Origin of the sequence: Pontibacter beigongshangensis, from assembly GCF_014332515.1 — a bacterium.
GTDB lineage: Bacteria > Bacteroidota > Bacteroidia > Cytophagales > Hymenobacteraceae > Pontibacter > Pontibacter beigongshangensis.
This window is the reverse complement of the sequence record NZ_VFSD01000010.1, coordinates 1-57,671: the sequence shown is the minus strand read 5'-3', so window position 1 is coordinate 57,671 and position 57,671 is coordinate 1. Positions and strand designations below refer to the sequence as shown.

The window sequence follows — 57,671 nt, the reverse complement described above, 5'->3', positions numbered from 1 at the left end:
GCCAGATCACGAATGTGTTTAACCAAAACGGACTCGTAACTTTTAAGCGTGTGGAGTATGTGCGTTATGCGATCAGGTTTGGAGAAGATGTTTTCGACTCAGGTTACATTAGTGAGTACAAGATAGGCAAGTTCATAAAGCTCATGCACTCTTTTCAGTTGCTGATAGATGTGCACGATGTGGAGCACTTTATGGTTTGCGCCACCTCCGCCATGCGCACCGCACTTAATTCTGAGGAGGTGAGAGCCCGTGTTTACGATGCCATCGGCATGCACATCCAGGTTATAGACGGTGTAACAGAAGCTGATCTGATTAACAAGGTAATCATTAATTTCCTAGACGACCAGAATTACCTGCACATAGATGTGGGCGGCGGCAGCACCGAATTCAACATTTATGTGAACCGCGAAAAGATGGTGTCGAAGTCTTTTGAACAAGGCTCCATCCGCCACATGCAGGGCAACGAATCGGCGGAGCTATGGGACTCGATGCGCTACTGGATTGAGGAAAACACCAGCCGGTTTGCCCTGACACAAGCCATTGCCACCGGCGGAAACATCAACAAGATTTTTGAACTGGCCGGGCAGGCGGCAGGCAAGCCGATAACGCTGCAGCAGATAGAAGAAGTTACTGCCCGCATAGCGGCCACCAGCATGGAAGACCGCCTTACCAGACTCCTTTTGAACCCAGACCGTGCCGACGTTATTCTGCCAGCCGCTGAAATCTACCTGTCTGCCATGCGGTGGGCACGCCTGGACACCATGCTGGTGCCTGCCGTAGGCCTGAAAGACGGCATGCTCCACGCCCTTTACGAACAGCATTATCCTGAGCGTTTCGTTATCAACCAGATCGATTAAACGTTTCCCCAACAGGATCAGCAGAAGTGCCTCTGGAGGGCCTCTTTTATTTGAATAATTTGCTTCAGATAACAGAAATTCCGCCTCAGGGCCTCGATGCAGGAAGCAGCGTCTGACATCGGACACAACTCAACTCCATTTTCCAAGATCTGAACCACTGCACATTCAGCCCGTACCTATTAGTATATTCAACTAAAACGGATAAGCTATGAAATCTGAAAAAACGAATGAACTGCAGCACCTGCTGATTAAGTGTATCACTGCCTGCGAGACCTGCGCCACCATGTGCCTGCAGGAAGATGATGTTAAAATGATGGTGAAATGTATTATGCTGGACCGCGACTGCGCCGACATCTGTACCCTTACAGCAAGGTTTGTAGCCAGAAACTCACCTCACGCCAAACATGTGATGAAAGAATGTATAGAAATATGCAGGCTATGCGAGGCAGAATGCCGACAGCACCAACACGACCACTGCCAGAAATGCGCCGATGCCTGTAAGGAGTGTGCCGACGCCTGCGAAGCCTGGGTCGGAGACCATGCCTCTACTATGTAAAAAGCAAATCTCTGTCTTTAACAAAACAGGCTGGGCCGGAAGTTTTTCTTCCGGCCCAGCCTGTTTTGTTAAAGACACACGCTACTAAAATCTGCAGGCCAACCCGACTTTACTAAAAGATGGCATCCAGAATGGCTGAAATAACAGATAGCACGAGGCTGAAAATAAGGGCCCACCAAAAGCCGTCTACAGTAAAGCCCGACACCACAGTGCTCGCCAATAAGATAATAACAGCATTGATTACCAGCAGGAAAAGCCCCAACGTAATAATGGTAACCGGAATGGTCAGCAGGATCAGGATGGGCCGCACGATGGCATTGAGTACAGCCAGCACAACAGCTACAATCAGCGCGCTCAGAAACCCTGCCACATGCACGCCTGGCAAAATATAAGAAGCCAGCAAAACGGCTACGCCAGAGAGTAAAATCTTAATTATTATTCCCATAGTTCAGAACAATTATATCCATGTGTATATATAGAGATGCTATACGCAAGTGCCCCTATAAAGATAAGTTCTGTTGCCTGGACCAGCAGTGTTGCTCCAGCTAATGTTACAGTTTGAGTAAGCTTTTGCAATGTATAATTTCTCCCATAGCTCCCATAGATTGGTATCTATAGGTTTATTGTAGCAGTAAAGCTCCTGCAAATCTACCTGCTTACTTAACGCCGTTCCTTTGCCAAGTGCAAGAGAAAGAATTATACGCACTATCAATTATCTTGCTACCAACCGATAGGTATTTCCTTTGCTGGTGGCCAAATCAACTTGCTGTGTGGCTGGCAGATTTACTGTTTTATTAGCGGCCTTCGGCGAAACTAGTGGGTCCTTTATACTGGCTGTCTGGTAGAACTCGTTCGGATTTCCCCCACTTGCCTGCTTCATCTCACCTTTACCTTCTACGCGCAAGGCTTCAGTTGCTCTGATTCTTAAATTTCCACCGAGTTTCGAGTGCACGGACAGGTTTTTTACCTTGCCGTTTTCCCAGCGCATGTCCACTACAAAACCTCCACGGGCAACCAGACCTTTCACTTCGCCAGTCTGCCACCTGTCTGGCAGGGCGGGCAGCAGGTGCAGGGCACCATCGTGGCTCTGCAGCAACATTTCGGCTATTCCGGCTGTGCAGCCAAAGTTTCCGTCTATCTGGAAGGGCGGATGTGCATCGAACAAGTTCGGGTAGGTGCCGCCACTCTCCCCTTTCGAATCGACTGGAGCTGGCGTTAACTGGTCTTCTATCAGTTTATAGGCCCGGTTACCGTCCAGCAGCCTCGCCCACAGGTTCACTTTCCAGCCCATAGACCAGCCCGTAGATTTATCGCCTCGGTACACGAGGGAGTTCCTGGCGGCACCGAACAGTTGCGGCTGGCTGAAAGGCGAAACCTGGTTGCTTGGGTACAGCCCGTAGAGGTGCGACACGTGCCGGTGCTTATCGTCGGTGCGGTCCCAGTCGTGCATCCACTCCTGCAGCTGGCTGCGCTGCCCTACCTGCATAGGTGGCAAACGGTCGCGCATCGTTTTTAGCGAGTCGGCAAAAGCCAGGTCGGTGCCTAATGCGGCAGCCGCATGAATTACGTTGGAGAACACATCGAACACCAGCTGGTTATCCATGGTGGTACCGGCCGCGATAGACACGCCGCTCTGGTGTGCATTTTCAGGCGACATAGAGGGGGCTACCACCAGCCATTTGTTTTCCGGCTCCTCCTGCAGCACATCAGCATAGAACCAGGCTGCCCCTTTCAGCACCGGGTACACTTCCTGCAGAAACTTCTTATCGCCGGTGTACAGGTAATGCTGCCACATGTGTTGTGTGAGCCAGGCGCCGCCCATAGGCCAAAGTCCATAAAAAGCGCCGTCTATGGGGCCGGTCATGCGCCAGATATCGGTGTTGTGGTGCATGGTCCAGCCTCGGGCTCCGTACATTTTAATCGCAGTCTCTTTTCCTGTCTCAGCCAGCTCTTTTACCATCCGGAACAGCGGCTCGTGCATCTCCGGCAGGTTGGTGACCTCAGCGGGCCAGTAGTTCATCTCGGTATTGATGTTCACGGTGTACTTGCTGTCCCAGGGAGGCGACACTTTATCGTTCCAGATGCCCTGCAGGTTGGCAGGCTGGGTTCCGGGCTGTGAGCTGGAGATAAGCAGGTAACGCCCGAACTGAAAATATAAGGACGCCAGCTGTGGGTCGTTGCCTGTGGCAAAGGCAGCCAGGCGGACATCAGTAGGCTTATTGGCCTCCTCTGTTACACCTAAATCGAGCGAAACCCTGTCGAAGTAGGTGCGGTAGTGCTTGGTGTGCGCTTCTTTTGCCTTCTTATAGTTCTTTTTAACCGCAGCAGCCAAAAAGTCAGAGGCTCTCTTTTCTTCATTGCCGCTCAGGTCGTTGTAGTTTTTAAAGTTGGTGCCCATCGAGATGTAGATGGTTGCGGCACTGGCACCGGTTACCGTCAGCGTGTTCGCCGTGGCAGTTAGTCGTCCACCTTCAAGTACGGGCTGAACAACGGTATGAAATTTCACCTTGCCGGTTTTGTTATCAGCGTTACCAGACACGCCCGAGAGCAAGAGCTTATTGCCCTGAGTGCTCACCCTGTTTTTAAGCTGCGGACTGTCGGCGCCCAAGGTAAAAGACAGGCTTTTCCGTTTATCTGCAGTGAGTCGCACGATGATCACCTCATCCGGAAAGGAGGATATAATTTCGCGTTTGTAAGTTACTCCGTTTACCTGATAGGATACCGACGCGACAGCCTGCTGTATGTCCAGATCGCGATAATAATTTGCCGCCTTGTCGTGCCCCGGGAATTCAATAAACAGATTACCTATTGGCTGGTAAGGCATGCCGTAGTTATTGTCTGGGGAGGCTGCCCTTGGAACTACCTGCATGGCCAGGTCCTGCGCCTCCTTGTTTTTTCCTTCCATCAGCAACTTTCTGATTTGAGGCAACTCGCTATAAAATGCAGGGATGACATTGTTACCCGGTTCCCCTGCCCAAACGGTTTCTTCGTTTAACTGAAGCTGCTCTTTGGCAGTTCCTCCAAACACCATGGCCCCGATCCGGCCATTACCGACGGGCAGGGCCTCGTTCCAGTTAGTAGCCGATTGCTCGTACCAAAGCTTATGCGTGGTTGGCTTAACCTGGGAAAAACAACAAAGGGTGATGAGAAGGAACGGGAGGCAAAGAAGAAAATGCTTTTTCATGTATAGGTTTTTATCAGATATTACATTTGAAAAGAGTTAACAGATAATGCCAAATCGCTAAACCAGTACCCGCAGTCCTGCTCATGACGCACTCCCCGGTACTTATTGCAGTTACAGGTGAGCCTGTAACTGCAAAGTTTTTTGTATATGCCCCGGCTAAAATAATATTTTTATCGCTGGAAGAGCAATTTTATTTGAATACTTAACTTAGTTGAAACAGAAGCCTACCCTCGGAATTCAATTATCCCCGGAGGTGTGGCAATAAGTTTCTGCAAGCCCTCCTTAAGTTGCACATCGTTTTGCTCTGCTGGCAATAAATACACGCTTTCCTGGTAAGGGGCGTGTCGGTAATTCCGGCAACTTCAACAGCAAGGCTGATTTTAACCATAACTGAAATAGACAAAGCCAATGCCTACAGGGCATTGGCTTTGTCTATTCTTAACTCTTGATTCAGTTTAGGTGATTACACCTCCAGCCGCTTCTGCGACACCGCCATCCAGTTGCAAAGCTTATAGAGCAGGCGGGCCCCTACGTTGCCGTTCCACTCGCTGTCGCCGGGGGCTACTTCGCACAGGTCGAAACCGATGATCTCGCGCCCTGATTTCACGAGCGCTTTGATCAGGTACACTGCCTGCTCAAACTCCAGACCGCCCGGCACAGGTGTACCCGTGGCTGGGCAGAGTTTTGGGTCAAGGCCATCTATATCGAAGCTGATATACACTTTTTGCGGCAGCTGCGCGATTATTTTCTTACATTCTTTCTTCCAGCTGTCGCCTTCGTACAAGTTCTCCTTCAGCACGGCATCATAAAAAATAGTGATCCGGCCGTTAGATTGTTCCGCCATTTCGGCCTCGGCCTGGCAAATGTCGCGGATGCCTACCTGCACCAGCTTCTTAACCTGCGGCAGCTTCAGGGCATTGAACATAATGGAGGCGTGTGAATACGTAAAACCTTCGTAGGCATCGCGCAGGTCGGCGTGCGCATCTACCTGCAAAATGCCGAACTCCTCGTGGCGCTCGGCCAGCGCATGCATCAGGCCCAGCGGCGTGCTGTGGTCGCCGCCCAGCACACCTACCAGTTTGCCCTGGTCCAGGTAGCTAAGCGCCTTGGATTTAAGCCACTGCAGCAGCTCTCCCCCTTTCTGCGTTACCTCCATGGGCAGGTTGGCATAGGCCTCCTGCTCCGAGGCAGGGCAGCCATCCTCCAGCCAGTTAATGTACGATTCTGCCTTGCCACGAAGCGCCTCGCTGGTTGCTTCCCAGTCAGAGGAGATTTCTTCCATGGCGATGCCCAGTTTCCAGGCATCTTTAATGGCGGGTTCAAACAGGTCGAGTTGCGGTGAGGCTTCTTTCACGGCCAACGGCCCCTGCGCTGTGCCGGCACTGTAAGACACGGTTACCTCCCAGGGCACCGGCACAATCACCACCTCAGCCTCCTCTATCGTAAAAGGAAGCCCAAACAGGCCGCCGTTCACATCGCCTACACCATTCGGGTCGAAGCTGGCAATTTTCTCTACTTTACTGTTGCTGTTAATGGGTTGGTTCAGCGGAGTATTCATTTATAAGATGTTTTGACTTTGTACTTAATAGCTCTTTCACGAAATTTGGCAGGGCAAAGGCGGCTGTATGAATGTGCTCATTGTAGTATTTCAGGCCTTGTGCTTGGGAGAAGGCTGCTGCCGCCTCACGGTCGTAGCGGAGCGGGTGCGCATCGCCTTTGGAGGAGTACGAGAAGCTCCAGGTACCGGTTGGATACGTAGGTATGGCCGCCAGGTAGCAATGCACTTTATCCTGCCCGAAAATCTGCTTGTACGTTTCGTAAATTTCCACAAATACGGGGCTGTTAAAACGTGGCGACTCGCTCTGCGTAATCATCAGGCCATCAGCCGTCAGGCAGCGGTGCACTTGCTTGTAGAACTCGGCTGTAAACAACCCTTCGCCGGGGCCAACCGGATCAGCAGAATCGACAATAATAAGGTCATATTGTGCGTCAGCGCACTCGGTTATATATTTTATGCCATCTTCTACCAGCAGGTTCAGGCGCGGGTTATCGAAAGACACGGCTGTTTCGGGCAGGTGCAGTTTGCAGGCTTCTATCACGAGCGCGTCTATCTCCACCAGCGTTACCTCCTCCAGCTGCTCGTGGCGCAGCAGTTCGCGCACGGTACCGCCATCTCCGCCGCCAATCACCAGGGCCCGTCTGACCTTCGGGTGACTGAACATGGGCACATGCGTAATCATTTCGTGGTATACATACTCATCCTTTTGCGTGCACATCACCATGCCGTCCAGCGTCAGCATGTTGCCGTAAGCCAGTGTTTCATAAATTTCCACGCGCTGGTAAGGCGAGTCTTTTTTATACAGCTGGTTGCCCGTGTGCTTCAGCGAAAGGGCAATGTTCTCGTCGCGCTCGGTAAACCAGATATCCCGTGTAATGGTGCCCATTTTTTCGGCGGGCTTGGGAGACACATCGCGTAGCGACCCCAGGTTAAAGTCGAGGCGTTTGAGCAGGTCCAGCTGGCCACGGCGGCACTCCATCGAGGAACCGTGCCCGGCCTCAAAAGCCTCTTTCAGGTAGTTATAAGAAACCCAGGGGTTTACGGAATCTCCGCAGGTAAAGAGGTCCACGGCCGCGTAGCCATATTCCGGCCAGGTGTGGATAGCCAGGTGGCTCTCCTGAATTACCACTACGCCAGACACGCCATAAGGAGAAAAGTGGTGAAAGGTACTGTTAATAACCGTTGCTCCGGCTGTTTCGGCGGCGGCCACCATGCTGTTCTCGATGTGCATCACATCGTTCATGAGTTCCGGGGAACAATCGTAAAATTCAACTAAAATGTGTCTTCCTAAAGCATCCATCCATTAAGGGAGTAAGTAAAAAACTATAGCCAACAAAAAAACGAAAACTATAGCTATAATCAAATACAAAAGAGCAGCCAGGGCCGAAGGGAGTTACTAATTATCTGATTTACAGCATCTTGCTTATGCATCAGCAATAAAGACAGGAGCTCCGGAGGGGCATTTTTATTGGAATAATTTGGTTACTGGATGTTGGTCGCTAAATGTCTTTATGGTTAAATTAGCTGAATGGTAAGTAAAAAAGGGTTGTCTTAATTGTCATTCAGTGAAGCTCTGGGCCAGCACCTATAGCTATGGCTACTGGCTAATATGTCTGTGTTAACCTGATAACTGATTCAGCTTTGGCTACTACTGCTGCACTGTTACTCCTGTAGGGAATTCTCTACTTAGCGAAAGCCGTATGGAAACTCCTTTTTACGAGAGGGTATTACATTCTGCAGAGTCCTGGGGTAGGGGCCTTCAGTAAAGATTCAGACAAAAAATCTAACATCTAGTATCTAACATCTATAAAAGCCTCAGGAGGCGCAAATTCATTAGCATAATTTGGAAGATGCACGAGTTGAGGTTCAGAAATGGCTTTAGCTGCATCAAAACCGTAGTTGCAGGCGCCCGGAATAGAGGAAGGGCAATGGCATGCGAACACTCACAGAGTTCTGTTCCGCAGCCTGTGGCTGATAAGATCCGTTACCACGCCATAGCCACGCAGCCTTCTGAGAAGAGCAGGAGGCTAAAAGAGCAAAGAAACAAGGTTATTCTTCTCCCAGGATATTGTTTTTGTTTTGCGTGAAGGTTCTGATGATATCGATCATTTTGAGCAGCGTGTTTGTATCGAAGAAGAGCATCAGGGGCAACTCCACACTTTTCAGGTTATGGGTAAACTGTGTGATGACCGTAAAGACCAGCGGCTGAAAGAGCGGGTGCTGCACCAGTATATCTTTTAGAGAATCGGCGATGTAGCTTTTCGGGGCCTTGGGTGGCGAGCCGTAAATATTGGATTTCAGGATGTTGGCGAGTTGCGTGACCAGCGCACCCGTAATAATGTTGCTGATCTCCAGCAGCAGCGACTCCTGCATCAGGTTCAGCTCCCCTTTCTGCACCTCCAGCATACTCAGGCAAACCTCGGAAAGGCGGGCTATATGGTCGTCGGAGAAGAGCAGCAGCGTAGACCCGTTAAAGTCGCCTTTTATGTCGGACTGGATGATCACGTGCGTGTTCTCATACTTTGCCACCAGGCTTATGAGCTCCTTCACCTCTATTATCTGGATATCAGGCACTTTCAGCAATACCCTGTCCCGGGCGATGGCCGCAAACGAATCTGCGGCACGAGCCAGCCCTATATTAAGAATCTCCTTAATGATATCTCTTTCTAAATCTGTAACCTGAGGTTCCATTATAATAGTCCAATTAGTCGGTTTATTGCCCATCACTTCAGCCTATCTTCTATTAATAAAGTAGCGCGTTATGGCGGGTACATCCAGCACCAGGCACACTTTGCCGGTACCGAGCAAGGTCACCCCGCCATAAATATCGATGTTATCGAGTGGCTTTTTCAGTGACTTTACCACAATGTCCTGTTGTCTGTAAAGTTTATCTACAATTAATCCGAGCTTTCTGTTATTATACGACACTATAATAATGTTCTGCACCTGCCCTTTCAGCCGTGTCACATCGCCCAGGCGCATGGTGTCCGGGGCTGAGTTGAGCAGCTCATTCAGGTAAACCACCGCTATGGTCTCCCCTTTTACATCTGCCAGCAACACCTCCCCTACCTCATGCAGCTCCGACACGTCCATAGACACCACGGACTCTGTGTGAATAAGCGGGATGGCGTAGTAAATATCGTCTACCTCAAACAACAAGGCTCCTTTAACCGCAATAGAGGTAGGCAGCCGCAAAATAAACGTGGTGCCTTTCCCTTTCTCTGACTCAATATTAATCCGGCCACCAATAGAGTCGATCGCGTTTTTCACCACGTCGAGCCCTACGCCTCTGCCCGAAAACTCTGTTACCTCTTTGGCCAGCGAGAAGCCCGGCTCAAACAAGTAAGACAGCAGCTCGGCCTGCGGCAGGTTCTCTACCACATCGGCAGGAACCATCCTGCGGTCCACGGCGGCCTTCCGCACCTGCTTCAGGTCTATGCCCTTCCCGTCGTCTATCAGTTTAATAACTACGTTTTCCCTGTCGTTGCGTGCTGTCAGGGCTAAGCGGCCTTCCCGTGGCTTGCCTGCCTTCAGTCGCTCTTCCGGTTTTTCAATACCATGCGTAATGGCATTCCGAACCAGGTGCAGCAGCGAGTCTGTAATGATCTGCAGAATGTTCCGGTCTATCTGAATATCCTGCCCGATCAGCTCCAGGTTCACTTCCTTTTTCTCGGCAACGGCAATATCGCGTACAATGCGCGGAAACTTGTTGAACAGGGACCCTACGGTTACCAGCCGGGCATCCATCACGCTGTACTGCAGCTCTTCTGTAATCCGGTACAGGTGCGAGCTCACGCTCATGAGCTCGTCATTATTCAGCTCTCTGCTGATAGACAGGATCCGGTCGCGGTCTATCATCAGCTCCCCCACCAGGTTGAGCAGGTGGTCGAGCTTCTTTATCTGGATGTAGATCAGGTCCGAGAGCGAAAGTTTTCTGGAAGTGTTATACTTCTGCACTTTCGCCAGCTCTATGGTGCTGTCCGACAGGTTATCTACAATAATATCGAGGTTGCGCAGCAGGACAGGGTCTGGTTCGCCCATGCCAGGATTATCGACGTTGCTGATCAGCTCTCCCAGCATATCAATCCCGTCAAAAAGCACAGTCACCACCTCATCGCTGAAGCTCAGCTCCTTGTTCCGGATCAGGCTGAAGGCCGTCTCCAGTTTATGCGACACCTCCGAAATCTGCAGATACCCGATAGCTTTGGCATTGGCTTTAAGATTATGCAGCAACCGGAAAATCTCCGCCAGCACATGATCGTCCTGCGGCTTTCTTTCCAGATCACTGATGTGCCTGTTCAAGGCATCAAAATACTCCAGCGCTTCTGCTATAAAAATCTCTTTATACTCCTGCTCTCTTGATTTCATGTAATGCTGTCAGTTGCACTGACCTCGTACCTGTTCTCCGCAAATGCGTTTATAAATCCGGCAATTTCTTCTAAGTGCAATACTTCATCAATCAGTCCTTTGTCTATGGCCGATTTTGCCATTCCGAATATGGCTGATGAGGCATCATTCTGGGCAACCATAAGGCCCTGGTACTTTTTCAGGAAAGATGCCCCCTCGGTGCCGTCTTTCCCCATACCCGTCAGGATAACACCGGCTACCTTAGCTACGGTGCTCTCTGCCACCGATTGCATGAGCAGGTCTACAGAAGGCTGGTCCAATGAAGCTATTTCGTCAGCAAAACCGATCTTCAGGTTGCTCCTGCTGCCCATCACCGACTCCACTACCATGTTTCTGCCTCCCGGAGCGATGATAATTTTGCCGGGCTTCAGCAAAAGACCGCTTCGCCCTTCCACCACCGTTAGTGGCGTCAGGAGCTGCAGCCGCTTCGAGAAAGACTTTGTAAACCGCTGTGGCAGGTGCACTGCTATCAGAATACAAGCCTTCAACTCAGGCGACAATTGCTTTATAATAGTCTCTATGGCTTGCGTGCCGCCCGTAGAGGCTCCCATAACCACCACGGCACCGGCTCTGGCCGGTAGCTTTACCGGAGCTGGCAGGTCTAATGTCAGCTCCTGCTCCAGCATATGCAGGCGTGCCGTAGGGTACATGTACTCCGACTCCCGAACTGCCCTTATCTTTTGCAGCACTTCCTCAGAAATGCTTCTGTAGCTCGGGTATTTGGTGCCTTTCGGCCTGATGATGATGCCATATACACCCAGTTCAGTGGCCTGTTTCACCAGCTCCAGTGTCAGTTGCTCCTTGTCAACGAGCAGCAGCACGGGTGTTGCCACCTCCCCGTATATGCGTTTTAAGGTAAAGAACCTGTTGTTCTTGGGCAGATGAAAATCAATCAGCACCACATCTGGCTTTGCTGTTTTCATCTGCCTGAGCAAATCATCTCCGTTAGCCGCCATCCCTACCAGTACCAGATCTTCCTGTTCCTGTATTATGTCTTCCAACACCAGTCTGGCATAGCTCGATTTATCTGCTACCAGTACTTTCAGCGTCTGCTCCACCACCCTCATTCATCCTCCTGCGCTTAGAACTAACCTGATTAAAATGTTTCCTTTTTTGTCTTCAGTTTTTAGTCTTCAGATGGTGCACCAAGTATCTGGCTCACCACTTCCAGCACCTTCTCTTCTGAGAAAGGCTTTACAATGTAAGCCAGCGCACCGTATTCCAGCGCCTCATTCACGATCACTTCCTGCCCTACGGCACTCACGATCACCACTTTCATGTCGGGTTGCTCGCTTTTTATTCCCTTCAGCACATCCAGCCCGGTATTGTCCGGCAGGATCACGTCCAGCGTAATCAGGTCCGGGTTCGTTGTCTTCGCCAGTTCCAGGGCCGTCTGCCCGTTAGGGGCCTCCCCCACTATTTCGTAGCCGGCATCAGACAACATGTTCTTCAACATGGTGCGCATATAGAAGGAATCATCTACAATCAGAATTCTTTTCATACTTTATGTTAGTATAGTATTTTCGTTTTAACTCACCAGCTGCTTTATCTCATCATGGGTCAGGATCTTAAACATATCCAGCACCACGATCAGCTGGTTATTTACTTTGGCAATCCCTTCGATATAATTTTCGTTTATGCTGACATCCTGAAGGAACGATGGTGCCTTGTCTATTTTGGACATGGCTATGTTAAGCGACTGCGGCACCTCCTGCACCACCACCCCAATGCTATAATCCTTTGCCTCGATTACCAGAGTGTAGGTAGTACGTACCGGCTCATTTTCCGGCACAGGTGCCGGACGTATGCCAAAGCGCTCCTCCAGGTTCATGATCGCGATAATATCGCCCCGAATATTGGCCACACCTTTTATAAAGTGGGGCGTGCGCGGCATGCGTGTAATGGTTGGTGTAACCGTTACTTCTTTTACCTGCTCTATTTTAATGCCGTAGCTCTCGGTACCTAGCTTAAACACCACCAGGTGCACCATTTCCTCAGGTCTGGTATTTTTCGGGCTGCTCTCCCGGTTGTCGGCCGGGGCAGAGGCCTGCTCGGTATTATTCACTTCTGCCTCCGTCTGCGGGTTTGCTCCCTTCTTCGCCTGTGCCATTTTTTGCTGTTTTAACCATCTTAAGATTTAGATGAACCTGCTTTTTTGCCCGCAGATTTTGTCTGCTTCCGTTGAGCAGGAATTGCTGCCAATCGGCCTCCTTTATGGGAGCTGTTGAAAACCAGGTTTCCATCAATAAGCTTAAACGCAGAGATACTGATCTGCAGGTCCGCCGCGATGTCGTTCAGGTTCTGAGACGAAGAGGTAAGTTCCTGCATGGAGCCCGACAGCTGCTTGGCTGTACTGGCCACCTGCTGTGTGCCGGAGGCTGTTTGCTCGGCAATCGCCACTACTTCCTCCACATACTTCACTACATCGCCGATACTGGATTTCTGCACTTCTGTCGCCGTCAGGATATCCTGCGCGGAGCGTAGTGTTTCACCACTGGTAGCGGCAATGTTCTTAAATGCCCCAGACGCCTCAAAGGTGGCATTTTTACCTTTCAGTACCCGGCCCTCCATGGTAGAGATAGCCGTGGCGGCAGAGGCGGTGTCTTTTTTCACATCGTCCACAAGTGTCGCAATTTCACTGGCCGATTTGCGGGAGCCTTCTGCCAGCTTCCTGATCTCTTCGGCTACTACCGCAAAGCCTCTGCCTGCCTCGCCGGCACGGGCCGCCTCAATGGCAGCGTTCAGGGCGAGCAGGTTTGTTTGAGAAGCGATATCGGTAATTACCCCAAGCGACTTGGATATTTCCTGTGAACGTGTGCTCAGAACATCAATCGTTTTGGCAGTAAGCGCGGCAGAACTGGAGATTTCCTCCATATTCTTCACCACTTCCGCCACTGTTTTGAGTCCGAGCTGTGAGGTTTCTTCTCCAAGCAAGGCCGCCTTGTTCACTACTTCGGCTCTGTTGGCAGTTTCTTTGGTGCCTTTCATGATCTCCTCAATCAGCTTAAAGGCTTGGTCTGTTTTGAGGGCCTGGTTCTGCGCACCCTCTGCCATCTGCTGCATGGCTAAGGCCACATCCAGCGTTACACGGTTCATTTCCAATCCTTTGCCAGCCATTTCTTCTGACGAAGAACCCACTACCAGCGAGGAATCGTTTATTTCGCCAAGCAGGGCGTTTAGGTTGTCAACGGCCAGGTTCAGGGCGTTGGCCATATCCAGGATATCACCGGCTGTTTGTGCCTCTACTTTCTGGGTCAGGTCACCTTCTGAGATGGCCCGAACTACCCGCGACACTTCCAGCACTGGTGTCACGATGGACTCCAGCAGGTCGTTGAGGGTGTCTACCAGTTCTTTCCAGCTTCCGCCCACACCCTGCAGGGTGGCGCGCTCGGTCAGTTTCCCTTCCACACCCGCTACTCTGGCCACACGGCTCACTTCACCAGCCAGCCTGTTCAGGTCCACCACCATGGTGTTGATGGTATCGGCCAGCTCAGCTACTTCGCCGCGCGCTTCTAAAGTCAGTTTCTGCGTCAGGTCACCTTTTGATACTGCTGTCACTACCTTCACGATACCGCGCACCTGCGTGGTAAGGTTAGAGGCCATGGTGTTCACATTGTCAGTGAGGTCTTTCCAAACCCCGGCCACGTTCGGCACATTGGCCTGGCCGCCCAGTTTCCCTTCGGTACCTACTTCCAGGGCCACACGGGTTACCTCACCGGCAAATATGTTCAGGTAATCTACCAGCTGATTTATGTTTTCCTTCAGTTCGCCCAGTTCGCCTTTCACATCTACCGATACCTTCTGTGTCAGGTCGCCTTTTACTACTGCTGTGGCTACCTTGGCGATGTCGCGTACCTGAGAGGTCAGGTTGCTGGCCATGGTGTTTACGTTGTCGGTCAGTTCTTTCCAGGTGCCCCGTACTTTGGGCACATTGGCCTGGCCTCCTAGTCTACCCTCAGTACCCACCTCACGCGCTACACGGGTTACCTCGTCAGCAAAAATATTGAGCGAGTCCACCATCTGGTTGATATTCTCCTTCAGGTCCAGGATCTCTCCTCTGGCCTCTACTGTAATTTTCTGGCTCAAATCGCCTTTGGCAACGGCCGTAGAAACTTTGGCGATGTCGCGTACCTGCGAGGTCAGGTTGCTGGCCATGTAGTTTACATTGTCGGTCAGCTCTTTCCAGGTACCACCCACGTTGGGCACGTTAGCCTGGCCACCCAGTTTACCTTCGGTGCCCACCTCACGTGCCACACGGGTTACCTCGTCAGCAAAGATGTTGAGTGAGTCCACCATCTGGTTGAGGTTCTCCTTCAGGTCCAGGATCTCTCCTCTGGCCTCCACCGACACCTTCTGGGTCAAATCACCTTTCGCTACCGCAGTGGCTACCTTGGCAATGTCCCGCACCTGAGAGGTAAGGTTGCTGGCCATCGAGTTCACGTTGTCGGTGAGGTCCTTCCAGGTGCCGCCCACGTTCGGAACGTTGGCCTGGCCGCCCAGCTTACCCTCGGTTCCTACTTCACGCGCCACACGAGTCACCTCATCACCGAAGATGTTAAGCGAGTCCACCATGAAGTTGATGTTCTCCTTGAGCTCGGCGATCTCGCCACGGGCCTCCACCGTGATCTTCTGCGTCAGGTCGCCCTTGGCTACGCCGATGGCCACCTTGGCAATGCCCCGCACCTGCGTGGTGAGGTTGGAGCCCATGGTGTTTACGTTGTCGGTAAGGTCTTTCCATACTCCGGCCACGTTCGGCACAATGGCCTGGCCGCCCAGCTTGCCCTCGGTACCCACCTCACGCGCCACACGGGTTACCTCGTCAGCAAAGATATTGAGTGAGTCCACCATCTGGTTGAGGTTCTCCTTCAGGTCCAGGATCTCTCCTCTGGCCTCCACCGACACCTTCTGGGTCAAATCACCTTTCGCTACCGCAGTGGCTACCTTGGCAATGTCCCGCACCTGAGAGGTAAGGTTGCTGGCCATCGAGTTCACGTTGTCGGTGAGGTCCTTCCAGGTGCCGCCCACGTTGGGCACGTTGGCCTGGCCACCCAGCTTACCCTCGGTTCCTACTTCACGCGCCACACGAGTCACCTCGTCGCCGAAGATGTTGAGCGAGTCCACCATGAAGTTGATGTTCTCCTTGAGCTCGGCGATCTCGCCGCGGGCCTCCACCGTGATCTTCTGCGTCAGGTCGCCCTTGGCTACGCCGATGGCCACCTTGGCAATGCCCCGCACTTGCGTGGTGAGGTTGGAGGCCATGGTGTTCACGTTCTCGGTGAGGTCTTTCCAGACACCGGCCACGTTCGGCACAATGGCCTGGCCGCCGAGTTTACCGTCTGTACCTACTTCCAGGGCCACACGGGTTACCTCGCCAGCAAATACATTCAGGTATTCAACCAGCTGGTTAATATATTCTTTCAGTTCGCCCAGTTCGCCTTTCACGTCCACCGACACGTTTTGAGTCAGGTCGCCTTTGGCAATGGCTGTGGCTACCTTGGCAATGTCGCGCACCTGCGAGGTGAGGTTGCTCGCCATATAGTTCACATTGTCGGTCAGGTCTTTCCAAACTCCTCCCACATTCGGCACGGTTGCCTGGCCTCCCAGCTTACCCTCGGTACCCACCTCACGTGCCACACGGGTTACCTCGTCAGCGAAGATATTGAGCGAGTCCACCATCTGGTTTACGTTCACCTTCAGGTCAGCCAGCTCGCCTTTTACATTCACTGTGATCTTCTGGCTCAAATCGCCTTTGGCAACCGCTGTAGACACATTGGCGATATCACGCATTTGTGCCGTCAGGTTGGAGGCCATGTAGTTTACATTGTCGGTGAGGTCTTTCCAGATACCGGCCACATTCGGCACGTTGGCCTGGCCGCCCAGAATTCCTTCGGTGCCCACCTCACGTGCCACACGGGTTACTTCCGCGCCAAACACATTCAGCCTGTCCACCATTTCATTCAGGATATCTTTCAACTCACCCAGCTCTCCTTTCACATCCACCGACACCTTCTGCGTCAGGTCGCCTTTCGCTACAGCCGTAGCTACATTAGCAATATCACGCACCTGCGAGGTCAGGTTACCAGCCATCAGGTTTACATTGTCGGTCAGTTCTTTCCACGTGCCCTCTACTTTTGGCACGTTGGCCTGGCCGCCCAGCTTACCCTCGGTTCCTACTTCGCGAGCCACACGGGTTACTTCCCCGGCAAATATATTCAGGGAGTCCACCATCGCGTTCAGGATATCCTTCAGCTCGGCAATCTCACCTTTCACGTTCACTGTAATTTTCTGCGTCAGGTCACCTTTGGCAACAGCGGTGGCCACGTTGGCGATGTCGCGCATCTGAGAGGTCAGGTTGCTGGCCATGGTGTTCACGTTGTCGGTCAGGTCTTTCCATACACCGGCTACGTTCGGCACTTTCGCCTGGCCGCCCAATCTTCCTTCGGTGCCCACCTCACGCGCCACACGGGTTACCTCATCAGCGAAGATGTTGAGCGAGTCTACCATCTGGTTCACGTTGTCCTTTAGTTGGGCAAATTCCCCGCGCACATCCACCGATACCTTTTGGGTCAGGTTACCTTTGGCCACACCTATGGCCACGTTGGCAATGTCGCGCACCTGGGCTGTGAGGTTGGAGGCCATGATGTTTACGTTGTCGGTGAGATCTTTCCAGATACCGGCTACGTTTGGCACAGAGGCCTGGCCGCCCAGTTTACCTTCTGTTCCCACTTCCAGGGCCACACGGGTTACCTCGCCGGCAAACAGGTTCAGGTTGTCAATGGTGCGGTTAATGGTTTCGGCCATGACCTTGAAGTCGCCGGAAACAGGGATCTGGAACGTTTCGTCGAGGTTACCGCGCGAGATATTCTTCAGCACCTTACCTACTTCCAGCACCGGCACGGCAATGGAGTCAACCAGGCCATTGATGTTGTTGATCATATCCTTCCAGAAACCGGAGGCGCTCTCGGCAGATGCACGGGCCTTGAGGTTACCCTCCACTCCGGCCACTTTCGATATTCTGGATACTTCGCCCCCTACCCCGCCGATCATCTCCACCATGGAGTTATAGGCTTCGGCTATCTCAGCAAATATGTCGTTGTCCTGCTTGGTGAGGCGCACCGAGATATCTCCTTTTTTAAAGGCATCGAGCGCATACAGTACTTTGTACAGCTGCTCGTTAATATATTCGCTATCCTGATGTTTTAAGCCATTCTTCTTCCCTTCTGCTTTTCCGTTCTTTCCGTCAGGTATGGCAGGTTTGCCGGAAGCCTTTTCCGCATTAAGCGTAGCCTTTTCAGGAGAAGTGGCGGCACCGGCCGGAGCAGCAGACTGTGCCGTTGCATTTCCAGGGGCAGGCGGGGTAGTTGCCGTGGCAGGATCGCCAGCCTTGCGGGCCGGGCCATCTTCCAAGGTAGTAGTTGCTGGCTTAGCGTCGGCCTTTGTGTCGGGAACAGGCTTATTCTCTTTTTTGGCTTCTACTTCACTAATGAGCTTATCCTTGCTCAACTTCAGATTTTTACCTAAGGCCATATTAAGTGTGATTTGGAAAATTCAATTTGATCAGAAGAAAAGGCACCTGTGCACACTGGCATCAAACCTACCCTATATCAAAACCAATGCAATTTAACTATTTTAAATTTATGCTGAAACAGCAATATTTACCTTGTTTCAGGCTCCCACTATTTCAGCTGCGAGTGCCTTGTAGTCCTTCGCTCCGTTAGACGAAGCGTCGTAATCCAGCACACTTCTCCCAAACGATGGCGCCTCTGCCAGCTTCACGTTTAGCCGTATATGGCTTTCAAAAATTCTTTCTTTCACGTTTTCCTGCAGGTATTCCAGCACTTCCTGGCTCAGCTTGCGCCTGATATCAAACATCACCACTACGATTCCCTTTATTTTAAGTTTCGGGTTAAAAGCTTTTTTCACTTTCTCGATCGTGTTCAGGATCTGGTCCAGCCCCTGTAGCGTCAGCACCTCCATCTGGAGCGGAATGAGCACCTGCTGTGCGGCTGTCAGGGCGTTGAGTGTTAGCACCGACAGGGAGGGCGGGCAATCTATCAGGATATAGTCATAGCCCTTTACCTCTGCCAGCACCCTTTTCAGAAACTTCTCGCGTTCAGGCTGTGTCACCAGGGAAATCTCTACGTCTACCAGGTCATTAGATCCGGGCGCCACCCACATGCCGCCGGTTTCCACTAGTATATCGTTGATGTTTTTGCCTCCCAGCAGCACGTCGGCCAGGGTTCCGTCGGGATTTGTGACTGCCAGGGAGTAGGATAGGTTACTTTGCGGGTCCAGATCGATGAGCAGCACTTTTTTGCCAAGCTTGCTGAGTGCACTCCCCAGGTTAATAGTGGTAGTAGTTTTACCAGTGCCGCCCTTCTGGTTTATGACGGCCACAACCGTTGTCTTCATAAGATATGTAGTAGAAGTCTGAAGGCGATACTGCCTGTTCAGATGCTAAATCTATTAAATTTATACAGAAGCCGAAAGTTTTTATTCTTTTGAGTTGATGGCCATGGAACTAAAAGGGACCTAAAGAATGTGCTGCATATTGTGCAATAGCAGTGTTCCCTGATTAACATGGATATCTTCCCACTTTTCCAGCTCAAGCTTGATGGCCAGCACATTGGCCGGCTCCAGGTAAGCGATATGCTTGTTGAGCAGGTGGCGGGCGAGCTGCGTAATGCCGGGGTTATGCCCTATTATTAAGATAGTTTTTGCTTTCTCGGGCAGACTGCTGAGCGCCTCCAGCAACTTTGGTTCACCGGCATTATAAAGCTCCGGCACGTACATTATGTGCTGGTCGTCGTAGTATAGCTTGTCGGCCAGGATGAGCGCCGTAGCACTTGTGCGCTTAGAAGGGCTGGTAACGATAACGTCCACTTTACTGAAGTTGTCTCTGATCCAGTGGCCTGTCTGGTGCGCTTGCAGCACCCCGCTTTTAGTGAGCTCTCTTTCAAAATCCGGCCGTAATGAGAAATGTTCCACGGCCTCAGCGTGCCGGCAAATGAGTACTTGTCTTTGCATATAGTCGGTATAGTTGCTAATATTAAGGCTTGTTTGGATAGAGAACAACAAATTTGCACCTTTTGGCTAATGTTATACGTGGGCATTTGTTTTTGTTAGAAAAATTATTTGAACTTTAGGCAAATTCTGGCTGAAGCCGCCAGTAAGATAAAGGATGATAAAAAACTTAGTTATAGTAGAGTCGCCTGCCAAGGCAAAAACGATAGAAGGATATCTGGGTAAAGATTTTGTGGTGAAATCGAGTTTTGGACATGTGCGCGACTTGCCAAAAGGTAACAACGCCATTGATATCAAAAACGGGTTTAAGCCTACCTACGTAGTTTCAAGCGACAAGAAAGAAGTTATTGCCCAGCTCAGGAAATTAGCCAAAGAAGCCGAGATGGTCTGGCTGGCATCGGACGACGACCGCGAGGGAGAGGCCATCTCGTGGCACCTGACAGAGGCGCTGGATCTGAACCACCAGAAGACCCGCCGCATCGTTTTCCGGGAGATCACCAAAAATGCCATCCTGAACGCCATCAGCTCTCCCCGCGGCATAGACATGGACCTGGTAAACGCACAGCAGGCCCGTCGTATACTCGACAGGCTGGTGGGTTTTGAGCTCTCGCCGGTGCTCTGGAAAAAAATCAAGACCGGGCTTTCTGCCGGGCGGGTGCAGTCGGTGGCGGTGCGCCTGGTGGTGGAGCGTGAACGGGAGATTGAGCGCTTTAAGACAGAAGCCGCTTTCAGGGTTACGGCCAAATTTGATGTGCAGGGCAAGACCCTGGAGGCCGAACTTCCGGCCAAATTTAAAACGGAAGAAGAAGCGCAGGCTTTTCTGCAGCGCTGCCTGGGCGCCAGCTACACCATCGAGAACCTGGAGACCAAGCCGCTCAAACGCAGCCCGGCGCCTCCTTTTACGACCTCTACCCTGCAGCAGGAAGCCAGCCGCAAGCTATACTTTTCGGTGGCCCAGACCATGACGGTGGCCCAGCGCCTCTACGAAGCCGGTAAAATATCCTATATGCGTACCGACTCCCTGAACCTGTCGGACGAAGCCATACAAGGAGCCGCGAACGCTATTAAAAACTCGTTTGGCGAGCGATTTGTAAAAACACGAAAATTTAAGACCAAGACCCAGGGAGCACAGGAGGCGCACGAAGCCATCCGCCCTACCGACTTTTCGGCACTGGTTGGCAGCACCGACCGCAACGAGCAGCGCCTGTATGAGCTGATCTGGAAACGGGCCATTGCCTCGCAAATGGCCGACGCTGAGATCGAAAAAACCACCGCCTCCATTGCCATTGGCTTTACACAAGGCCCCAGCGACAGCAGCCGCCTGGTGGCTACCGGTGAGGTTATTAAATTCGAAGGATTCCTGAAAGTATACATAGAGTCGAAAGACGATGAGGATGCCGAAGCAGCCGATGACGACGTAAAAGGCATGTTGCCGCCGCTCAGCATAGGGCAGCAGCTGCAGTTGCGCCAGATGCAGGCCCTGGAGCGCTATTCCCGCCCGGCACCGCGCTACACGGAAGCCAGCCTGGTGAAGAAACTCGAAGAAATGGGCATCGGACGGCCGTCTACTTACGCGCCAACCATCTCTACGGTGCAGAAGCGCGGCTATGTGGAGAAAGACAGCCGCGAAGGGAAGGAGCGTAAATTCAGGGTGCTCACATTGCAAAACGACAATATTACATCGCAGACCAAGACTGAGATTACCGGCGCCGAAAAAAACAAGCTCTTCCCTACCGACACCGCCATGGTGGTGAATGACTTCCTGATTGAGCATTTCCCTACCGTAATCGACTATTCTTTCACGGCCAATGTAGAGGCTGAGTTCGATGAAATTGCGCAGGGGCATAAGGAATGGGAGAGCATGCTGGACAATTTCTATCAGAAATTCCACAAGCGCATCGAGTCGAGCGAGAATATTTCCAGGGCCGATGTGTCGGGTGCACGAGAACTTGGCACAGACCCAACTACCGGGAAAACCGTGCTTGCCAAACTTGGCCGCTTCGGGCCTTACGTGCAGTTAGGCGAGGAAGACCCGGAAACAGGTGCCAAACCGGTGTATGCCAGTCTGCGCAAAGGCCAGTTTATCGAAAGCCTTACGCTGGAAGATGCCCTGGAGCTCTTTAAGTTACCGCGCATAGTGGGCACCTTCGAAGACAAGGACATGACCGCTGCCATCGGGCGGTTCGGCCCCTACATCCGGCACAACAGCAAGTTCTATTCGCTGCCCAAAGCCATAGATCCGCTCACAGTTACGGCTGATGAAGCCGTTGCCCTGATTGAGGCCAAACGCAAGGCAGATGCGGAGAAGCTGATAAAGGAATTCCCGGAGAACCCCGATGTGCAGGTGCTGAACGGACGCTTCGGCCCTTACATTGTGGCCGGCAAAAAAAACGTAAAAATCCCGAAAGGCAAAGAGCCATCGGAACTGACACTGCAGGAGTGCCTGGATTTAGCGGAGGCCACGCCAGAGAAAAAAGGCCGCTTCGCCAAAAAAGCTGCCCCGGCCGCCGAGAAGAAAACAGCAGATAAGAAGACAACCGCCAAGAAACCGGCCGCTAAAAAGGCACCTGCTAAAACCACGAAAGCTGCCCCGAAGAAGAAATAGTAAAGAATCGCTCCAACAAAAAAGCCACCTGCCCCGGTGGCTTTTTTGTTGTTCTCAGGTGTAGCAGACAGAACTTTGGCCGTGAACTTGTAAGATTCTTTGAATGAAAATGGCCCTCGTGACGGATTTCTACTGCTGATGCTGTACCTCACCGACCTTTTACCTTTAAATTGATATTACTCCCTCCAATTCAAACCCGTAATTCTGGAACAAGCTACCCAGGCACAACCGTCTTGCACATATTAAATGACCAGCTTTGAGTGCAAAGATCTCGCAGCGTGCGCAGTTCCTGCGAGGTTTCGGCCACACCAGATTATTTGAATCAAAATGCCCCTCCGGAGGTTTCACTACTGCTGCTGCTGCTGCACACTGGCGCAGAAGTTCTCATTTGGGATCAGCAGCAGAAACGTCGGGAGGGGCGTTTTCATTAGAATAATTTGCTTAACAAAAAGGAGCAATAGAGCATAGGCTGCATCCGTGTCAGGAAGGTGCATCAGCAGAAATCCGTCTTCTTCTGGAGCAATACTCCCCGTTTTGCCGTATCTTTTGGCAGCACCTGTTAATTTTACAACATGAAAAAGAGATTAGTGGTTTTAACCGGAGCAGGCATCAGCGCAGAGAGCGGCATTGCCACCTTCAGAGACGCGGATGGCCTGTGGGAAGGGCACGATGTGATGGATGTCGCCTCGCCGCAAGGCTGGCGCAAAAACCCGGGGCTGGTGCTGAACTTCTATAACGAGCGCCGCAAAAATGCCCATTCCGCCAAACCCAATGCCGGGCATCTGGCGCTGGCAGACCTGGAAAAGGATTTCGAGGTGTGTATCATCACCCAAAACGTAGACGACCTGCACGAACGTGCCGGCTCCACCAACGTGGTACACCTGCACGGCAAACTGTTCGAAAGCCGCAGCACCCTCGACGAACGATTAGTTTACCAAATGGAAGGCTGGCAGCTGAACCTTGGCGACAAGTGCGAGCGAGGTTCTCAGCTGCGCCCCAACATTGTGTGGTTCGGGGAACCCGTACCCATGATGGAGAAAGCCATGGAAGAAACCTTTAAGGCCGACATCTTTCTGGTGGTGGGCACCTCGCTGCTCGTTTACCCGGCGGCAGGATTGGTAGATCTGGTGGGAGATGAAATCCCGGTTTTTGTAATAGATCCAAAACTGCCAAACGTCCGGAAGCGCCCCAACCTGCACCTCTACGAAGAGAAAGCCAGCACCGGCATGGAAAAGGTGGCGAAGCTGCTGAAGGAGCAGTATGTGGGGTAATAGTCAGCACCTTGATTAGAAGGATTATCCTGATTTACTTTAAATCGTACAGGGATCAAGTAAATCAGGATAATCCTTCCTTCCAATCAAGGTGCTGAAACAGGCACCCAGCCAGACTTGCCGGCAAAGATGTTTTGCAGCGTATACTGCTTCGCTTCTTTGGCTTTCAGTTGCCTGCCCCAACCTACTCTGCCTGAAGTGTCACCACCGGGGCCTTTGCTGTTGTATTCGGCGTAAAAGGCTGTCTTCTCATTTTCGGGGTTGCGCCAGTTGTCCCAGCCTTCCGGCCTGATGTGGCTGCCCATGTCGGTGTTGATGAACACGGTTTTGGCATTGGGCCGCCAGGGTCTGCCCAGAAAGACTTTGGTGGCTTCCGGGGCCGCAATTAGTTTACAGTCTATAAAAACAAAGCCATACTCCTGGCGGGGAGTGGTGGAGGCGGCTGTAATGTAGGAGTTAGAAAGGCTCTTGATCGTGCAGTTCTGGAAAACGGCCGTAGCCTCCCCAAAGATAAAATCGGTGGTGCCTTCTATAAAGCAGTCCTGGTAATATTGGCGGCTGTTTTCGGTGGCGGCATAAATGGTATCCTGGTTGCCGAGCAGGCGGCAGTTTTTGAGCACGGCTCTGTCGCCCTCCACGTGCAGGGCCACCCCCTGCCCCACTCGGCCTGCCGCGTTTTGTATCGTCAGGTTCTCGGCTTTAAAATCGTTGCCCTGCACCAGCACAGTGTAGGAGGTAAAGGTGCCGAACTTGTCCTTGCCAGACGGGTCTTTGCCCGGAAAGTCTTTGCCGGTGTGGTCGCTGTTGGTGATAATGGTGCCTTCAGCGCTTTCGCCGAGCAGATACACTTTTGTTTTCCAGGTGGGTATTACCAGTTTTTCGGCATACACCCCATTTTTTATATGGATGGTTACCTGCTGCTGCGACAGGTCACGCACGGCATTCACCGCTTCCTGAATGGTTCTAAAATCGCCGCTTCCGTCCTGGGCCACCGTAAAGGACGACGGGTAGGTTTGCGGCTGTGCCAGGGCAGGCGCCAGGGCCAGCAACAATAAAAATAAGGCTGTCAGTTTTCTCATTAGTTATTCTTTGCATTCGGGTTTACTATTCGGTCGGCCAGTTCCAGTTTCAGATTTCTGATGTCGGCCAGCACCAGCTGGGCCACTTTCCGGGCACCGAGCTCGCTAAAGTGCGTGTTGTCGTCTTTGCCTTCGGGGTAGTTGGGGTGCTCTCCTGGCTGCAGTTGCAGAAAAAGGAGCCTGGAGGCTTCTTCCCCAAACTGCTGGTACAGTTCCTGGCTCTTGCGGTCGAGGTCGATCAGAGGGGTTTTGGTTTCTTTGGCCACGCGGCGTACTATTTCAGCATACGTGTCGTGGGTGCCTTCTATTTTTCCGTTCGCATCGAACTTGCGGCGGGCCACCGGGGTGAGCAACACCGGGTTTCCTTTCTTGTTCCTGGTTTCTTTTATGAACCTGAGCAGGTTGGCGCGGAAGGCCTCCTGGGTGGTATAGCTCCTTTTGGTCGGCACCTCATCGTTGTGCCCGAACTGGATGAATACATAATCGCCCGGCTGCAGGCTGTCGGCTACAGGCAGCCACCGGTTCTCTTCAATAAACGTGCGGGTGCTGCGGCCGTTCATGGCCCGGTTGTCAACGGTCACGGTTTCATCAAAAAAGTACACAAAAGGCATTCCCCAGCCTGTTTCCGGGTATTTGTTGGTGGCTTTAATAGAGATGGTAGAGTCGCCGATCAGGTATACTTTTATAGCATTTTTCTCCCTGGGCAGGAAAGACATCAGCAGCAGGCTGAGTAAAACAAAGGAGGCGGCAAATAATCTTTTCATGGTAGGTGGGTTTTGGAGTTCTTTATTTGAATGACAGACCAGGTAACAGCGCAGCGAAACCGGGATGCAAACCAACCCGGTTCATCTGGAGCAACAACGGCAGCAGAAAGGCTCTCCTGGGGGACTTTTTCATTAGAATAATCGGTAATTAAGGGACTCGTGATAAACGTGTGTCTTTTAAACCTCCAAGTTGTAAACTTACGTGTGCTCCGCCAAATTAAAAATTCAAAATTAGAGATTATGCCAGATATGCTTTCCGGCAGCTTCACAGGCCTTACACCTTTCTAAGAATCAACGTGCAGAAGCATTAGTCTTTCTCAAAGATAAAGCTATAGATTTATAATAATAACAAAATGTATATATTCCCGCAACTATAGATTCATTTTGATAATTAAATTTCTTATTTTGGGAGTTAATTAGAAATATTGCATTTAATGAAGCCCCAGTTACTTAAAGTTACAACAGGAGCTACCCACTCTTTCAGCATCAGGCAGGACATGCTGGCCAATATCAACAACAGGTGGCATTACCATACGGAGCTTGAACTCATCCTATTCCATAAAGGCAGCGGCACGCAGTTTGTGGGAGACAGCGTGATGCGCTTTAACCCCGGCGACATGGTACTGGTAGGCGCCAACCTCCCGCATTACTGGCGGTTTGATGATGCCTATAACCACGGCGGCGAAAGCACCTCTGCCTATACCACCACCATTCATTTCACCGATTCTTTCTGGGGCGAAAAATTTCTGAGCCTGCCCGAAAACAACCAGATCAGGACTGTGCTCGACAGAGCCAGAAGAGGCATCTTTATTCCGGCCACGGCCAATACCAACATCAACTCTTATTTTGACCGCATGCGTGAGGCAGACGGCGCTTACAGGGTCATCGGCCTGATGGAGTGCCTGCTGGCCATTGCCGACTCGCCGCATGCCAGCACGCTCTCCTCTATCGGTTTTAAGCCCGACCTCTCCGATTCTGAAGCCGACCGGATCAATGCGCTTTATGAGTTCACCCTATCCAATTTCAAAAACAAAATTCAGCTGGAGACGGTGGCGGAGGTGGCCGGGCTGGTGCCAAACTCCTTCTGCCGGTACTTTAAATCCCGAACCGGCAAAACCTACTCCCAGTTTCTGACAGAGATCAGGATCGGCTACGCCTGCAAGCTGCTGATAGAAAACAGGCTCAGCGTAAAGCAGCTTTGCTTTGAAAGCGGCTTCAACAATTTTACCTGCTTCCATAAAAACTTTAAGCAGATAACCGGCAAAACGCCACAGGCTTATCAGAAAGAATATCTGAATTGCTGAGCAGCTGCCGTATCAGCAGCGAACTGCCTCTGGAGGGGCTTTTTCATTCAAATAATTTGGAGAATGTACCTATTGGTGTGGAGATCTGAGGAATTGGAGGTTTGAGAATGTTACCTGCTGGCTTGGGTGCAGAAGTAAATCAAAAAGATATAAAAATATAACGCCACCCAGTACAACACCAACCTGATTACCGGCTACAATAAGCCGTGCCTGGTGCAGAAGGCAAACCCGACCCTGGATGATTTCGCAATCGGCAAAGGCACTGACGGTTTGTTTGTGATGGTGGCAGAGGAAGAGAAGAACATCCGCCAGTGCCCAGGCGCAAATAACACCGGGATGCTTCCGAAAGGTTTTGGCGCCCGGAAGTAAGACCGGCAAACCACCTCCGAAGCGGACCGGACTTTAGAACGGCGGCTGCAGAGTAGCGATCGCTATTTTTTCACCCCCAGTGCCCGCAGCTCACTGTCTATTTTTTTGTTCCAGCGCTGCTGCTCCAGCGAGTCGAGGCTGTGGCGTGTTTCGCCGTCGTAGAGCTCCTGCATCCGGTTCATTTCGCGGTAGGCCTCCAGGTACTGGTACTGTATTTCGCTGTTGTAATTTTCTACGGTCAGGTTTTGGGGGGCTATTCTTTTCTTGAAGCGCTCGGCCACCAGTTTGGCAATATCGAAGTGCCGCTGCTCATGGTTCAGGGAGTAGTCATCGCGGGCCATCGGCTTTACCCACGAAGAGCTCTGCACCATAAATACGTTCAGTGTCACATCCAGGTGAATGATGCCGTTAACCACGCTGGTGTTGCCCTGGTAGCTGAAACCCGGAAACACGGAGGCGGCGTAGTGGCTGGCTTTGCGGGGTTGGCCGGTAAAGTCGTTCCAGGTGAGGGGCCGGTTTACGTGGTAATGCACCGTGTCGTCTATCACTATCTGAGGCTGCTCCAGAAAGTTTACCTGAATGCCTGTGGCCAGCTTCTCGCTACGCCCGGCTTCGTTGTTCATCCAGGTGTTCAGGTACTGCAGCCCACCGGCCAGCGACTGCCGCAGCGTTGGCTCCACCATGCCGCGCTGGCTGGCAGACCTGACATAACGCGCGCCGCCGCTGTACTCTACCAGCCGCACCCGGCCACTCTCCCGCTGCAGGTCGAAGGCCAGGCGCACCACTACCCTGCCGTTGATGCTGCCTTTCTCACCAGGCGTTTCGCGCACCATACACTCCTGCAGCCTGATAACCACGGGGCGCAGCTTCCTGTTTTGGGGCAGGCTCAGCTTCACAAACTCTTTGATGGCAGGCAGCTCCCCTCCCTGCAGGTTCACTGGCTGCACCGTGGCTCCGGCAGGCAACACAGCTACAGCAGGAAACAGGTAAGCCACCGCTTTCCGGTCTTTGCGCTCATCAATGACATCGGCAATATAAAACTCCTGCGGCGTAAACGGCAGGCGCTCTGCCCGCAGCACCAGCGGCTCTGCCACCTTGTGCAGGGCCGGCTTAGCCGATCGCTGGCCAGATGAACTCATCAGCGCGAGCACCAGCACCAGCACCAGCACCCCCAGGCTCCTGAAAGATCTTCGCAGCCCTACCCGCACCAGCTCCACCCGAAGGCCGGCCCTTACTTTACCTGACAAAATATGCATGCTAACCTGATATTTAGACGAATTTCTCCCCTGGAGAAAGGCTGCTGACAATACGCCTCACCTCCCCTAAACATTTGCGCCTGGTATTCGGTTCGGTATATTTTCAGCTTTAGTCAATTTTAATGAGGAGAGGCAGGTTGGCAATCAGCACCTGTTGCGGCAGCGCACTGGCCGTTGTAATGCGTCCGGCGGCAAGGGTGCATATCTCTTTCAGTTACCGGAACGTAAACCCAAGCGAGTTTATGGCAGGTCTGCTTCTTTGCCCGGCCGGAATATAAAGAATTCCTGATGAAAATAACCCTACTCTTGCTTTGCCTGCTACTGCTTCTGCCACTGGCGCAGGCCCAGCAGCTGGTCATGGATAAGCTGACTGAGCTGGCTGAAGAACTCAAAGAGAACTCCGGGCTGCTGAACCTGAACGGCACCCTTATTACCCACCACGATTCGGACGGAGAGGCCAGCCTTTTTGAAATAGACCCGCAGACAGGGGCCGTGACCCGCACCGTTGCGGTTACAAACGCTGAGAACCAGGATTGGGAAGACATTGCGCAGGACCAGCAGTACATTTACATCGGCGACATTGGCAACAACACCGGCAGCCGCACAGATCTTAAGATTTACCGCATCCGGAAGAGCGCCTATGCCGGCAGCAGCAACACCGTGACGGCTGAAGTTATTGCATACAGCTACCCCGACCAGACAGACTTTAGCCCCAGCACGATCACCCATTTTGATGCGGAGGCCCTTATGGTACTTAACGACAGCCTGTACATTTTTACGAAGAACTGGGAGAACGGGCGGAGTGCCTTGTATTCGCTGCCCAAAACGCCGGGCTCTTACCAGGGTAAAAAAATAGGCGAATTCGATACGCAGGGGCTCGTGACCGGTGGCACCTACAACGCCGCCAAAGAGGAAATTATGCTGATCGGCTACACTCCCTTACAGGCCTTTGCCTTCCGGATAAGTGGGTTTTCCGGGAATAATGTCATGCAGGGTACAACCGAAAGGTTTGAACTTGTCCTGGGGCTGAGCTCACAGATAGAAGGAATCTGCCCCAGCAACGACAATGGCTATTTTATCTCTTCCGAAGGAAATTTGGGCTCTGTGGCTACCCTGTACCATCTCTCCTTCGGCACCACCACCAGGTCCGACGCGGCCATACCAGAGCCCCCACTCCTGCTGTACCCTAACCCCGCCAGGGAGTGGCTGCAGGTGCAGCACGATAAAAAGGTGCTGACAGAGATTTTTGATGCTGCCGGAAGAAAACATATATCAACCAGCCACTCCCGGATTAACCTGGCGCACCTTCGGCGGGGAATATACCTGGTAAGGGTAATCCAGGAGAACGGAGAACTGGTAAAAACAGAGAAGGTGCTGATCGAATAGCCGCTTTTGCCTTTTTATATCCATCATACATTTTTAACCACTACCAATTTTTCTAATAAAACTGCCCCTCCGGAATGCCTGCTGCTGCTGCTATCTCACAAATCCCAGTCGCTGGCCATCGGTGCCTTAAGCGCTCGGAGCCTCTACCATGCAACAAAACAGCAAGAGGGCACCGGAAAAAGCAGCAGCAAAGACAGTTGGAACCTTCTATATAACTGCATTGCTATAGCAATACCCCAAAATATGGTATTCACTCAAATTATTCTAATGAAAAATGACCTCAAGAGGCTTTTCTGCTGCTATTGCCGCCGCAATACCCCCTCTATTTGTCGTAATTTCACTTGAGTTATTTGCCTGACTATAAGTATGTTTGTAAGGCAAAACAAACAGAAAATAATTATGGCCACAAAAATATTTATCAACCTACCGGTAAAAGACCTCAACAGATCTAAAGAATTCTTCACCAAGCTTGGGTTCGGGTTTAACGAGCAGTTTACCGACGAGAAAGCGGCCTGCCTCGTTATCGGAGAGAATCTTTTTTCGATGCTCCTGACCGAGCCCTTCTTTAAAGGTTTTACTAAAAAAGAAATTGCAGATGCCTCTAAGAGCACCGAAGTCCTGATTGCCATCGATGTGGAAAGCCGTGAGAAAGTAGACGAAATGGTGAGCAAGGCCGTAGCTGCAGGCGGCTCGGTGTATATGGACCCGCAGGACCATGGCTGGATGTACCAGCATAGCTTTGCCGACCCCGACGGCCACCAATGGGAAGTGATGTACATGGATGAAAGCGCCATTCCGCAAGGATAAAACAACAGTAACTTGCTCTAAATTTCTACCATCCGCTAAGCCTTTTCTGGTTTATAGGATGGTGGTTTTGCTTATAAGACTATTTTTTGGCTGAATTAATCCAATCAAATTGCCCCTCCGGAGCTCCAGAACTCCTGACTGCTACTGCCGAAAAAACCGAGAGCCTAATTTCTGACATCTAAATTCGGGATTAGGGGCCGCTCCCAAAAATCCTTCGTAAATTGCGGGACCGGTTGTGCTGCAGCAGACAGCGCGACGCCGGCTAACCAAACCGCTACTAACCCATGAAATACCGTGCGATCTGTACCGATATAGATGGTACCCTGCTTGACAGCCGTAGGGAGCTCTCGCCCAGAACCATTGCCACTTTCCAAAAACTCGACAAAGACATTCCGGTTATTCTGGCCTCCTCGCGCATGCCCAGCGCCCTCCGGCACCTGCAGCAGGAACTCGGCATCCTGGACCACCCCATGATCTGTTTCAATGGCGGCTATGTGCTTATTTACGAAGGAAATGCCACGGCGCCCATCGTAGTAGATACCGTAGAAATACCTGTCTCTATCTGCACCGATATTCTGCTGAGAGCCCGCAGCACCGACATCCATGTAAGCCTGTATGTGGAGGACCTGTGGTATGCCCCGCAGCAGGACCAATGGACAGAGCGGGAAGAAAGGATTACCAAAGTATCGCCGACCATTACTGAACTCGATGCCTTGCTTGGAGGCTGGCAGGAAACCAACACCGGCGCCCACAAAGTCATGTGCATGGGTCCCGAAGAAGAGATCAGCGTCATGCAGGAAGCCCTGGAGCGGACATACGGTGAGCAGCTGCATATTTACCGGTCTAAAGAAACGTACCTCGAAATTGCGCCCCGCTCCATCTCCAAAGCCACCGCCCTCAAAATGATCCTGAAAGACCGCTTCGACATACCCATGGAAGAAGTGGTAGCTTTTGGCGACAATTACAACGACATCGAAATGCTGCAAGCCGTAGGAATGGGCATAGCCGTAGGTAACGCCCGGGACGAAGTAAAGGCTGTAGCCGACGAAATTACCCTCGACAGCAAAGAGGATGGTGTAGCCGTAGCCGTCGAAAAATATTTTCTTTCAAAGTAAAGTAGAGGCAATAAGAGCCTGTTAGGAATTTAGATCTGGTGATGATGGCTGCTCCTGCCCCACAGGAATTTTTCAGGGTTAATCGTACTGCTTCAGAAATAAAAGCTGAAATATTCCGGCAATTTTTCCCGGCCTGGTGCCGCCTGCAGTCACTGGCCCCAGAAGCTGAGGCGCTGGTTTACGTAGATTTACTGGCGGTAGAACAGGTGCAGCAGGAACCTGATGCACAACAGGAGCAGGTGCGCCTCTTCAGCAATATTGAACCGAATCAGCCGCTAAGGCTATTTTTTGGTGCCACCTCCAGACTGGAGCAGGACATACTGAAGCAACAATCCGCAATTCCGGTTTCTGAAAACGGACTGCCTTACCCAACCCTGCTTCTGCAGGAGCCGGAGAACCAACTGCCCCTTTCCGAACTACTGGCTTCTGGTTATCCGGCCCTGGTAGTTTCTGATCCGTTGGCAACGCCCTACGCGCAGCAGCTGTTTCTGGAAAGCAGCAAAACCCAAAGTGCGGATCTGCTGCTGTTGCTGCACCCTAAAAAGCTTCGGGCAGCATTTACAGGCAAGAAAACACCAGCCATCATAACGGAGCTTTTCAGTACCAGGCTAGCTGCCATCCAGGATTTTTGCAGAAGGGAGAAAAGTGCGCAGGGGCAGGAAGCTTACCTGGTTACGCAGTTGGGAGAACTGCTTCGGGAGCAGGGGCGCTTTACCCTGGACTTCCGGGTAGATGCGCCAGACAAAGACCAGACCAGCCTGTACCTGCTGTTCGCCTCCAGGTCGGTGCCCGTGTACAAAGCCTTTAAAGCCATACTGCTGCCTTACTCTGACTACCAGCAGGATGGTGTGCCGCTGTTTGGCGCTAACCTGAAGCAGGTGCAGCAACTTGCCTTGTTCCCGGAGCAGCTCCGGTACTCGGTGCAGAAGCTAGCAGAAGATCTTGCCCAAAACGCCAGCCAGTACAATTATAAAACCATCGAGAAGATCGCCGAAGACCATCACCCCGGCACCCATTATATCAAAGAGAACTACCGCCTGGCAATCGAAAAGCTGCGCGACCAGGGCAAAGCAGAAATCCTGAACCCCAAAACCCTGCAAACTGTCCGCAAAGCCACCCTGGCCTCTCCTGTAAAATTTAAACAGCAGGAAAAGTAGCGGCGGCACCAACAGCAAAGCCACCGGAGCTCATCTTGTAGGGAAAGACAAGGCTTCTGTTTCTTGGATTATGCGCTCTTTCCTATCACTGCCTTTCCAGAAGGGGCCAATGCAGCTTGTTATAGATCAATTCTTTTAAGCTGTATCCGTAAGGAACCTTTGGTACGAGCGGCAAGCGCGCACCAGCGACCTGCTTTTTCCTACAAGATGAGCTCCGGAGGGGCCATTTGATTAGAATAATTTTGGTTGATAGTTAGTTGTCAATTGCTGATTGTTGTTTAGTTGCTGTTGGTGAATGGTTATTTCTGATTTTTCAGGATTCCAATTTCAGGAAAAAGCAGTGACGATTGTTTATGAGATTTAGCGTGAATCAGGCAATGATCTTGCATTTAAACGACTGATTAACAGAACATTGTTATAGATTGTTTTTTTTAGCTCAAAGAGAAAAACGTTTCCAGTTTTCGCTGGAGGAGCCTTCTATTTGTTCCGGTCCTGAGTTTTGCTCAGCAGCCCGCAGCGGAGCGAGGGCAGGTTCAAATAGACAGCTCCGGAAGTGAAAACGCGGCCCTGCGGCCGAGGAGCGCATGGGAGCAGCAATGAAGCTTTTGGAGAGAGGGCACAGGATGAGCAGACTTAAGCTGTGGATACATTTACATTTCCTAAGTACACATTATAAGAATCAAAAAATAAGAATTAACAACCAGCCACCCACTCCTACTGGCGCAATTCTTGCAAACAGGAGCAGCAGCAGTGGTGGCATTAGCGCAAAGGAACTACAAGCGCAGCTTAAGTGTAACTAATACGATCAAAAGTCTGTACTTTACCGCCTGTGCGGCTACCGTTGAAATGGGTGCCACATGGTGATCTTTAGATAAAAAAAGAGTGCTTCGAAAAATTATAAACTTTGTTCTTCACGGGCTGATCCTGCCGGTTCTCAGATTTCTTAAAAAGGAATTCCATGATTTTTACCTGAGCCAGAAACCCAAGTTTACCGCCGCTTACTGGCAGCAAAAATGGACCAGCTTCAGAAATTTTGACTGGAGCAATGCCCGACCCTCCAATTTCCTGTTTCTTTTCAGGTGGGCATACAAACTGGGCCTGTTCCTGCTGGTAATTGCCTTAGCTTTTTACATGGCTATCTACATGGGCGCTCTGGGGCATATCCCTTCCCGTAAAGAACTGAAAGCCACCCAAAACAGCACCGCCTCCGAGGTTTACTCTGCCGACAAAGTACTGCTGGGCCGCTACTACCTGCAGGACCGCACCAATGTGAGTTACGACAACATAGCACCTACCGCCGTGGACGCCCTGATCGCCACCGAAGATGCCCGTTTTTACGAGCACAGCGGCATCGATCCCAGGAGCCTGGGGCGTGTGTTCGTGAAAACACTCCTGATGCAGCAAGAAAACTCCGGCGGCGGCAGCACCCTGAGTCAGCAACTGGCCAAAAACCTGTACCCCCGCAAAAAGTACAGGTTCGCAGACATGGCCGTGAACAAGATCCGGGAAATGATTATTGCCCGCAAGCTGGAGAGCGTTTACTCGAAGCAGGAGCTGCTGGAGCTGTACCTCAACACGGTACCCATGGGCGGTAACCTGTATGGCATAGAGCGGGCCTCGCGCCGCTTCTTCAACACCTCCGCCGACTCGCTTAAAACAGAGGAGGCCGCCGTGCTGATCGGCATGCTCAAAGCCACCACCTCCTACAACCCGCGCCTGGACCCAGAGCGCTCCCGCAAACGCCGCAATGTGGTGCTGAACCAGATGGCTAAATACGAATTCCTGAGCCAGCACCAGGCCGATTCGCTTAAGCAGCTGCCCCTCGCCCTCAACTACCGCTACACCACCCATAACGATGGCATAGCACCTTACTTCAGGGAGCTGCTGCGGCAGGAGCTGGTAAAGTGGGCCGCCACACAGAAGAAAAAAAATGGCGAGCCTTATAACCTCTACACCGACGGCCTGAAGATTTACACCACCATCGACGCCGGCATACAGGTGCATGCCGAGCGGTCCGTACGGAAACGCATGTCGCAGCTCCAGAAGCAGTTTGATGCGCACTGGCAAGGCCGCTCGCCCTGGGGCAATGATGTGAACGTGATCACGAACGCGCTGCACCGCTCCGACCGCTACAAAAAAATGAAGGCAGCCGGAAAGTCAGAAGAAGAGATCCGGGATGTTTTCAGGGAGCCGATCCAGATGAGCGTGTTCAGCTGGAACGGCATCAGCAAAAAGAACATGAGTCCGCTCGATTCGCTCCGGCACCACCAGAAGTTCCTGAATTCGGGGCTGCTGGCCATGGAGCCTCACACCGGCTATATCCGCGCCTGGGTGGGTGGCATAGATCATCATGTGTTCAAGTACGACCATGTGCGGGCACGGCGGCAGGTGGGTTCTACCTTTAAACCCATTGTGTATGCGGCTGCGCTGGAAAGAGGCATTGCCCCCTGCACCTTTTTCCCGAATGAGCGACAGACCTATGCAGAGCACGAAGACTGGTCGCCACGAAATGCCAACGAAGTGTATGGCGGCGAGTACTCCATGCGCGGAGCCCTGGCAAATTCTGTCAACACGGTGTCGGCGCAGCTCATTATGGAAACAGGCGTAGACCGCACCGTAGCGTTGGCCCGGCGGATGGGCATCCGGAACGAGCTGCCGGAAGTTCCTTCGCTGGCGCTGGGCACGGCCAACCTGTCGCTGCTGGAGATGGTGAGCGCCTATGCCTCCTTTGCCAGCGATGGCTACCAGGTTAGCCCGGTATACATCGACCACATCACCGACCGCTCCGGCAAAGTTCTCCGGCAGCACAAGCAGCCTAACTCCAACAGGGCCCTCTCCCGCACCAATGCCGCCGTAATGCTGCAACTGATGCAGGGCGTGGTAGAAGAAGGCAGTGCCGTACGGTTACGCTCTGAGTTTGGCTTGAAGATGGACATTGCAGGCAAAACCGGTACCACACAGGAGCAGGCTGATGGCTGGTTTATCGGCATCACGCCAAACCTGATCACGGGTGTTTGGGTAGGAGCAGAAAGCCCGAAGGTTCGTTTCCGGACACTGGAACTGGGGCAGGGCTCCAGAACGGCGCTGCCGATCTGGGGAGAGTTCACGAAACGCGTGGCACAGGACCCGGCCTATGTTGGCTATTACAACAGCCGCTTTAAACCGCTTCCGGCAGAACTGCAGGCGCGGCTGGCCTGCGAATCTTATAGGGAGGCAGCACCAGAGGAGAACTTCTTCGATCGTGTAATCGACTCTATTACCGGCAAAGTAAACCAAACCTACGAAGACTGGAAAAACCAGCGCAAAAACCGCCGGGAAGAAAGGAAACGCGAACGAAAGGAAAAGCGAAAGAAGAAGGATTGACAAGTGCTTAGCCTCTGATGCTTCTTCTTTCGCTCCTTTTAAAGGTCTCTCGGGAAGTCGCCAATTCTGCTGTAGGAGCGGTACGAGGCAATGTACTCGTTGGGGCCGAACGGATGGTTGCCGAAGCCGTTGCGCATCATGGCCACTGCCTTGGCCCAGGTTTTATCCTGGTCGCGGGAGGCGATAAGCTGCATCACCGATTGGGCAATAACCGGGATCGGCACTTCCATTTGCATGGCATCATTCACGAGCCAGTTTACCTCACCGGTGTCCTCTACGTGGCTGGGCACATGTTCAAACCCGCCTTTTTCGTTATAGGCCCTTCCCATCAGCTCTATCAGCCAGGACCGGATAACGGAGCCGTGGTTCCAATTCTCCAGGATACCCGGAATATTTAATTTGTCCCTGTATTTTTCGAGCAGGTCCACGCCTTCGCCAATGGCCTGCAGCATGCCAAACTCAATGCCGTTGTGCACGAGCTTCGTAAAATGCCCTGCAGCCGGCGGACCGGCATGCACATAGCCACCTGGCACGGCCAGGCTCTTCAGGATCGGCTCTACCCGCTCTACCGACTCCGGCTCCCCGCCCACCATAAAGCAGGCGCCATGGCGGGCACCCTCTACGCCACCGCTTGTGCCACAATCAATAAAGTTAATGCCCCGCTCCTTCAGCATCCGGTAGCGCCGCAGCGAATCGCCCCAGTAAGAATTACCGCCGTCCAGGATTATATCGCCCGGATCGAACACGGCTGCGGCTTCCTGAATAATCGCTTCTACAATAGGGCCGGCAATAACATAAATAAAGACGATGCGCGGGTGCGGCAGGCTATCCTTCAGCTCCTGAAACGACAGGCAGTTTTTGAGGCCGGCGGCCAGCAGGTCGTTGGTGGCTCCTGCGTTGTCGTAGCCATACACGCTAAATCCTTTTTCGAGCGCCTGCAGGGCCAGGTTGCCGCCCATCCGGCCTAAACCAATAATCCCGATAGTATCTCTTTCTTCCATCATATCCATTTTTATAGCTTTTGCTGTAAGGGTTATAGTCCGATCAGGAAGCTTTTGTTACAGCGCAGGAGCAGGAAGTACCTCTTCAGCAGCAGGTGCAACAGAGGCCGGACAGTCTCCGGAGGGGCTTTTTCATTTGAATAATTTAGGCTCCTCTGATAGTCTCCTCCTGCACACAACTCTGGCCAGGCTCCTGCAGCACAACTCCAGCAACTGCCTTCGCCCCAGAGTCTTTAGTTTCCCGAGCCTTCAATCAGCGTTGCCAGTGTTGCTGCACCCACTGCAGACCACTGTTATACAGCGCCATGCTGAGGTTTACTCTTTTGTTAAAATCCTGATTATCGGTAAATCCGTGCTCCGCGAAATCTCTGATCAGCCGGATGTTTTCTTCCAGTAGCAGCGGCGCTACGTTTTCATCAGACCCAGCACGGAAGTGAGCGAGGGCCTCGGTGTCAGCATCGATGGTGTGGGTGATAAAAGAACCGTCCTGCTGGCGGGCGGCACACAGAATGCCGCTGGCTTTGGCCAGAGAAGGAGCCAGGGTACCTTCCAGGCCACGTTTCAGGATAATTGCCCCTTTAAAGCCTGCCATATCGGCTAGCTTTATCATTTTTTCCATGTACGTGATATGAAAAACAGAAGTGACCAGGATGTGGGCTCCTGCCGGATTGAGGACCTTTTCGGAAGTGGCCAGAAAAGGCCGCTTAAAGATCAGGCGCCGCCGGTCTACCCACTGGTCGAGGGCTGGCGAGAGTATTTGCTGGTCCAGAACCCAGCCAAAGCGTGGAGGCTCCTGTAACAGCTGCTGAGGGGAGTTCAGAAACTCCCCTTCCAGCTGCTCATAAAGATCAAGGGCGTTTAAGGTCAGCTTCGGGCCCGATGATCTGCCCACCGTACTGATCACCCGGAAGCCATCCTGCTGAAACGCCTGCGCCAGCAAGGGCGTGATCATGTAGGAGTGCTCTACCCCATCGAACGGTTCGGCGAGTTGCAGGAGCACCTCCTGCAGCGGTGGCACCGGCTCCCGAAAGCCTGGCGTGAACGAAAGCTCTGCAGATTCTATGAGCCCCCGGTACTCCTCTTCGGTTTCGTAGCGGATGCGGAGCATGCTGGCCGCCATGCCGCGGTAGCTCTCGCCGGGCAGGTCGGAGTACAGGAACTCGCCCAACTGCCGCGCCTCTTCCAGGGTCAGGAACTCTTTTCGGAGAAGCTTGATGCCGATCTCCCGCATGTGCCCGGGTGCATCGGCGCACAGGCTGTCGTAAATGGCATCCGGCCCCGGCGCAGTACCTGCAGGTACCAGCGCCAGCAGCAGTTGCTGCTCCGGCGGTGTTGGTCCCTTTGCCATTAACGCGCCATAAAAAGCGCCATTCTGAATCGGAATTATATCGCCGGTTTTCAGGTAATCCAGAATAGTGCGCAGAAGGCTTTCCGGCAGTGGTTTGCTGCCGTGCTTCCCGATGCCGATGAGTTTTATTCCCTGTACCAGTGGGTTATCCTGGGTTGTATAGTCCTGTTGTGTCGTTTCCATAAGTTTATTTTGCACTCCTATAGCCTTACCAGCACCTCAAAAACGGCCCCTACTCGTGCGCTGCTGCCATGATTGGGTTAAAGGTTTGGAAAGGCTCTTCTCATTCAAATAATTGGTCTTTATCCTCCTTAACGTAGCGTGAGGCTCCGGTAGTTCTCCGAGATTTGGACTGCTAATAACATCCGGCTTCCTCACCATCATGCTAAGCCTCTCCAGGATTTCTGCTTCTTTTCCTTAGATGCTTTCCGCACAAGGATTAATTACCCGGTAACTAATGAAGGCTTTTGCAATCTATAGAGCAATATACCAACTTCCACTCTATAAATAGGTAACTGTTCGAAGTGGCGGATTAGCCAATGCATAAAAGCCCGTTCGCCCCTGCGATGCTCCAGGTTGAAAGTGATGAGGACCTAAAGCAGCCAAACAGGCTCTGGAGGGGCTTTTTCATTCAAATAATTTAAAGGCCACCCTCCTCCAATTCTTCTGTAGGCAATTGGCGCACCGTATGACAAGTTGGCCAGTTAATTAATGTCAATATAACATTTAAACATTGGCAAAATTTACTAACTTTGGTTAGTTAATATCAGAAACCATGACCCTAAGAGCTTACCTATCAGTCGCCTTCCTTTCTGTTGCGGCCAATTGCTTTGGCCAAACAGCGCCTGCTCTCCAATATTTTCCGCTTACAAGTGTCGCGCTGGCAGCAAGTCCTTTTTATGAGGCGCAGCAAACAGACATGGCCTACATGCTGGCACTGGACCCCGACAGGCTGCTGGCTCCCTTTCTGCAGGAGGCCGGGCTGCCAACCAAAGCCAAAAGCTACGGCAACTGGGAAAACACCGGGCTCGACGGGCACATCGGCGGGCATTATCTTTCGGCGCTTTCGCTGATGTATGCCTCCACCAAAAACGAAGCGCTGTTGCAGCGGCTCAACTACATGGTGGGTGAGCTGGCAAAGTGCCAGCAGCAGAACGGCAACGGCTATGTTGGCGGCATTCCGGGCGGCCAGCATATGTGGCAGCAAATAGCAGCCGGTAAAATAGAAGCCGACAATTTTTCACTGAACAAGAAGTGGGTGCCTTTGTACAACATCCACAAGCTGTACGCCGGGTTAGTTGATGCGTACAGAATAGCTGGCAACCAGCAGGCGCGGGAGGTGCTGGTGAAACTCTCTGACTGGTGCCTCGACCTCACCAATAACCTGACGGATGCGCAGATGCAACAGATGCTGCGCAGCGAGCACGGTGGCCTGAACGAAACATTTGCAGACGTAGCCGAAATTACCGGCGACAAAAAGTACCTGACATTGGCGGAGCGCTTCTCGCACAAGCTTATCCTGGAGCCGCTGCTGGCCCAGAAAGATGTATTGAACGGTATGCATGCCAACACCCAAATACCAAAGGTTATCGGTTATAAGCGCGTAGCAGACATGGCCAACAACAAAGCCTGGGACGAGGCAGCCGGCTTTTTCTGGAACACAGTGATAGAAAACCGCACTGTTTCGATTGGCGGGAACAGCGTGCGCGAACATTTTCACCCCACCGACAACTTTTCTTCCATGACCGAGTCGGAGCAGGGGCCGGAAACGTGCAACACCTATAATATGCTGAAGCTCAGCAAACTCCTGTTTGCCACGAACCCCGATGTCAAGTACCTGGATTATTATGAGCGGGCACTTTACAACCACATCCTTTCGTCGCAGCACCCCACTAAAGGCGGATTTGTATATTTTACCCCCATGCGCCCCCGCCACTACCGCGTTTACTCCAGCACACAGGAGGACTTCTGGTGTTGTGTGGGCTCCGGCCTCGAAAACCACGGCAAATACGGCGAACTTATTTACGCCCACAACAACCAGGATTTGTTCGTGAACCTGTTCATTCCGTCTACTCTACAATGGGAGCAACAGGGGCTGATACTACAGCAGAAGACAAACTTCCCCTTTGAAGAAGGAACGCAGTTGCAGCTGAACCTGAAGAAGGCCCGGAAGTTTGCCCTAAACCTACGCTACCCGGGTTGGGTGAAGGCCGGTGAGATGAAAGTGAAGGTTAATGGCAAAGAAGTACAGACTACCGCTGCGCCCTCTTCTTTCGTTAAAATTGAGCGCAAGTGGAAAAATAAGGATGTAGTCACGATAGAACTCCCGATGCACACTATAGCAGAGTTTCTGCCTGACGGCTCCTCCTGGGCCTCCTTTGTGCATGGCCCTATTGTGCTGGCAGGTGTTACCGATACAACAGATATTCCCGGATTATGGGGCAATGGCACCCGCATGGGGCATGTCGCCAATGGCCCCATGTACCCTATTGATAAAGCACCTGTTATTGTAGCTTCCAAACAAGATGCCGCCGCCGCACTGCAACCAATTGATAGCCAGCCACTAACTTTCACAGGTTCCGGAGCAATTTCCCCTGGCCAGTTCAAAAAAGTAAAGCTGGTGCCTTTCTTCCAGGTGCACGAAGCCCGCTACATGCTGTACTGGCCCGTGCTCACCCCGGAAGAAAAAGAGAAGCGACAGCAGAACCTGCAAAAAACGGAGCAGGAAAAACTGGCCCTCGAAGCTCAAACAATAGATCAGGTAGCAGCTGGAGAACAGCAGCCGGAATCGGACCACAACTTTAAAGGCGAAGGCACCGACATGGGTACGCATCAGGACCGCTTCTGGCGCCATGCCACCAATTGGTTCAGCTACGACTTGCGCAACAAAAACCGCGAAGCCAAAACACTCCGCATCACCTACTTCGGCCTCGACAAAGACCGCACCTTCGATATTCTGGTGAATGATGTGCCTGTAAAAACCGTGAAGCTGGATGGCTTAAAAGGCGACTCTTTTTTTGAAGAAGATTACCAACTACCGCAAAAGGTGCTGAATGCTGAAAAGCTAACGGTGAAGTTTGTAGCGCATAAAGGCTCAGTGGCCGGGGGAGTTTACCATGTGCGGTTGCTGAAGTAGTTTTTGTCTGAATCAGGATTTTCAGAATTAGAGAATAAGCAGAATTTTTCTCTCGGCTCAACTATTCTGTAAATTCTGATTCTGACAGCCTACCTACCCCTTCAGCTCCCGCATCACTTCCTTGATCCCAGTCAAACCTTCCGAGATGTTCTCCAATTGCGTGAGCACCTGCCCTACCTGGTTGTTGTCGCCGAAGCCTTTTAGTTTTTGGTTGCGCACGAAAGTAGCTTTAATGTTCTCCCAGCGCTGCGTCTCCGTTTCGCTGGCAATTCCGATGAGTTGCTTAAATTTAAGTATGTTGGCCTCGGCTCCCGACGTCAGTGTTTGCGACTCGGCTTCGTAGTGCGATAAGAGGAGCGTCTGTAGTTCCTGCGCATTCATGATCGGCACTACCTTCTCGGCCAGCTTGTTCATATTACGGTAAGAGCCCTGCAGCTTGAAGGCAGGCTCTGTGCGGTATTCCTCCTGCTGTGCTGCCGACCGGATATATTCCATGTTCACCTTCAGAATTACGTCCTGGATCTTCAGCAGCTTTTGCAGCACCTGCACATACTCGTTCAGCTCGGCAGGCGAATGGTTGCCTTCAAACTCCAACCCTTCGCTGTGGCCGGTCTGGGCCAGCTGCAGCACCGCAAACACATCTTTGTGGCTCTTTGCCGCCAGCTTTGCCAGGATAGCGTTAGAGGTTAAGGCATTCTCGATGTAGCTGAGTTTAAAGGCTTCTTCCGTGTCGCCAATGATATCCCCTAAGTTGTAGATATCGGCGCGGTTGGCGAGCATGTCCGGGATGCGGAATTTCTCGCCTGTTTCAGTGTAAGGGTTTCCGGCCATAACCACGCATACTTTGCGGCCCCGGAAGTCGTAGGTTTTGCTGCGGCCTTTGTAGACGCCCTCTATCTTGCGCTGTGCATCGCAGAGCGAGATGAACTTTTGCAGCAGCTCCGGGTTGCAGTGCTGAATGTCGTCGAGGTAGATCATTACGTTGTCGCCCATCTCAAACGACAGGTTCAGCTTCTCCAGCTCCTCACGGGCAGCAGCATTGGGAGCCTCCGTAGGATCAAGTGCCGTGACATGGTGGCCAATGGCGGGTCCGTTTATCTTCATAAAAATGAGACCCAGGCGGTTCGCAATGTACTCCATAATAGTAGTCTTACCATAGCCCGGCGGCGAAAGCAGGAGCAGCATGCCCATCAGGTCGGTGCGCTTGGCCTCTCCTGCCGTACCCATCTGCTTTGCCAGGTTGGCTCCAATCAGTGGCAGGTACACCTGGTCTATCAGCCGGTTGCGGACAAATGATGACAGCACCCGTGGCTTGAACTCCTGCAGGCGCAACTCCTCCTCAAACCGGTGGTTCAGCTGCTTCTTTAGCTCTGTAAAAGCTACAAATGCTTTGGCTGTGGTAGCGGTATACTGCCGCATCTTCTCCATAAAGCTGTAATACTGCAACTCATAGGTCTGTTGCTGCAGCAGCGCATGCGTACCCAGCATCGGGTGCAGCTTTGCCTCCAGGACCGTATGCACCACCTGCTGCTGGTGATGACTGTTGGTAAATAGCAGCACCGTTGCCTCTGTTACATAAGTTGATTTATTATGTAAATTAGAATGCGTGATGAAGGCTTTGAGCCAGTGCTGAATCAGCTCGAACCGTTGCACCGGGTTATCTGCCAAGGCTTTTACTGATGCCTCAAAAGCCGCTGTTACTTTATGTTCTGCCAGATACTGCTTAAAACGCTCGTACAGCTCTGCGGCCTGATGGTCTATGATAAACTGGTTGCCTCGCGTTAATTCATAGAACAGGTAATCGCCTGCCTCCCCTGCCACTGCTTCTAGACAAAGCCTTGACTCTTTCTGAAAAAGCGCTACCTCCGCGCGAAGCTCCTCCTTAATGGCATCAAACTCATGTGTATCGGGGAAGACCTGCAAGATGGCACCCACTCCTTTCAGCTGGTGGTGCAGCCTGTTTTTGCGCGCCTCCGGGGCGAACACCCGCCAGTACAATTGCGCACAGGCACGGGCGGCAGACGGATATCGGAGTAAATCAGCTGTTTTGATAAACTGAATTAAGGCAGCCAGAATAAGAGCCGCATCATGGTCGTGCACGCCTTTGAGGTAGCCTTCGCTGAAACGCACGGCCATAAACTGGCTCACATAGGCCACCAGCTCCGCTTCGGTCAGCCTGTGCAGCTCATCTAAAGTGAGAGCAGTCTGCTTTTCTTCGGATGCATTTTGCTGCCGCTTTTTATCCTGCGCCAACTCCAGTATTTTATAGGCCAGGTATTCGGCACGGTACACCTGGCTGTTTTCTGATACCAGCGTTTGCTCCCACACCGATTTGTAGCTCTCAAATGTAGCGTCGGTTACGCGTTCGAAAAAGCTGGTGCCGGTGAGGTGGTAGAACATGGCCTCGTTGCGGTGCACCATGCTCAACTCCAGCGGCTGATTATTTACCGTAAACTGGTGCTTGCCCAACCGTATGATGTTGGCACCGTCGGAGAACAGCTCCTGTTTATCCTTCAGCTGCCGAACAGTGTCTTCGCGCAGGGTTTTCAGGCGGCTCTGTATAGCATCGGCTTTTACTGTGTCTCCGAGTGAAAGCAGCTCCTCCACCGTGTTTCGCACCTTCTCTACCATCAGGTCGGAGGCGAAATAGCCGTTTATTTCGGTGACGCTGCCGAGCTTGCTTATGCGGTTCTGGATTGCCTTCAGCATCCGGTCTGCTGCCTGCTGCAGGCTGTTGGCGCGCTTGTTCCGGCTCTCCTGCAGCCCTACCTTCCTAGACTCAAAAGCACTGTAAACCTCCTCACGCTTAGTAGCGATCTGCTCCAGAAACTCCTCGAAGTCCGGGAATTTTCCTTCCAGCTCTTCCAGCTGCTCCATGAGCTTGGCCAGGTACTCCTCGCATTTCTCCGGCGTGTCGCATACATCCAGGTAGTTGATTACGCTCTGGCTGATGAGCTTGATTTGCGAACTGAACGCCGCTTTCCCCTCCAGGCTCAGCAGCTCCTTGCGCCTGCGCCTGAGTGCTGCTTTGGTTTGGTTAAAGGTGGCGTAGATGGCCGAAATGGCATCGATGATGCGGGTGGTCTGGGTAGCGTCTTCGATCCGGAGGTTACTCACCACATCGATCAGCATCTCCAGTTCCGTTGCAATAGCCGCTATTTCTTTGTCGATGGCATCGGCTTCTATCACCTTGGCCACGGCCTCTATGGCTGCGTTCAGGTGCTGCACCTTCTGCTCGTAGGGGTGCAGCGCATCGGGCTTGAGCAGGAACGTAACGGTGGCATTGGCCATGTTCTGCGTAAAATCCTGCAGCTGCGCCTCATACGCCTCCACCTTCATCAGGTCTACATAGCGCAGGTCCCGCAGCGACACCACTTCCCCCCGGATCGTGCGCAGTTCCGCCAGGTATCCTACATAATCATTTATGTGCTCAGCCTTCTGAAACTTCAGCTGGTGCAGCAGCGCATCGGCTTTTCCGAGCACCTGCTCTAGCTGCTGCTTTGTATTTTTCCTGATGTTCGTTACTTTTTCGAACTCCTCTACTGCCGCCGTTGCTGTTTGCCGGATAGCCGCCAGTGGAGCTGCCAGGTTGTAGGTTTCGGTGCGGGTCAGCCAATGGTAGGAATCCAGCACATCGGTCGTCTTCTTGATCAGGTCGAGGTACAGGTTTTCGTACGAGTCTTCTTTCTGCAGCAGAGCCAGCACCTCGTTGCTTTCGGCCATAGCCCCTACAATATCCTTGTTCCCGATCTTGTACAGGTAGGACTCCTGCGTTACCGGAATTATAAAGTTCGGCCCGATGTAAGGTGTTTGCCAGATCTGGATGGCATGGTTCTTCTGCGGCTCCTCGTCGGCCCGGAAGTAGCAGAGTTCTCCGTTTTCAAAAACCGCGTAGCCGTGGCAAACAATCGGGGTTTCAATTTTCTGCGTTATGAGGTTGTAAGAGAGCAGCAGGTATAGCCCCTGCTCCTTGTTATAAAACACATACAGGAAATCTTCGCCGTTGGGCGAAGCGATACGCTTTTCAAACAACATATCCTGCAGGTTGTTGTCGAACTCCTTAAACTCTCCTGTCTGCAGGTAATAGCCGTAGGCGTACATAATGCCCTGCCCCTCTGGCAGTAGCACACAGCTATGCGCCAGCGCATCGATGCGCCGGGCCTCCTTCAATTTGCCGTTGTAAACAATGTAGCGGTAGTTGTTCTCGCGGTAAGGCCGAATTTTCAGGATGATGATGTTGCCGATGATGGCGTAGTAGATTTCGGAGTCGTCGAGCGTTTGGTCTTTGTCTTCTACTTCTTCTGCATAAATGCCCTGACCGGTATCGGTGTTGTCTTCTACTTTAATGGTGAGGTCGCCACCAGTGGTCTCCACAAACACTTTGTCTTCTATGGAAACATGCGGAAACCTCCCCTTCCGCTGCGACTCCCGAAGCGTGCGCTTCCAGGCAAAATCGTGCTGGCTGGGGTACACAAACTCGTGGTCGCTGCGGTTGTCAAGGTAGGTGATGGTATCGCCCTGCAGGAGCCACTTAAATGTTTTGATGTCGTTGAGGCCTTTGCCCACCCGGAACACCATGAACAGGTGCGTGCCCAGTACAGCAAATTTTACGAAATGCGTATTTTTGTAGTACTTGTAAAGCTTCTTGAAGTCCTCAACAAATTGTGCATTTCCCAGCGGTTCCAGCGGCTGCTGGTGAAAGGAATGCCCTTCATACGTGTACACTCCAAACACATCCGACAGCTCCGCCTCCGACTTCAGTCCAAGATGTACATTGTACCCGAAGAGCATGCTATAACCAACGGGCACCATGTCCATCGGCACACAGTTATTTTCAGTAGTAACACGCTCTGTGGTTATCAGCGCCGTTTCAATGGCCCCAAACACGGCCTTCCGCTCCTGGTTCAGTTGCTCCAACAGTTCCCGCAGTTCGCTCCCGTTCTTCTGCAGGCGGTTGCGCAGTATTTCGTAAGTACCACCCTCCAGCTGCACCGCTTCTGCTGCCTTTGGTTTTGGGGTGGTTATATTGTTGTCTTCCATGTAAAGGAAATTTCTTTACTCGAATTATTTGAATGAAAACAGCCTTCCAGAGGTGCTAGAGGACGCTGCTCTTGGATAGAAGTCTGGTAATAGATTTTTGTTTGAATCAGGATTTTGCTGGAACGAAAGCTAATTCTCCCCTTGAGGGGAGTTAGAGGGGTGTTCACTCTTGTTGAAAAACTTATTGCCTGCTCTTCTGTTGATTCTCCTCTAGCCACTGATAAATTTCATTTACCACAAACCTCATATTCTTCTTGACATCTAAATCATCAACGCGTAGAAATTGAATACCATATTGCTCAAGTTCTGTTTGTCGATTAATATCATAACTTACCTTATACTCATGGCTGCTACCGTCAACCTCAATGGCAAGCTTAGCTCATGGCAGTAGAAATCAACTATAAAATTCAGCAAAGGTACTTGCCGATGAAATTGATATCCTAAAAGCTGCTTATTCCTGATCTCTTGCCAAAGAAGCACCTCTGAAAGGGTACTATTTTTTCGCAGTTCTCTGGCTTTAACTTTAAGGTCACTACGATACGGTATAATTTGATTTCGATTCGGCATTTAGGAACTGTTAACACCCGTCTAACTCCCCTCAAGGGGAGAATTTTGTTTTTTACATTACTGCGTAAGTTCAGCTTCATAGTACGATGTAAAACTTTATTAGCAGACTCAAAATTACCACTTGAGAAGAGCATTAATTGAAGGAGTAATTCTTACAGTATCAATTCAACGAAATAAAAGGCTTATCCGCAATACCCATGGCGGTGGCCGTGGTGGTCAGTTGCTTCAGGGTGTTGAGGGTGCTATCGTCAGCGCTGTGCTGCATCATTTTCAGGAGCAGGGCCGAAACGCTTAGATTCCGTACATCATCGGAAGTCATGCCGAACTGGTTCACAAACTTCTGCAGATTTGTTTTGAAATCAATGTTGCCATCGCCATTTACCTGGAAGAAGGCATCTTTCACGGTACCTAACACATTGCTGTTGCCTACCAGCCTGTCTACCTGCTTGCCTTTGGTAATAGAACCAACAATCTGGTCGAAGAACATGGTTTCGCCACCTACAATGTCTATTTTGGCTGCTTTCAGGGCTTCGGAAATTACTCCGGCCTGGGCAGCAGCTATGTCTTTCTGAATGTTGATCTGCGCCAGCTCAATCGATTTGTCTTTGTCGAGACGCAGCTTGAACTCTTCGTGCTCCTTGCCTACGCCGTCGAGCTTGCGCATGGCCTCGGCTTTCTCTTCTATGCCTTTGGCATCTACCGTGAATTTCTCGCCTAGTACGCGTGCCTCTGCCAGCCCTTTCTTCTCGTCGGCTGCGGCTTTGTTTTCGATCACGGTGGCATCGGCAAGACCTTGTTCTTTGGTTACTTTAGCGGCTACCAGACCAAGTTTTTCATCTGCTTCGGCCTGTGCTTCGGCTTTGGCGCGGGTGGCTTTGGCCTGGGCAATGGCCTGCAGTTCCAGCACCACCGCTTCGGCTTCGCCTTCTTTTTGTTTCGCCTGGGCTTTGGCTTCCATTACGTGCGCCTCAGACAAACCGAGCGCGGCGGCCTGTGCGGCCTCGGCTTCTGCCAGTACTTTAATAGCCTGGGCCCTGTTGTTGGCGCTTGCCTGCTCTGCCTCTGCATCGATGAGCATCTGCTTGGCACGGAACTCAGCGGCATTTCGGGCCGCCTCGGCGCTCTTAATCTCTTTCACCAACGACTGTTCTGCCTCTTTCTCTGCATTGGTAATGGCTACCGATTTTTCCCGCTCTGCTTCGGCAAAAGCTTTGGTGTCTTTAATTTTCTCTTCTTCTTCCACCACGGCTTTCTCCACTGTTACACGCTCGCGGATAATGCCTTGTATATTTTTGCGCTCCTCTTCTATGGCTTTTTCTTTCTCGATCTGCGCCAGCGCCACAATTCGCTCGCGTTCATTCACTTCGAGCATACGGGCCTGCTCCACGCGCTCTGTCTCGATGGCATCGGTGCGTTGCTTGCTGCGCTCAGCCACCAAAATCTGGCGATCTTTGTTCTGCTCGGCAATTTTCACTTCCTCATCCGTAATGATTCGCGCTTTCTCCGCCTTGAGTCGCTCCTCGTGCCGCACTTTCTCCATCTCAGCATACTCTCTGCTTTTGATGTTGGCTATTTCGCGTTTCTGCTTTTCTTCGTTTTCGGCCAGTTGCTTTTCCAGTTCCAGAATGGTTTCCTGGGCCTCTACGTCCTGCTTCTTAATGGTTTTCTGCTTCTCGCGCTCAATCAGGTTGGCCTGCACTTTTTGCCTGGCCGTGAGGTCGATGATCTTCTTGATGCCTTCTGCATCGAGGATGTTGTTTTCGTTCAGGTGGGTGAGCGGTGTCTGCTCCAGGTAGTCGATAGCGCAGTCGTCGAGCACGTAGCCGTTGAGGTCGGTACCGATGGTTTGCAGGATCTGACGCTTAAACTCCTCGCGGCTCTGGTAGAGGTCCACAAAATCGAAATGCTTGCCGACTGTTTTCAGGGCCTCCGAGAATTTGGCATCGAACAGGCTTTCCAGCGCGGAGTGGTCGGAGGCGCGCTTACAGCCGATGGACTGGGCCACCTGTATCACGTCTTCCGGTGTTTTGTTTACGCGCAGAAAGAAATTCACTTTTATATCTGCCCGCAGGTTGTCTTTACAAATCAACCCTTCAGCTCCTGTTCTGGATATGACTATGGTCTTGAGCGTGATGTCCATAACCTCCATTTTATGGATGACCGGCACAATAAAAATACCCGAGAACGACACTTTCGTGTCACCCAGGCCGGTACGCACCAGCGCTTCGCCCTGAATGGCTTTCTGGTACATCTTAATAACAAAGGCAATCAGGCCAAGGAGGGTCACCGCCAGCAAAATAGCGACAGACCAGGATAACTGTTCAATCATGTTTAATTGGTTTGGTAAGGTTCTATCAAATAATATTTACTTTGTTCGTTGTATTCCAGCACGACAGCAGTATCGCCTTTGCGGAGGCTTTGACCCTCCGGTGTTTTCACATTCAGCAGCAGCAGCCCATCGGCCGATTTTATGGTGGCCTGCCCCAGCTCGTGGGCATTTGCCGCAATAATTACAGTGCATATTTGCCCGATAATAGTGGCCGTGGAGAGATGCTCTTTTTCGAGTGCATCAAAGAGTTTAATAAAGGGTGTAGTCAGTATTTTAGATACAAACAGGCTCGCGAAAAAAGCAGGCACCAGGAGCAGCAGTGCCAGCAACCCGGACGAATTATCCAGGTAGTGGTTTGCCAGGACAGACATGACCCACAAAGGCAGCACCAGAAAAGTGAGAAACAACATGAACGGGATGCGCCCCAGGTTAAAGAAAGCGAGTGCTGAGTTGAGCCAGCTAACGGCAGACACGCTCTCAGCTGATGTGCTGAACTCCTTCTCCACCTCCATGTCGAAAAACTGGAGATCGAGCAGGCCAAAAATAACCGCGAACCAGTAGAGCATCACAAATACCAGCAAGGCGGTAGGAATGAGATTGACGCTGGAAAATGCAGCCTCTAACAATTCAGACATTTGATATAAACTTAAATAAACAATCTCCTTTAAATTCTACAGCAACCGCTACTTGATTACTACTTTTTGGCTCCGGCCTCAGCAGGCGCAATTATTCCAATGAAAATGCCCTTCCGGAGGCATGTTGCCTTCCGCTTGCCCTGCTCCTCTTAGTGAAGAAACACCGGATTTAGGGAACGCTCACTGCTGCCAGAAACGAAACTTCCTATGGCATAAAACCTGGCATGGTCTTCCACAGCTAAACTTTTGCACCTGAGCCACAGCCTGTGTTAGCCTTGTAATTATTTGTCCGGTGGCTTGCAGGGAATACCTAACAAAAGAGCCACGCCGATAATTTCCGGGTTATTTACTGGAAACCAGTTGCTTCCATTTATGAATCTGATCTCAGGATCGGCATACACGGTTTTACAGGACTATCAAGCAGACAGCATTGTACGTGATAACCCCCAGGACAGGGAGTGGTGCAAAGAAAGAAGGCGCGAAAATGGTTGTGTATTTTTCTGTATAATATTAGGTGTTTTTTTATAATTCTCAAATTTAAACAAACAAAAGCAGGAAATATTTTTACTTTTCTATACGGGTTGCCCAACTGCCAGCCCCTGCCACAGACATGAATTATTCTAATCAAAACAGCCCTCCAGAGAACTATTTAAAATGCTGGCCCTTCCATTTAGTTAAGAGTTTTCTAAGCTTGCATTGGCAGTTCATTTTCAAATCTTCACATCTCCAAATCTTCAAATTGAAAAATCAGCACATTAATCCATAAGCACATTAAAGCAAACACCAATTATTCTAATGAAAAGGGCCCTCCGGAGCAAAAGCTGCTACTGCTACTCTATACCCATATTTTAGCACCCAGTGTGGCGCCTCAAAATTATCCGGACGGAAAAAGCAGAAATATAATTTTATTTTTTTCACAAGGCTAATCATGTGCTAATCATAAAAAACACGGGCAGGCTTATAAGACTACGCTTACCGGGCTTTTACATCCTCTCACATTAGGCAGGCAGCAGTTCACAACAATTCACCATCTGATTCTATCCCTGATTCACCTCCTGTTATAACAGGAATTCGGTCTGTGCTGGCTCATCCCATCCTTCCCGGCTTGTCTTTTTGTCATAACTAACCTTACGGCCTCCCGTAAAAAATTGCAGGGTGAACGACGTCAAAATATTAACCCTATATAAGAATATGTACATATTTTGAGCGACATGAATAAGAATAATGATAATAAATTAAAATCCGAGTTTGAGCAGAAACTCCAGGGGAGAACGCATCAAACCCAACATCTGGCCAATTTGTCACGCCCTGATGCTGCGCCTGATCTTACAAGAAACCAGGAACCGGAGCAGGTAAGAATCCAGCGGAAAACAGATGACCTGGATGATAATCAGGAAAGAACAATCCCGATTGTGGAAGAGCATGTGGAGATTGGCAAAAGAGTAGTCGAAACCGCCGATGTGTACATTTCCAAGAGTGTGCACGAAGACCATGTTACCGTTGATCTGCCTACTACCAGAGAGCATGTAGACATAGAGCGTGTGCCCATCAACCAATATGTAGAGGCCCCGCCGGCAGCAGTACGCTACGAAGGCGATAAAATGATAATTCCTGTGTTGCGGGAAGAACTGGTGGTCGTGAAAAAGCTCTTCGTGGTAGAAGAACTTCACATCACCAAAAAAAGAGAAACCACACACGAATCCGAAGAGGTAACGCTTCAGAAAGAGGAGCTGCACGTGAACCGGGTCGATAAAAGTGTCCCACGCCCTTAGGGGCAGCAGGGCTTTAACTAAATGTTTAACTAAAATCTGATTAAATTATGTCACAGACAGTAATAGGAATATTCGAAAAAGGTATAGACGCACAAATGGCCGCTCAACGTTTGGAGAGCAATAACATTCAGCCAAGTGCCATAGATATATTGCATAACGACACCGACAGCAGCCGACCAGCTTCTATACCAGGTGGTGCTGCAGGTATTGCACCAGGTGCCACTGCTACTTCAAACACGCCTCACCATACCAGCGACAAATCGAGCAGTGTGAGCAATTTTTTCAACAACCTCTTCGATGATAAAGATGAGGCCCGAAAATACACTACCGCCGCCCGCCAAAGCTGGATCGTAACCGTGCACGCCGACTCTAAGCAAGACGCAGATCGCGCGGCCGAAACCTTAGACAGCTGCGGCGCAGTGGATGTGGAAGAGCGTAGCAGAAGAGTTGGCGACAGGGGTATAAGCGATAACCCGACCGCCCATACCGGTCCTTCAGGTGCACATACAAGTACCACTAACCGCGATTTTCAGCGGGGCGACACGTCTATTCCGATTGTGGAGGAGAAGATGAACATAGGCAAACGCACTGAAGAAACAGGCGGCGTGAAGCTGCGCAGCAGAATTCTGGAACGCCCGGTGGAGGAAAAACTGAGGCTGCGCGAAGAGCATATTTTTGTGGAGCGTAACCCCGTAAACCGCCCTGCCACCGAAGCCGACCTGAAGAACTTTAAAGAAGGGGAAACGCGCATAACCGAACATGCCGAGGTTCCGATCGTGAACAAGGAAGCCCGGGTGGTAGAAGAAGTGAAGATCGGCAAGAAAACCGAAACACGTGAAGAAACAGTAAGAGGCACCGAGCGCAGAACGGACGTTGATGTAGATAAGATCGATGCCAACCGTAACAGAGACATTGATCGGGACAGAGACATAGACCGGGATCCGGGAAGACCAGGAAACCCGGGTATACGCTAAGAACAGATAGACTTGATAAACCATAAAAAGAAGAGGGAGCCGGATTTTCGGCTCCCTCTTCTTTTTATGGTATTTGTACGACAAGGCCCTCTCCTGCTGCCAAAATCTTAATACAACAGCCAACATTTTCATGGAATTTTCATCTCCTGGTGCCGGCAATTATAAAAACCATATTCTTTCTGCTTCAGGGTCTTTGACTTTACCTGCGTTCAACTTACCTTCGGGTCAGAGAAAATAGTCAGATGCTTTTTCAGGTGCCTTATGTTAGAACCGATCAACCGGACAGGCTTACGCACCTCCAATAGCGCTGGCGCTTCCCGCATTTCAATTTAAACAACAGTAATTACTAACCGGCCTGCTGCCGACCATCATAGTTTACAGCTGTTGCCGGGTACTATACATGAACTCAGAAAAACTGCAGCAACTTTCCCGCCAATTAGAGGGAGAGTTTTATTTCGATAGCACCATGCGTACCCTGTACGCCACCGATGCCTCCGCCTACCGGGAAATGCCGTTGGCCGTCGCCTTCCCGAAATCAGTTGCCGACATAAAAACCCTTATTGCTTTTGCCCGCCGCGAAGGCACTTCGCTTATTCCGCGCACCGCCGGCACCTCGCTGGCCGGGCAGGTAGTGGGCAGTGGCATTGTGGTAGATGTATCGCGCACCTTTACGGAAATACTGGAAGTTAACGCCGAAGAAGGATGGGTTCGGGTACAGCCGGGTGTGATCCGCGATGAACTGAACATGTTCCTGAAGCCGTACGGATTGTACTTCGGCCCGGAAACCTCCACAGCCAACCGGGCCATGATCGGGGGCATGGTGGGCAACAACTCCTGCGGCTCCAACTCGGTGGTGTACGGCAGCGCCCGGGAGCACCTGCTGTCGGTAAAGGCGATTCTGAGCGATGGCACCGAAGCTGAGTTCGGGCAACTCAGCCTGCCGGAGTTTGAGGCCAAATGCCGTGGCGAAAATACCTCCGGCGAACTGGAGACCCGTATTTACCAGGCCATCAGAGCCATGCTGTCGCATGAGCAGACGCAGGAGAACATCCGGCGCGAGTTTCCGAAGCCCAGCATCCAGCGCCGCAACACGGGCTATGCCATCGATCTGCTGCTGGAGACGGAGCCATTCACCGAAGGCAAAGAGCCGTTTAACTTCTGTAAGCTGATAGCCGGCTCAGAGGGCACGCTTGCTTTTCTGACTGAGATAAAACTGCACGTAGATCCGCTTCCCCCCAAAGAAACCGGGCTCCTTTGCATCCATTGCCACAGCGTGGACGAGTCGTTGCGGGCAAACCTGGTGGCCTTGCGCTACAAGCCAACCGCCAGCGAGCTTATGGACCATTATGTGCTGGAGTGCACCAAAACAAATATTGAGCAGAGCCAGAACCGCTTTTTTGTGCAGGGCGATCCGGGAGCTATTCTGGTTGTAGAGCTGTCGAGCGATTCGCGCGAGGAAATAGACCAACGGGCAGCAGCCCTGGTGCAGGAACTGCAGGAAAATAACCTTGGCTACCATTACCCGCTCGTATTCGGCCCGGACACCAAAAAGGTATGGACGCTCCGGAAAGCTGGCCTTGGCCTGCTGTCTAACGTGCCGGGCGATGCCAAACCCGTAGCGGTAATTGAAGACACTGCCGTAGATGTAAACGACCTGCCGGAGTTTATCCGGGAGTTTAACCTGACGCTGGAGCAGTACAACCTGTACTGTGTGCATTATGCCCACGCCGGTTCCGGCGAATTGCACCTGCGCCCCATCATCAACCTGAAAACCGAAGAAGGCAACAAGCTTTTCCGGACTATTGCCGAAGAAATTGCCACCCTGGTAAAAAAATACAGAGGCTCCCTGAGCGGTGAGCACGGCGACGGCCGACTGCGCGGCGAGTTTATTCCGTTTATGATCGGGGAAGAGAACTACAGGCTGCTCGAAGAGGTGAAACGGGTATGGGACCCGAGCGACATCTTCAACCCGGGCAAGATCGTGAACACGCCATCCATGAACACCTCGCTCCGCTACACGCCGGGGCAGGAAACGCCGGATTTCGATACCGTGTTCAAATTCAGGCAGCAGGACGGGGTGCTGCGGGCGGCCGAGCTTTGCAATGGCTCCGGCGACTGCCGTAAAACGCACCTGACCGGCGGCACCATGTGCCCGAGCTACATGGTGACACGTAATGAGAAGGACACCACCCGTGGCCGCGCCAACGTGATGCGCGAGTTCCTGACAAATTCCCCAAAGGCCAACCGCTTCGACCACGAGGAGATAAAAGAGGCCATGGACTTGTGCCTCTCCTGCAAAGGCTGCAAATCGGAGTGCCCTTCTAACGTAGATGTGGCCAAGCTTAAGGCCGAGTTCCTGCAGCACTACTACGATGCCAACGGCGTGCCGTTGCGCACCCGCATGGTGGGTAGCTTCACTAACCTCAACAAGCTGGCGGCACTGGCTCCGGGCATGTACAACTTCCTGTTCAAGAACACGGCCACGGCGGGCATCGCTAAGAAAATGATGGGCTTCGCTCCGAAGCGTACCATTCCCCTGCTGCAGGAAACCACCCTGCGCAGCTGGTTCAAAAAGCACAAGCGCCAGGCAGGCAACCGGCCAAAAGCCAAAAAGAAAGTATACCTGTTCTGCGATGAGTTCACCAACTTCAACGACACACACATTGGCAAAACCGCCGTGCTGCTGCTCGAGAAACTGGGATACGAGGTAGAAATTCCGAAGCACGAAGAAAGCGGCCGCACCTTTATGTCGAAAGGATTGCTGCGCGATGCCAAGAAGATAGCACAGCAGAATGTGGCGCTTTTAAAAGACGTGATCACGAGCGAGACGCCGCTGGTAGGCATTGAGCCATCTGCCATTCTTTCATTCCGGGACGAGTACCTGGACTTGGTGGAGAAAGATCAGTTGGAAGACGCCAAATCACTTTCTATCAATTGCCTGCAGTTCGATGAGTTTATTGCCCGCGAAATCATTAACAAGCGGATTGAGAAAGACATTTTTAAAGAGGAGCAGAAGCTGATAAAGCTACACGGGCATTGCCACCAAAAGGCGCTCTCGTCGGTTGTTTATACGCAGCAGATGCTCACGCTGCCTGCCAACTACAAGGTAGAAGTTATTCCGTCGGGCTGCTGCGGTATGGCCGGCTCTTTTGGGTACGAGGCCGAGCACTACGATGTGTCGATGCAGGTGGGCGAGTTGGTTTTATTCCCGACGGTGCGGCAACAGCCAGAGGAAGTAATAATTGCAGCTCCCGGCACTAGCTGCCGCCACCAGATTCACGACGGCACCGGCCGCAAAGCGCTGCACCCGATAGAAGTGCTCTATAATGCGCTGCGCTAGGCAGCAGTAGCAGTGGCAACAGGGTTGTCCTGCAATTATTCAGATGAAAAAGCCCTTCCAGACAAGTCTCCGGAAGGGCTTTTTCATCTGAATAATTGACTGGTTTGGAGGAAGAAGAATGGCTTGGCGCTATTACCCCTACAGACTCATCTCCAGAATTTTCTCAACATCTTCTACCTGTATGTCTGCGCGCTCGCCCAGGTTGCGGACGCCTCTTTTCTGGAAGCGTTCTACAATGGCGGTAATGGTCTCGCGATCCACCTCGTAGTCATGCAGGGTGGTGGGCACATCGAGGGAGTTGAAGAATCGTGCAGTGGCCTGAATAGCGGCCTCTATGCGTTCCGTTTCGGTTCCCTCCGTAATGTTCCAGATGCGGGCGCCGTATTGCAGGAGCTTCTCTTTCTTGGTTTCGCGCTTGTAGCGCAGCACCGAGGGCAGCACGATGGCCAGGGTACGGGCATGGTCGATGCCGTGCAGGGCGGTAAGCTCGTGGCCGATCATGTGCGTGGCCCAGTCGGTGGGGACGCCGGCGCTGAGCAGGCCGTTAAGCGCCATGGTAGCCGACCACATCACATTGCTCATTGCTTCGTAGTCGCTTGGGTTTTGCAGCACCTTCGGTCCTTCCTCGATCAGGGTCAGCAGGATACCTTCGGCCATGCGGTCCTGCAGGGGCGCGTTTACCGGGTAGGTCATGTACTGCTCCATCACATGCGAGAAGGCATCGACAATACCGTTGCTGATCTGACGCGGCGGCAGCGAGAAAGTCGTTTCCGGGTCGAGCACCGAAAATTTAGGGAAGGTAAACGGACTGCCAAACGTAAGCTTCTCTTTGGTGGCAGCTTTGGTGATCACGGCGCCGGAGTTCATTTCGGAGCCGGTAGCTGGCAGCGTCAGCACCGCGCCAAACGGAACGGCGGCCTTTACTTTTACAGCGGCTTTCTCTGCCAGGAACCGCCAGGGATCGCCTTCCTCAAACTTCAGAGCGGCCGCGATAAACTTGGTGCCATCCAGCACGGAGCCCCCACCTACCGAAAGTATAAAATCTATGTTTTCCTTTTTGCCCAGCTCCACGGCACGCATCAGGGTCTCGTAGTGCGGGTTTGGCTCTATTCCTCCAAATTCAAAAACGGTATGGTCTTTTAAGGCTGCCATCACCTGGTCGTATACGCCATTCTTCCTGATGCTGCCCCCGCCGTAGGTCATGAGCACCCGGGCGCCTGCCGGCACCTCTTTCGCTACCTCGGCAATAGTTCCTTTTCCGAAAATGATCTTTACTGGGTTATAGAATTTAAAATTGTTCATGTTGCTTCTCCTTTAATACAAACTGTTCTATCTATTAGCGGAAATACAGCCCGAAAGGTTCGGCGCTGGCAAGGAATGAAAAGTCTATGATGTATCAACCTGCGACTGAAGATCAAATTATCCGAATGAAAATGGCCTTCCGGATGGCCTCGGCGCTAAAACAGC

At 51.8% G+C, this 57,671-nt stretch carries 35 protein-coding genes and 2 pseudogenes (1 of these 37 running past the window's edge); 15 read left to right on the top strand and 22 right to left on the bottom strand.

The window, feature by feature from the left end; genetic code table 11:
- Both FJM74_RS09890 and FJM74_RS09885 read left to right on the top strand, forming a co-directional pair.
- Window positions 1-857 carry the 3' portion of a Ppx/GppA phosphatase family protein gene (locus FJM74_RS09890; RefSeq protein WP_187262442.1) on the top strand. 43 nt of this gene lie to the left of the window's left edge, so only the last 857 of its 900 coding nucleotides appear in the window; its start codon lies off the left edge, out of view; its stop codon occupies window positions 855-857.
- A gap of 208 nt (window positions 858-1,065) precedes the next feature.
- Window positions 1,066-1,413 carry a four-helix bundle copper-binding protein gene (locus FJM74_RS09885; protein WP_187262441.1) on the top strand — a complete coding sequence of 116 codons (348 nt, stop codon included), beginning with the start codon at window positions 1,066-1,068 and terminating at the stop codon, window positions 1,411-1,413.
- Between the two features lie 112 nt (window positions 1,414-1,525).
- Here FJM74_RS09885 and FJM74_RS09880 read toward each other — a convergent pair whose 3' ends face one another.
- The 12 genes from FJM74_RS09880 to FJM74_RS09825 all read right to left on the bottom strand — a co-directional run bounded on the left by FJM74_RS09880 (window position 1,526) and on the right by FJM74_RS09825 (window position 19,589).
- Window positions 1,526-1,858, bottom strand: a complete 333-nt coding sequence (locus FJM74_RS09880; protein WP_187262440.1) for a phage holin family protein — start codon at window positions 1,856-1,858, stop codon at window positions 1,526-1,528.
- A 267-nt stretch (window positions 1,859-2,125) separates the two neighbouring features.
- Window positions 2,126-4,597 carry a glycoside hydrolase family 95 protein gene (locus FJM74_RS09875; RefSeq protein WP_187262439.1) on the bottom strand — a complete coding sequence of 824 codons (2,472 nt, stop codon included), beginning with the start codon at window positions 4,595-4,597 and terminating at the stop codon, window positions 2,126-2,128.
- A 463-nt stretch (window positions 4,598-5,060) separates the two neighbouring features.
- Complete coding sequence (locus tag FJM74_RS09870) at window positions 5,061-6,155, bottom strand: agmatinase family protein (RefSeq protein WP_187262438.1); 1,095 nt, start codon at window positions 6,153-6,155, stop codon at window positions 5,061-5,063.
- Window positions 6,127-7,455, bottom strand: coding sequence for a polyamine aminopropyltransferase (gene speE / locus FJM74_RS09865; RefSeq protein ID WP_187262437.1), 1,329 nt, complete (start codon window positions 7,453-7,455; stop codon window positions 6,127-6,129). Before speE ends, FJM74_RS09870 begins: the two co-directional genes overlap by 29 nt.
- Before the next feature lie 749 nt (window positions 7,456-8,204).
- Entirely contained in the window at window positions 8,205-8,846 is a 642-nt protein-coding gene (locus FJM74_RS09860; RefSeq protein WP_241739049.1) for a chemotaxis protein CheC, read from the bottom strand.
- 42 nt (window positions 8,847-8,888) lie between these two features.
- On the bottom strand, window positions 8,889-10,523 hold the full coding sequence (locus tag FJM74_RS09855) for a chemotaxis protein CheA (RefSeq protein WP_187262436.1): 1,635 nt from the start codon (window positions 10,521-10,523) through the stop codon (window positions 8,889-8,891).
- Window positions 10,520-11,629: a chemotaxis protein CheB gene (locus FJM74_RS09850; RefSeq protein WP_187262435.1), complete on the bottom strand. Its 1,110-nt coding sequence runs from the start codon at window positions 11,627-11,629 to the stop codon at window positions 10,520-10,522. Before FJM74_RS09850 ends, FJM74_RS09855 begins: the two co-directional genes overlap by 4 nt.
- Before the next feature lie 59 nt (window positions 11,630-11,688).
- Complete coding sequence (locus tag FJM74_RS09845; RefSeq protein WP_187262434.1) at window positions 11,689-12,063, bottom strand: response regulator; 375 nt, start codon at window positions 12,061-12,063, stop codon at window positions 11,689-11,691.
- A gap of 27 nt (window positions 12,064-12,090) precedes the next feature.
- Window positions 12,091-12,672: a chemotaxis protein CheW gene (locus tag FJM74_RS09840; RefSeq protein WP_187262433.1), complete on the bottom strand. Its 582-nt coding sequence runs from the start codon at window positions 12,670-12,672 to the stop codon at window positions 12,091-12,093.
- Between the two features lie 20 nt (window positions 12,673-12,692).
- Window positions 12,693-18,089 carry a HAMP domain-containing protein gene (locus FJM74_RS09835; protein WP_187262432.1) on the bottom strand — a complete coding sequence of 1,799 codons (5,397 nt, stop codon included), beginning with the start codon at window positions 18,087-18,089 and terminating at the stop codon, window positions 12,693-12,695.
- A 138-nt stretch (window positions 18,090-18,227) separates the two neighbouring features.
- Complete coding sequence (locus tag FJM74_RS09830; RefSeq protein ID WP_187262431.1) at window positions 18,228-18,974, bottom strand: ParA family protein; 747 nt, start codon at window positions 18,972-18,974, stop codon at window positions 18,228-18,230.
- A 120-nt stretch (window positions 18,975-19,094) separates the two neighbouring features.
- Window positions 19,095-19,589 carry a SixA phosphatase family protein gene (locus FJM74_RS09825; RefSeq protein WP_187262430.1) on the bottom strand — a complete coding sequence of 165 codons (495 nt, stop codon included), beginning with the start codon at window positions 19,587-19,589 and terminating at the stop codon, window positions 19,095-19,097.
- Between the two features lie 154 nt (window positions 19,590-19,743).
- On the opposite strand from FJM74_RS09825, the gene topA reads away from it, so the two are divergent.
- Together topA and FJM74_RS09815 are read left to right on the top strand one after the other, a co-directional pair.
- Window positions 19,744-22,191, top strand: a complete 2,448-nt coding sequence (gene topA, locus FJM74_RS09820) for a type I DNA topoisomerase (RefSeq protein WP_187262429.1) — start codon at window positions 19,744-19,746, stop codon at window positions 22,189-22,191.
- Between the two features lie 572 nt (window positions 22,192-22,763).
- On the top strand, window positions 22,764-23,462 hold the full coding sequence (locus FJM74_RS09815; protein ID WP_187262428.1) for an SIR2 family NAD-dependent protein deacylase: 699 nt from the start codon (window positions 22,764-22,766) through the stop codon (window positions 23,460-23,462).
- 86 nt (window positions 23,463-23,548) lie between these two features.
- Here the strand turns inward: FJM74_RS09815 and FJM74_RS09810 are convergent, their stop codons facing one another.
- Window positions 23,549-24,541: a pectinesterase family protein gene (locus FJM74_RS09810; protein WP_187262427.1), complete on the bottom strand. Its 993-nt coding sequence runs from the start codon at window positions 24,539-24,541 to the stop codon at window positions 23,549-23,551.
- Window positions 24,541-25,305: a rhamnogalacturonan acetylesterase gene (locus FJM74_RS09805; RefSeq protein WP_187262426.1), complete on the bottom strand. Its 765-nt coding sequence runs from the start codon at window positions 25,303-25,305 to the stop codon at window positions 24,541-24,543. Before FJM74_RS09805 ends, FJM74_RS09810 begins: the two co-directional genes overlap by 1 nt.
- A gap of 434 nt (window positions 25,306-25,739) precedes the next feature.
- Here FJM74_RS09805 and FJM74_RS09800 point away from each other — a divergent pair, with 434 nt between their 5' ends.
- Window positions 25,740-26,609: an AraC family transcriptional regulator gene (locus FJM74_RS09800; RefSeq protein WP_187262425.1), complete on the top strand. Its 870-nt coding sequence runs from the start codon at window positions 25,740-25,742 to the stop codon at window positions 26,607-26,609.
- 171 nt (window positions 26,610-26,780) lie between these two features.
- Window positions 26,781-26,978, top strand: a pseudogene (locus FJM74_RS09795) (DUF4197 family protein); the annotation flags it as partial.
- Between the two features lie 62 nt (window positions 26,979-27,040).
- On the opposite strand, the gene FJM74_RS09790 reads toward FJM74_RS09795, so the two are convergent.
- Complete coding sequence (locus tag FJM74_RS09790) at window positions 27,041-28,234, bottom strand: hypothetical protein (protein WP_241739047.1); 1,194 nt, start codon at window positions 28,232-28,234, stop codon at window positions 27,041-27,043.
- Window positions 28,235-28,522: 288 nt separating this feature from the next.
- Between FJM74_RS09790 and FJM74_RS09785 the strand changes: the two genes are divergently transcribed.
- From FJM74_RS09785 to FJM74_RS09765, 5 genes are all read left to right on the top strand, one after another.
- Window positions 28,523-29,620 carry a T9SS type A sorting domain-containing protein gene (locus tag FJM74_RS09785; protein WP_187262424.1) on the top strand — a complete coding sequence of 366 codons (1,098 nt, stop codon included), beginning with the start codon at window positions 28,523-28,525 and terminating at the stop codon, window positions 29,618-29,620.
- Window positions 29,621-30,019: 399 nt separating this feature from the next.
- Window positions 30,020-30,427 (top strand): VOC family protein, encoded by a 408-nt coding sequence (locus FJM74_RS09780; RefSeq protein ID WP_187262423.1) that lies wholly within the window; start codon window positions 30,020-30,022, stop codon window positions 30,425-30,427.
- Window positions 30,428-30,711: 284 nt separating this feature from the next.
- A complete protein-coding gene (locus FJM74_RS09775) occupies window positions 30,712-31,542 on the top strand; it encodes a Cof-type HAD-IIB family hydrolase (RefSeq protein WP_187262422.1) in 831 nt (276 codons plus the stop codon).
- A gap of 41 nt (window positions 31,543-31,583) precedes the next feature.
- Entirely contained in the window at window positions 31,584-32,699 is a 1,116-nt protein-coding gene (locus FJM74_RS09770) for a hypothetical protein (RefSeq protein ID WP_187262421.1), read from the top strand.
- Between the two features lie 882 nt (window positions 32,700-33,581).
- Entirely contained in the window at window positions 33,582-36,062 is a 2,481-nt protein-coding gene (locus tag FJM74_RS09765; RefSeq protein ID WP_187262420.1) for a penicillin-binding protein 1A, read from the top strand.
- A gap of 38 nt (window positions 36,063-36,100) precedes the next feature.
- Here FJM74_RS09765 and gnd read toward each other — a convergent pair whose 3' ends face one another.
- The gene (gene gnd, locus FJM74_RS09760; RefSeq protein WP_187262419.1) at window positions 36,101-37,066 is read right to left on the bottom strand and encodes a phosphogluconate dehydrogenase (NAD(+)-dependent, decarboxylating); all 966 of its coding nucleotides are present in this window, start codon (window positions 37,064-37,066) and stop codon (window positions 36,101-36,103) included.
- Window positions 37,067-37,316: 250 nt separating this feature from the next.
- On the bottom strand, window positions 37,317-38,594 hold the full coding sequence (locus tag FJM74_RS09755; RefSeq protein WP_187262418.1) for an anthranilate phosphoribosyltransferase: 1,278 nt from the start codon (window positions 38,592-38,594) through the stop codon (window positions 37,317-37,319).
- 592 nt (window positions 38,595-39,186) lie between these two features.
- Between FJM74_RS09755 and FJM74_RS09750 the strand changes: the two genes are divergently transcribed.
- Entirely contained in the window at window positions 39,187-41,547 is a 2,361-nt protein-coding gene (locus FJM74_RS09750) for a glycoside hydrolase family 127 protein (RefSeq protein WP_187262417.1), read from the top strand.
- 93 nt (window positions 41,548-41,640) lie between these two features.
- Here the strand turns inward: FJM74_RS09750 and FJM74_RS09745 are convergent, their stop codons facing one another.
- From FJM74_RS09745 to FJM74_RS09730, 4 genes and pseudogenes are all read right to left on the bottom strand, one after another.
- Complete coding sequence (locus FJM74_RS09745) at window positions 41,641-46,587, bottom strand: DNA repair ATPase (RefSeq protein ID WP_187262416.1); 4,947 nt, start codon at window positions 46,585-46,587, stop codon at window positions 41,641-41,643.
- Between the two features lie 181 nt (window positions 46,588-46,768).
- A pseudogene (locus tag FJM74_RS09740) lies at window positions 46,769-47,154 on the bottom strand (endonuclease domain-containing protein).
- Between the two features lie 160 nt (window positions 47,155-47,314).
- The gene (locus FJM74_RS09735) at window positions 47,315-49,483 is read right to left on the bottom strand and encodes a flotillin family protein (RefSeq protein WP_187262415.1); all 2,169 of its coding nucleotides are present in this window, start codon (window positions 49,481-49,483) and stop codon (window positions 47,315-47,317) included.
- A 2-nt stretch (window positions 49,484-49,485) separates the two neighbouring features.
- Window positions 49,486-50,118, bottom strand: coding sequence for an OB-fold-containig protein (locus FJM74_RS09730; RefSeq protein WP_187262414.1), 633 nt, complete (start codon window positions 50,116-50,118; stop codon window positions 49,486-49,488).
- 1,211 nt (window positions 50,119-51,329) lie between these two features.
- Between FJM74_RS09730 and FJM74_RS09725 the strand changes: the two genes are divergently transcribed.
- From FJM74_RS09725 to FJM74_RS09715, 3 genes are all read left to right on the top strand, one after another.
- Entirely contained in the window at window positions 51,330-51,890 is a 561-nt protein-coding gene (locus FJM74_RS09725; RefSeq protein ID WP_187262413.1) for a YsnF/AvaK domain-containing protein, read from the top strand.
- A 47-nt stretch (window positions 51,891-51,937) separates the two neighbouring features.
- Window positions 51,938-52,864, top strand: coding sequence for a YsnF/AvaK domain-containing protein (locus tag FJM74_RS09720; protein ID WP_194349976.1), 927 nt, complete (start codon window positions 51,938-51,940; stop codon window positions 52,862-52,864).
- A 400-nt stretch (window positions 52,865-53,264) separates the two neighbouring features.
- Window positions 53,265-56,204 carry an FAD-binding and (Fe-S)-binding domain-containing protein gene (locus FJM74_RS09715; RefSeq protein ID WP_187262412.1) on the top strand — a complete coding sequence of 980 codons (2,940 nt, stop codon included), beginning with the start codon at window positions 53,265-53,267 and terminating at the stop codon, window positions 56,202-56,204.
- 138 nt (window positions 56,205-56,342) lie between these two features.
- On the opposite strand, the gene FJM74_RS09710 is transcribed toward FJM74_RS09715, so the two are convergent.
- Window positions 56,343-57,506 (bottom strand): iron-containing alcohol dehydrogenase, encoded by a 1,164-nt coding sequence (locus tag FJM74_RS09710; protein WP_187262411.1) that lies wholly within the window; start codon window positions 57,504-57,506, stop codon window positions 56,343-56,345.
- Window positions 57,507-57,671: the final 165 nt, after the last annotated feature.

Bases quoted from the DNA above. Each gene is read 5' to 3' on its own strand.
- FJM74_RS09860 (WP_241739049.1), bottom strand. From the start codon at position 8,846: ATGGAACCTCAGGTTACAGATTTAGAAAGAGATATCATTAAGGAGATT.
- FJM74_RS09830 (WP_187262431.1), bottom strand. From the start codon at position 18,974: ATGAAGACAACGGTTGTGGCCGTCATAAACCAGAAGGGCGGCACTGGT.
- FJM74_RS09755 (WP_187262418.1), bottom strand. From the start codon at position 38,594: ATGGAAACGACACAACAGGACTATACAACCCAGGATAACCCACTGGTA.
- FJM74_RS09715 (WP_187262412.1), top strand. From the start codon at position 53,265: ATGAACTCAGAAAAACTGCAGCAACTTTCCCGCCAATTAGAGGGAGAG.
- FJM74_RS09875 (WP_187262439.1), bottom strand. From the start codon at position 4,597: ATGAAAAAGCATTTTCTTCTTTGCCTCCCGTTCCTTCTCATCACCCTT.
- FJM74_RS09805 (WP_187262426.1), bottom strand. From the start codon at position 25,305: ATGAAAAGATTATTTGCCGCCTCCTTTGTTTTACTCAGCCTGCTGCTG.
- FJM74_RS09750 (WP_187262417.1), top strand. From the start codon at position 39,187: ATGACCCTAAGAGCTTACCTATCAGTCGCCTTCCTTTCTGTTGCGGCC.
- FJM74_RS09845 (WP_187262434.1), bottom strand. From the start codon at position 12,063: ATGAAAAGAATTCTGATTGTAGATGATTCCTTCTATATGCGCACCATG.
- gnd (WP_187262419.1), bottom strand. From the start codon at position 37,066: ATGATGGAAGAAAGAGATACTATCGGGATTATTGGTTTAGGCCGGATG.
- FJM74_RS09770 (WP_187262421.1), top strand. From the start codon at position 31,584: ATGATGGCTGCTCCTGCCCCACAGGAATTTTTCAGGGTTAATCGTACT.
- FJM74_RS09885 (WP_187262441.1), top strand. From the start codon at position 1,066: ATGAAATCTGAAAAAACGAATGAACTGCAGCACCTGCTGATTAAGTGT.
- FJM74_RS09735 (WP_187262415.1), bottom strand. From the start codon at position 49,483: ATGATTGAACAGTTATCCTGGTCTGTCGCTATTTTGCTGGCGGTGACC.
- FJM74_RS09780 (WP_187262423.1), top strand. From the start codon at position 30,020: ATGGCCACAAAAATATTTATCAACCTACCGGTAAAAGACCTCAACAGA.
- FJM74_RS09790 (WP_241739047.1), bottom strand. From the start codon at position 28,234: ATGCATATTTTGTCAGGTAAAGTAAGGGCCGGCCTTCGGGTGGAGCTG.
- FJM74_RS09815 (WP_187262428.1), top strand. From the start codon at position 22,764: ATGAAAAAGAGATTAGTGGTTTTAACCGGAGCAGGCATCAGCGCAGAG.
- FJM74_RS09855 (WP_187262436.1), bottom strand. From the start codon at position 10,523: ATGAAATCAAGAGAGCAGGAGTATAAAGAGATTTTTATAGCAGAAGCG.
- FJM74_RS09775 (WP_187262422.1), top strand. From the start codon at position 30,712: ATGAAATACCGTGCGATCTGTACCGATATAGATGGTACCCTGCTTGAC.
- FJM74_RS09850 (WP_187262435.1), bottom strand. From the start codon at position 11,629: ATGAGGGTGGTGGAGCAGACGCTGAAAGTACTGGTAGCAGATAAATCG.
- FJM74_RS09825 (WP_187262430.1), bottom strand. From the start codon at position 19,589: ATGCAAAGACAAGTACTCATTTGCCGGCACGCTGAGGCCGTGGAACAT.
- FJM74_RS09870 (WP_187262438.1), bottom strand. From the start codon at position 6,155: ATGAATACTCCGCTGAACCAACCCATTAACAGCAACAGTAAAGTAGAG.
- FJM74_RS09800 (WP_187262425.1), top strand. From the start codon at position 25,740: ATGAAGCCCCAGTTACTTAAAGTTACAACAGGAGCTACCCACTCTTTC.
- FJM74_RS09835 (WP_187262432.1), bottom strand. From the start codon at position 18,089: ATGGCCTTAGGTAAAAATCTGAAGTTGAGCAAGGATAAGCTCATTAGT.
- FJM74_RS09745 (WP_187262416.1), bottom strand. From the start codon at position 46,587: ATGGAAGACAACAATATAACCACCCCAAAACCAAAGGCAGCAGAAGCG.
- FJM74_RS09810 (WP_187262427.1), bottom strand. From the start codon at position 24,541: ATGAGAAAACTGACAGCCTTATTTTTATTGTTGCTGGCCCTGGCGCCT.
- FJM74_RS09840 (WP_187262433.1), bottom strand. From the start codon at position 12,672: ATGGCACAGGCGAAGAAGGGAGCAAACCCGCAGACGGAGGCAGAAGTG.
- FJM74_RS09710 (WP_187262411.1), bottom strand. From the start codon at position 57,506: ATGAACAATTTTAAATTCTATAACCCAGTAAAGATCATTTTCGGAAAA.
- FJM74_RS09720 (WP_194349976.1), top strand. From the start codon at position 51,938: ATGTCACAGACAGTAATAGGAATATTCGAAAAAGGTATAGACGCACAA.
- speE (WP_187262437.1), bottom strand. From the start codon at position 7,455: ATGGATGCTTTAGGAAGACACATTTTAGTTGAATTTTACGATTGTTCC.
- FJM74_RS09785 (WP_187262424.1), top strand. From the start codon at position 28,523: ATGAAAATAACCCTACTCTTGCTTTGCCTGCTACTGCTTCTGCCACTG.
- FJM74_RS09880 (WP_187262440.1), bottom strand. From the start codon at position 1,858: ATGGGAATAATAATTAAGATTTTACTCTCTGGCGTAGCCGTTTTGCTG.
- FJM74_RS09725 (WP_187262413.1), top strand. From the start codon at position 51,330: ATGAATAAGAATAATGATAATAAATTAAAATCCGAGTTTGAGCAGAAA.
- topA (WP_187262429.1), top strand. From the start codon at position 19,744: ATGATAAAAAACTTAGTTATAGTAGAGTCGCCTGCCAAGGCAAAAACG.
- FJM74_RS09730 (WP_187262414.1), bottom strand. From the start codon at position 50,118: ATGTCTGAATTGTTAGAGGCTGCATTTTCCAGCGTCAATCTCATTCCT.